The organism is Rhizobium sp. WSM409, from assembly GCF_057653825.1.
This window is the reverse complement of sequence record NZ_CM172794.1, coordinates 3,307,834-3,364,687: the sequence shown is the minus strand read 5'-3', so window position 1 is coordinate 3,364,687 and position 56,854 is coordinate 3,307,834. Positions and strand designations below refer to the sequence as shown.

Sequence of the window (56,854 nt, the reverse complement as noted above, 5' to 3'; positions counted from 1 at the left end):
CAGATGGACGCGGATGCGGGCGCGCAGTTCATCGATGTTGATCGGTTTGCTGAGATAATCGACGCCGCCCGATTCCAGCGCGTGCACAACATGCTCGGTCTCGGTCAGGCCGGTCATGAAGACGACAGGCACCTGCGCTACTGTGGCGTTCGCCTTCAACCGGCGGCAGGTCTCGAAGCCATCCATGCTGGGCATCACCGCGTCGAGCAGGATAAGATCGGGCGTGATGCGCTCGACGATACCAAGGGCTGCCGCACCCGACGTGGCGATCAGCACGGAGAAGCCGGATTGTTCGAGCGCGTCAGTCATGAAGCCGAGTGCTTCGGCCGAGTCGTCGACGAGCAGAACGATGTCGCGGGGGAGGGCCGGCTCAGCCAATGGATTCCACCTTTTCGTCGAAGTCGTGCAGGAAGGTCATGAAGCCGGCGAGATCGAAGGCGGCGACATAGGCGCGAAGTTCCTCCGTGAATGGCTGATTTGCCTCCACCTTGGCAAGGTCCGAAAGCTTGGCTTCGATGCCTCTGATATAGCCGATCTCGCCGAGCCGCAGCAATTCCTGCACATGGGCAGCACCTGGGCTCAGCATCGGCGCTTCGATCTTGACAGGGACGGTTGGCATGGCATCGGCATAGATCCATGTCAGGCCGAGATGCAGGGCGAGCTTGTCGCGCAGCTGGCGGATGTCGACCGGCTTGCCGATCGCATCATTGTGGCTGTCGTCACTGTCGCTGAGAACGGCCGCATCACCGATATTGGCCGACAGCATCAGCACTGGCGCTGTCTGTCCGGCCTCGCGCAGACGCGAGACGAGCTGCCAGCCGTTCATGCCGGGCATCAGGATATCGACGAGGAAAAGGTCCGGCATGATGCCCTCGATCAGCGTCAGGCATTCGCCGCCGCCTGCCGCCGTCAGCACGATGAAATCGAGCGGCGCCAGGATCTCGCGCATCATCTCGCGGTGGTCCTCGTTATCATCGACGACGACGATCGTGCGGCGCGGGCCGTCATAACCGACGATGCGCTTCTCCTGCGGCGCTGCGGCCACTGCGCGCATGACGGCGGACAGCATCAGCCGGACGCGGAAGGTCGAGCCTTCCTCCTTCACGCTTGAAACCGAGATCTCGCCGCCGAGCGTGTTGGTCAGAAGCCGGGTGATGGTGAGGCCGAGGCCGAGCCCCGGCATTGGCCGCACGCTTTCGGCCTCGCCGCGCTGGAAGGGTTCGTAGATGCGGGGCAGGTCTTTCTCGGTGATGCCTCGGCCGGTATCGGCGACGGTAAAGGTCGCGACCTGGCTGCGATAGCCGACATCGAAGGTGACGCTGCCCTCGTCAGTGAACTTGATGGCATTGGAGAGCAGGTTGACGAGAATCTGGCGCAGGCGCTTTTCGTCGGTGCGGACGAATTGCGGCAAGGCCGGCGCGCGCTCATGGATGAAGGCGAGCCCCTTTGCCTGCGCCTGTGGCCGGAACATATCGACGATCTGGTCGAGGAAATCCTGGATGTTGATCTCGTTGGAATAGACCTGCAGGCGGCCGGCTTCGATCTTGGAAATATCGAGCAGGCCGTCGATCAGCCCGGAGAGGTGTTCGGCGCTGCGGCGGATGACCTTGATCGAGGACTGGCGCGGCGCCGGAATGGTCTCGTCGCGTTCGAGGATCTGGGCGTAGCCGAGCACGGCGTTCAGCGGCGTGCGTAATTCATGGCTGAGCCCGACGACATAGCGGCTCTTGGCGCGGTTGGCGGCCTCGGCCGTTTCCTTGGCGTTCTGCAGGGCAGCGTCGGTCTTCTTATGGGCGGCGATTTCCTTGAGCAGCAGCGTGTTCTGGCGTGAGGATTCCTCCTCGGCAACGACGCGGCTGTCATGGGCGAGCACATAGAACCAGCAGACGACGCCTGCGATCACCGAGAAGACGAAGAAGACGATGAAGATGGTGCGGTTGACGACCTCGGCCGTCTCAGGGGAGGCGGAGGCGACCTGATGGGCGATCATCGCCAGGATCGCGCCGATGGCGGTCAATGCCAGCACGACGGCGATGCCGTAGCGGCCGAGACGCGTCGTCAGCTTCTCGATGATGGTTTCAGACAGCAGCACCTTGGCGACGGTGCCGACTTGCGCATTGAAACGGGCGGCCGGCTTGCACATGTCGTGGCAGCGGCTGTCGAGCGAGCAGCAGAGCGAGCAGATCGGCGCGGCATAGGCCGGGCACCAGGCCATATCCTCCGGCTCGAAGGGATGCTCGCAGACCGAGCAGGTGATGTTCGTCAGGTTCTTCCAGCTCTGGCGCGGCTTGCGGGCGAGATAGAACTTGCCTTTCGTTGCCCAGGCGATGACAGGCGAGGCGACCAGCGCGACGACGAGGGTAATATAGGGAGCGAGCGAGGCGGCGATCTCGCCGAAGGCACCGAAATGGGCAATCAGCGACACCGTCGCCGATAGCGTCATGGCGCCGAGGCCGACCGGGTTGATGTCGTAGAGATGTGCGCGCTTGAACTCGATGCCGGGGGGAGCCAGCCCCAGCGGCTTGTTGATGAAGAGATCGGCGGAGATCGTGCAGAGCCAGGCCATGGCGATGATCGAGAAGATGCCGAGCGTCTCCTCCAGCAGCCGGTAGATGCCGAGTTCCATCAAAAGCAGGGCAATCGCGACGTTGAACACCAGCCAGATGACGCGGCCGGGATGGCTGTGGGTCAGCCGCGAGAAGAAGTTCGACCAGGCGAGCGAACCTGCATAGGCGTTCATCACATTGATCTTTAGCTGTGAGACGACGACGAAGGCCGCCATCAACAGCAACGCGGCATTGTGCCAGGGGACCATGTAGCCGAAGGCGGTCAGATACATCTGTGCCGGGTCGGCGGCGCGATCGAGGGGGACGCCCGAGGTGAAGGTCAGCACGACCAGAAATGAACCGGCAAGCAACTTGGGCGCGCCGATGATGACCCAGCCGGGGCCGGCGAGAAAGATCGCCAGGCGGTGGCGCCACTTGCGCTGCGGGTCCGGCGGCAGGAAGCGCAGGAAGTCGGCCTGTTCGCCGATCTGCGACATCAGCGCCAGGATGACGGCGGAGGCGGCGCCGAACTCCACGAGATCGAACTCGGCGACGGTGCCGGGCGGGCCGGAGGCATGACGGATGCCGGCAAAGGCGCGCCAGAGATCGAATTTTTCCCAATCCAGCAAGGCGATGAAGATGAAAGGCAGGATATTCAGCACGATCCAGAAGGGCTGGGTCATCAGCTGGAACTTGCTGATCAGCCGCACGCCGTGCGTCACCAGGGGGATCACCATGACGGCACTGATGATGTAGCCGATCCAGAGCGGGATGCCGAGGGTGAGCTCCAGCGCCCCGGACATGATCGAAGCCTCGATCGCAAACAGCATGAAGGTGAAGCTTGCATAGATCAGTGAGGTGATGGTCGAGCCGATATAGCCGAAGCCCGCGCCGCGCGTCAGAAGATCGATGTCGACGCCGTGGCGGATGGCGTAGCGGCTTATCGGCAGGCCGATCGCCAGCATGGCGATCGAGGCGACGATGATGGCGTAAAAGGCGTTGGTGGTGCCGTAGGAAAGCGTGATCGCGCCGCCGATCGCCTCCAGCGCCAGGAAGGAGATTGCGCCGATCGCCGTCTGTGAGATGCGCTGTGAGGAAAAATGGCGGGCGCTCTTGGCAGTGAAGCGCAGCGCATAATCTTCCAGCGTCTGGTTGGCGACCCAGCGATTATATTCGCGTCTTACCGGAATGATGCGTTGGCGCGCTGCCATGTCTTCCTTTCCGGCATTCCGGTTGGGCTCATCGTCTCTTCGGCAGTTTTGGCGGGATGGATGGGAAAGGCAAGAGGCGGGCACCAGCTGGTTCACAGAATGGCAATATTTTTGCAATTGATCTTTCACATAACAGCTCTAACTCTCCGGCGTTCGTTCAACTATTTCGGATATCACCATGTCTGTTTTAAGCTTTTTCCGCCTGAGCACCGCCCTCGTCTGCCTCCTTTCCATCGTGCCCTCGCTTGCCGGCGCCGAGCAGGCCACGGCGGCGAAAGCGCCTTATGCGCAGGCCGGAAACACCAACAAACGCGGTGACGCCTGCTTCTCGACGGTGGACACCAACGCTGCCGTTCGCCTCCTCTCCGGCTTCCTCGAAATCTGGACCCCGCGCACGCCTTTCGTCGATGCGGGTGTCGAAGCCCCGGCCAAGGATAATTGCCCGGCGGTTGCCAAGACGGATTGGGACGGCATTCCTTCCAGCAAGACCGACGGCCATATCCTCAACCAGGCCGTCCATGACGCCAACATCGCCTATGTCGTCAAAGCAACGCGGGCGCGGACGGCCGATCAGGCCGTCGCCGCCTATCTCGACGATCGGCGCGGCAAGAATGCCAGCATCGTCGATGGCCTCGGTCCGCTGACGGATGCCTGGAAGGCCGGCTCGAAGCAGACCACCACGATCACCGAGGTGGCGGCCGACGCGACGACGGCCAAATATGACGACAAGGGCAACAATCGCGGCGCCGGCAGCAAGCCGGACACGGAAAACAAGACCGATGCCAATCCCGACATGGGCCTTGCAATCGACTTCATCAACGCCGCAAGCGGTGACGGCTCGACGGAGCCCGCAAAACGCTATTTCAAATATGGCCGTCCCTACCGCTGGAGCCAGGACGTGTCGGTCGTTCCGACGCTGGAGCCCGCCAAGAGCGGCAAGCCGGTCGAGGATGGTGGTTTCCCGAGCGGGCATACGGCGGAAGCCTGGCGGGATGCGCTCGCCATGGCCTATCTCGTGCCGCAGCGCTTTCAGGAAATGATCACGCGCGCCAGCGAGCTGGGTGAAGACCGTATTCTCGCCGGCATGCATTCTCCGCTCGACGTGATGGGCGGCCGCATGCTCGGCACCGCCACGGTCGTCTACAATCTGAACAAGGCCGACAATGCGGCGCTGAAGAGCGATGCCTACGCCCAAGCGCAGTCATGGCTCGTCGCCAAATCAGGCGTTGCGGATGCGGGTGCGCTCGAGGTTGCCGCCCACGCGGCACCGCTCGCTGCAGACCGTTTCGCCGATCATGACGCCAATCGTGCCTACGTGCTGCAGCGCCTGAGCTACGGCCTGCCGACGATCCATGCGACCGATCAACCGGCGCGCGTGCCGCAGGGCGCCGAAGCGCTTCTCGAAACGCGTCTGCCCTATCTGGACGGCGAGCAGCGCCGCGATGTGCTGAAGACGACGGAGATCGCCTCCGGCTATCCGCTGCTCGACGATGCGGAAGGTTACGGCCGTCTCAACCTGTTTGCCGCCGCCGACGGTTACGGTGCGTTCGAACAGGACGTGACCGTGACGATGGACGCGGCAAAGGGCGGGTTCAATTCGATCGACACCTGGCGGAACGACATCACCGGCAGGGGCAGGCTGGTGAAGCGTGGCAACGGCATCCTCGGGCTGTCGGGCGCCAACAGCTATTCCGGCGGCACCATGCTGGAAGAGGGCGCGCTGGTGGCCCTGTCGTCGTCGGCCTTCGGTCGTGGCGGGCTGACGGTCAACGGTGGCTCGCTCGTTTTGGCGGCCGACAAGCCGTTGACCGTGAGCGGCGATTATCAGCAGCTCGCCAATGCCACGACGAAGCCGGCGCTCGGCGCAAACTGCGCGGGGACACTGGTCGTCGAGGGCAAGGCGGCGCTGGCCGGCGACCTCGCCGTGACGCTTGTCGACGGTTATGCCCCGACGCCCGGAACGAAGATCGAAATCCTCAAGGCGGGTGCCGTGACCGGCACCTTCGGCAAGGTCACCGTCTCCGGCCACAAGGCGAGCCTCTCCTATGGCCCGACATCCGTCACCTTGACGATCGACGGATAATTTCCGGTATCGAGATAGGGCATCCCTGCTGCGAGGATGCCCTTCCTTCTCTGGCCTGCCTGTTTGACCCCCGCGCCTACGTCATTTTGCGTATGTGTTTTTGCGCTGCAGCACCCGATAGTCCCTTAAGCAACAGTTAATCTCCGTTTCCGGCCTGTTGCGGAACAAGAAGAGGGGCTCAACCAGATGAATCTCAGAACTACTATTGCGGGCGCTGCACTCGGCGCCGTCATGGCGGCCTCGGCTGCCTTCAGCGGTGCGGTTGCCGCCGACGATACGATCAAGGTCGGCATTCTGCACTCGCTTTCCGGCACCATGGCCATCTCCGAGACCACGCTCAAGGACGCCATGCTGATGCTCATCGACGAGCAGAACAAGAAGGGCGGCCTTCTCGGCAAGAAGCTCGAGGCCGTCGTCGTCGACCCGGCTTCCGACTGGCCGCTATTTGCCGAAAAGGCACGTGAGCTGATCCAGAAGGACAAGGTTGCCGCCGTCTTCGGTTGCTGGACGTCCTCGTCGCGCAAGTCCGTTCTGCCGGTTTTCGAAGAGACCAACTCGATCCTCTTCTACCCGGTCCAGTATGAAGGCGAAGAGTCCTCGCGCAACATCTTCTACACCGGTGCTGCTCCGAACCAGCAGGCCATTCCTGCTGTCGACTACCTGATGGAAAAAGAAGGCGTCAAGCGCTTCGTTCTCGAAGGTACGGACTACGTTTATCCGCGCACGACCAACAAGATTCTCGAGGCATACCTGATTTCGAAGGGTATTCCGAAAGAAGACATCATGACCAACTACACGCCGTTCGGCTTCTCCGACTGGCAGACCGAAGTTTCCAAGATCAAGGAATTCGGTTCGACCGGCAAGAAGACCGCCGTCGTTTCCACGATCAACGGCGATGCCAACGTTCCGTTCTACAAGGAACTGGGCAACAAGGGCATCAAGGCAACCGACATCCCCGTCGTCGCCTTCTCGGTTGGCGAAGAAGAGCTTGCCGGCCTCGACACCAAGCCGCTCGTCGGCCATCTCGCTGCCTGGAACTACTTCGAGTCGGTCGAAAGCCCGGCGAACAAGAAGTTCATCAAGGACTGGCACGCTTTCACCAAGAACGACAAGCGCGTGACGAACGACCCGATGGAAGCTGCGTATATCGGCTTCAATGCATGGGTTAAGGCCGTCCAGGCTGCCGGCACGACCGATACCGACAAGGTTCTCGACACCATTATCGGCGTCAGCGTTCCGAACCTCTCCGGCGGTTATGCGACCGTCATGCCGAACCACCACATCACCAAGCCGGTGCTGATCGGTGAAATCCAGGCCGACGGCCAATTCGAAATCGTCCAGCAGACACCTGCCGTCGTCGGCGACGAATGGTCAGATTTCCTGCCTGACTCCAAGGATCTGATCTCCGATTGGCGCAAGCCGATGTCCTGCGGCAACTTCAACGTCGCTACGGGCAAGTGCGGTGGCAAGGGCTCCTGAGTACGACTCCGATCCGATGATTGCCTGAAGGATTCCGTCCGGGTTTGATCCCGGGCGGAAGCTCCGTCCCAGCGATTGCGCCGCGAGGCCAACACTATCAAGGGCGAGAAAGCCGATGTATCGCGCCATAAAGATTTTCCTCATCACGGTTTGCCTGACATTTTCGGGCCTGACATTTTCGGGCGTGATAATCTCGAGCGAAGTCCATGCCCAGGATGATATCCACGTGCTTATCGACGCGCTCGGCGTCGGCGACTTCCCGGAACGCGAAGAGGCCATCAAGGCGCTGGTCGCTTCCAAGGATCCGCATGTCAGCCAGATCCTGCAGCAGTTGAGCGACGGCCTTCTCTACGTCAATTCCGATGGCGGCCCGGTTCTTCTCCAGGGCGGTACCGATGACGAACCGACCTATTCCGATCCGATCACCGGCGAAGCCGCTGCCGATGTCGATCCGGATCTGATGACGAAGGTGAAGATCAACAACGCGCTTCGCGGCGTCATCGGCGCCGCCACCAGCCAGCTGACGCTGATGAGCCCGGACCGCTCCGCGCGGCTTGCCGCGGCGCAGGGCCTCCTGAAAGATGCCGATCCCGCCAATCTCGACCTGCTGAACTCGGCGCTTGCGGCCGAAAAGGACGCTGAGATCAAGAATACGATGGAAGCGGCGCGCGCAGTGCTGCTGCTCAAGACGGATGCGAGCGTCGAAGACAAGAAGGCTGCGATCGATACGATCGCGGCGCGCGGCAATCGCGATGCGCTGACCATCCTCACGACCACACTCGAAACCGCGCCTGACGACCTGAAGCCGGCGATCCAGGCGGATATCAGCTCCATCAATCGCAGCCTGGCGCTGTGGGATATCGTCCAGAACATCTGGTACGGATTGTCTCTCGGCTCGGTCCTGCTGCTTGCCGCGATCGGCCTTGCCATCACCTTCGGCGTCATGGGCGTCATCAACATGGCGCATGGCGAAATGGTGATGATCGGCGCCTACACCACCTATGTGGTGCAGGAATACATTACTTCCGCCTTTCCTGAACTTGCCGATTATTCGCTGGCCTTTGCCGTGCCTGCGGCCTTCGTCTTTACCGGCTTCGTCGGTCTGGTGATCGAGCGCGCCGTCATCCGCTATCTCTACGGCCGGCCGCTCGAAACGCTGCTCGCCACCTGGGGCGTGTCGCTGATCCTGCAGCAGGCGGTGCGCAGCAGCTTCGGCCCGACCAACCGCGAGGTCCGCAATCCGACCTGGATGTCCGGCGTCTTCGATCTCGGCGGGCTCTCCATCACGTGGAACCGACTGTGGATCATCGTCTTTTCGATGGTGGTCTTTGTGGCGCTGCTCCTGCTGCTCAAACGGTCCGCCTTCGGCCTGCAGATGCGTGCCGTTACGCAGAACCGGCGCATGGCGTCGTCGATGGGCATCCGCACCGGCTGGGTCGATGCCTTCACCTTCGCGCTCGGCTCGGGCATTGCCGGCATCGCCGGCGTGGCGCTCAGCCAGATCGACAATGTCTCGCCGAACCTCGGTCAATCCTACATCATCGACAGCTTCATGGTCGTCGTCTTCGGCGGTGTCGGCAATCTCTGGGGCACGCTGGTCGGTGCACTCTCGCTCGGCGTCGTCAACAAGTTCCTCGAGCCCTTCGCCGGCGCGGTGCTCGGCAAGATCCTGGTGCTCGTCCTCATCATTCTCTTCATCCAGAAGCGTCCCCGCGGGCTCTTCGCACTCAAAGGAAGGGCGGTGGAAGCATGATAACGGCCTTCCTTCTCCGATCACTCGATCGAAAGATCGTCATTGCCATCGCCCTCCTGCTTCTGGTCGCGGTTCTTGTGCCGGTCCTGAACCTGATGACGGGGCCGAGCAATCCGCTGCACGTGCCGACTTATATCATGTCGCTGTTCGGCAAGTATCTGACCTATGCGCTGCTGGCGCTGGCGCTTGATCTCGTCTGGGGCTTCTGCGGTATCCTCTCCCTCGGCCACGGTGCCTTCTTTGCGCTCGGCGGCTATGCGATGGGCATGTATCTGATGCGCCAGATCGGCACGCGCGGCAGCTACGGAGATCCTGTTCTGCCCGACTTCATGGTGTTCCTGAACTGGAAGGATCTGCCCTGGTTCTGGTTCGGCTTCAACCATTTCTGGTTTGCGGCGCTGATGGTGCTCGTCGTGCCCGGCCTGCTCGCCTTCGTCTTCGGCTGGTTTGCCTTCCGCTCACGCGTCAACGGCGTCTATCTCTCGATCATCACCCAGGCGATGACCTATGCGCTGCTGCTGGCCTTCTTCCGCAACGACATGGGCTTCGGCGGCAACAACGGCCTTACCGATTTCAAGGACATTATCGGTTTTAGCGTCCAGGCTGACGGCACGCGTGCAGTCCTCTTTGCGGCAACTGCGATCTTCCTGGCTCTATCGCTGCTGATCGCCTCGGCGATCGTGCGCTCGAAGTTCGGCAAGGTGCTGGTCGGCGTACGCGATGCCGAAAGCCGCACGCGCTTCCTCGGCTACCGCGTCGAGCATTTCAAGCTCTTCACTTTCGTCGTCTCGGCGATGATGGCCGGTATTGCCGGCGCGCTCTACGTGCCGCAGGTCGGCATCATCAATCCCGGCGAATTCGCGCCTGCCAATTCGATCGAAGTCGTCATCTGGACGGCGGTCGGTGGGCGGGCGACGCTGATAGGTCCGATCATCGGCGCGATCCTCGTCAACGGCGGCAAGACGATCTTCACCGGCCTCTTCCCGGAGTTCTGGCTGTTTGCGCTCGGCGGCCTCTTCGTTGCCGTCACGCTGTTCTTGCCCAAGGGGGTCGTTGGCACGATCGCCCAATATCTCGGCAAGCGGAAGGTCGTCTCCAAGGTGGCACCATCGGCGGCTGAGGAAGATGGCATCGAGCCGAAAATCCAGGCAGCGGAGTGAGCGCCATGATCCCCGACGACAAACCCACCAGCGTGCTTTACCTCAACGGCGTCTCGGTTTCCTTCGATGGCTTCAAGGCGCTGAATTCGCTGTCGATCGTCATCGAACCCGGCGAGCTTCGCGCCATCATCGGCCCGAACGGCGCCGGCAAGACGACGATGATGGATATCATAACCGGCAAGACCAGGCCCGACGAGGGCGAGGTGTTCTTCAACGGCACGATCGATCTTACCAAGAAGGACGAGGCCGATATCGCCCAGCTCGGCATCGGCCGCAAGTTCCAGAAGCCGACGGTCTTCGAGAGCCATACGGTGTGGGACAATCTGGAGCTGGCGCTGAACCGCCGTCGCGGCGTGTTCTCAACACTGTTCTACCGGCTTTCGGGCGAGGACAAGACGCGCATCGAGGAGATCCTCGAAACGGTGCGGCTGACGCATCGCCGTGACGAATTCGCCGCCAATCTCTCGCACGGGCAGAAGCAATGGCTGGAGATCGGCATGCTCTTGGCGCAGGAGCCGAAGCTGTTGCTGGTCGACGAGCCGGTGGCCGGCATGACCGATGCGGAGACGGCGGAAACCGCGATCCTGCTCAAGGATATCGCCAAAACCCGGTCGGTCGTCGTCGTCGAACATGACATGGGCTTCATCCGAGACCTCGGCGTCAAGGTGACCTGCCTTGCTGAGGGATCGGTGCTGGCAGAGGGATCGATCGATTTTGTGAGTTCGGATCCGAAGGTCATCGAGAACTATTTGGGGCGGTGAGGGATGATGGATACATCGGATGTTGATGGGTGTGTCACCCCTCCCCAACCCCTCCCCACAAGGGGGAGGGGCTTAACCCCGGCGCTCGCTCATCGCTACGATTGCCAGCTTTCCTATGATCTCCTGAGAAGTGGGACGGCGGCTCCGAGTTTGCCCCTCCCCCTTGTGGGGAGGGGTTGGGGAGGGGTCTTTTTTGGACCAGCAAAGATTCAGGAGACGGCATCATGCTGACAGTCGAAAACGCAAACCTCCACTACGGCGCCGCTCAGGCGCTGCGCGGCATCTCGATCAAAGCGGAGATGGGCAAGATTACCTGCGTGCTGGGGCGTAACGGCGTGGGGAAGAGTTCTCTTCTGCGCGCCGTTACCGGCCAGCATCCGCTGTCGGCCGGTACCGTCACCTTCAATGATACCAAGCTCAACGGCCTGCCACCCTTTGCCCGCGCCAAGCAGGGCATCGGCTATGTGCCGCAGGGACGCGAAATCTTTCCGCTGCTGACAGTCAAGGAAAATCTCGAAACCGGCTTTGCTCCGCTTGGCCGCCGCGACCGCAACATCCCCGATGACATCTTCAGTCTCTTCCCGGTGCTGAAGTCGATGTTGTCACGTCGCGGCGGCGATCTTTCCGGCGGGCAGCAGCAGCAGCTGGCGATCGGGCGGGCCATGGTGACGCGGCCGAGGATTCTCGTGCTCGACGAGCCGACCGAGGGCATTCAGCCATCGATCATCAAGGATATCGGCAGGGCGATCCGCTATTTGCGCGACTCCACAGGCATGGCGATCCTGCTCGTCGAGCAGTATCTCGATTTCTGCCGCGAGCTTGCCGACTATGTCTACATCATGGACCGCGGCGAAATCGTGCATGAAGGGCTTGCCGAGACGCTGGATACGCCGGAGGCCCGCCGCCACCTGACTGTCTGACCGGCAGATGCCGCATTTTGCAGCAAAGCGCGCGGCGCCTGGAAAACCTTCCGCCGCCGCCAAGGGTCTGCTCGGGGCGGCATAGGAATTGCTTGCTTTCCGTTATTCGCGCGCTTGAATGAAAACCAGGGGCGCGACCGAAAGGGACGATATGACGATCGCGGCGGCAGGCACGAGACCGCAAAGAGCGGAAGGGCGCGGGCATCTGGCGGCAAAGCTGTTCGATGGCCGCACGCGTATCCGTGAACTCTATCAGGAGGGGGCAGCGAAGATCCGCCTGCCCGATACCTTCGACGCCTCCATGGAAGCCGTCATCATCAATACTGCTGGCGGTTTGACGGGCGGCGATCGGATGGATTGGAGCGTTGATGCCGGCCCCGGCACGCGCATCGACGTCACCACTCAGGCTTGCGAGAAGATCTACAAGGCATCGGCCGGCATCGCCGAGGTGGCGACCAGCATCAAGGTCGGAGCCCAAGCCCGTGTCGACTGGCTGCCGCAGGAAACGATCCTCTTCGACCGGGCCGCACTTTTCCGCCGGCTGGATGTCGATCTTGACGAGAGCGCCGAATTTCTGGCTGTCGAAGCCGTGCTGCTCGGCCGCAAGGCGATGGGTGAGGCGGTGGTATCGGGGCTGTTCCGCGATCGCTGGCGGATCCGCCGCTCGGGTCAACTGATCCATGCCGAGGAACTCAGGCTTTCCGAAGGTGTGGCGGCACTGGCGGCGCGGCGGGCCGTGCTCGGCGGACAGGTGGCCTTTGCGACGCTGCTTTATGCCGGGCCGCTTTCAGAAGCCTATCTTAGCAAGGTCCGGCCGCTGGTCGAAGGATCGATGGGCGGTGCGAGCGCCTGGAATGGCAAACTCGTCGTCCGCCTTGCCGCAGCCGACGGCTTCTCACTCAGAAAAATCCTGATCCCGGTCATTTCCGCCTTGCGCAATGGTGCGCCTGTGCCGAAAGTCTGGAATCTATGAACTTCAGCATTCGATCAAGCAGATGGACAAGCGATGAACCTCACTCCGAGAGAAAAAGACAAGCTGTTGATTTCGATGGCGGCGATGGTGGCGCGGAGGCGGCTGGAGCGCGGCGTCAAACTGAACTATCCCGAAGCGATCGCGCTGATCAGCGACTTCGTCGTCGAAGGCGCCCGCGACGGCCGTCCGGTTGCCGAGCTGATGGAAGCCGGTGCCCATGTGATCGGCCGCGACCAGGTGATGGAGGGGATTGCAGAGATGATCCATGACGTGCAGGTGGAGGCAACGTTTCCCGATGGCACCAAGCTTGTCACCGTGCACGAACCGATCCGGTGAGGAGATAGGAATGTTGGAGCTCAGGCCCAATTGCGAATGCTGCGACAAGGATCTGTCGCCTGACAGCGCTGAGGCACGGATTTGCACCTACGAATGCACCTTTTGCGCCGATTGCGTGGACGGCGTGCTGAAGGGTGTCTGCCCGAACTGCGGCGGCAATCTCGTCGCGAGGCCTATTCGGCCGGCGGCCATGCTCGCCAAAAATCCGGCATCGACGAAGCGCGTACTGAAGGCCGAGGGCTGCGCGCCCAAGGCGGCTTAAGGAGGACGAGATGATTCCAGGCGAGATCATTGCCGCAAGCGGCGACATCGAACTGAATGCCGGCGCGCCGACGGTGACGCTGGAGGTTTCCAATACCGGCGATCGGCCGGTGCAGGTCGGCAGCCACTATCATTTCGCCGAGACCAATGCCGGGCTTTCCTTCGATCGCGCGGTAGCACACGGCAAGCGGCTCGATATCCCGGCGGGGACGGCGGTGCGCTTCGAGCCGGGGCAGACGCGCTCGGTGACGCTGATCCCGCTTTCCGGCAAGCGCGAGGTCTACGGTTTCCGTCAGCTAGTGATGGGCAAGCTTTAAGAACAAAATATGGGAGAAGTGCATGCGCTTGAATATCTGCCTCGTCGGGGCGGCGATGCTGCTGACGGCAGGTGCTGCCTCTGCTGAGGATATGGATTGCAACAGTCCCAAGACGCAATCGGACATGACTGCCTGCGAGGCGGCGCGTCATGAGGCCGCCGACAAGGCTTTGAATGCGCAATACAAGAAGACCCGCGCCGTCCTGACAGCGATCGACAAGGACCTGGATGGCGACAGGAAGGGTGCAGAGCAGGCGCTGGTCAAGGCGCAGCGCGCCTGGATCGATTATCGCGACGCCGAATGCGACGCCTTCGGCTTTCAGGCCCGCGGCGGCACGATGGAGCCGATGCTGGTCGCCGGGTGTCTCGCCAACATCACGGACAAACGCACGAAAGAGCTGAAAGAGCTCGAAGATACGATGAGCAACTAGGGTGATCAGGAAAATCATGATCGTCGGCAATGGCGACATTGAGGAGGGCGGGGCTGGCATCATCGATGCCGCCGATTTCGTCATCCGCTTCAATGATTGCCGCTCCTATGGCGCCGGCGGCAGCCGCACGGATGCCGTCGCGGTCTGCAATACCGGCAGACCGGCAAAGGCGATGCTCGGCTCGCGTGAGTGGCGCACCCATCCGGGCGTGGTGTCGGCGGGCGAAATCTGGAGCGTGCGCGACCCGGAAAAATTCGCCGCGATGCGGGCACCGCTTGCCGTCTCGCATCCGGAACTCGACGATTTCTGCGACGACTATACGGATGAATTCAGTGTCTACTGCGCCGATACCGGCAAGAAGCACGTCGTCATCGGCAAGGCGGTTCACGAGTCCGTGGATGCCTCGCTTTCGGCGTTTTCTCCGTCGCCCTATGTCGTGCCGAGCAGCGGTATGATCGTCATTGCCGAGGTGCTGAACACATATGCCGAGGCCGAGGTGACGCTTGCCGGCTTCGGCCACGTCGGCTGGGAATGGCACCCATTTGCGGCCGAACGACAGCTTGTCGATAGTTATATTGCCGCTGGCCGCCTCAAGCGGCTCGGCGGAAAAACACTCGTCTCTTCCTCCCAAGGAGCCTGATAGATGCCCTACAAGATCTCGCGCGCCGCCTATGCCGGCATGTTCGGACCGACCACCGGCGACAAGGTGCGCCTTGCCGATACGGAGCTCTTCATCGAGATCGAGAAGGATTTCACCACCTATGGTGAGGAGGTGAAGTTCGGCGGCGGCAAGGTGATCCGCGACGGCATGGGCCAGAGCCAGGTGACGCGGGCGGATGGCGCGGTCGATACGGTCATCACCAATGCGGTGATCGTCGATCATTCGGGTATCTACAAGGCCGATATCGGGCTCAAGGATGGGCGCATCGTCGCGATCGGCAAGGCCGGTAATCCCGACATGCAGCCGGGTGTCAACATCATCGTCGGCCCCGGCACGGAGGCGATCGCCGCCGAAGGCAAGATCGTCACCGCTGGCGGCATGGACAGCCATATCCATTTCATCGCGCCGCAGCAGATCGAGGAAGCGCTGATGAGCGGCATGACCTGCATGCTCGGCGGCGGCACCGGACCGGCACACGGCACGCTTGCCACCACCTGCACGCCCGGTCCCTGGCATCTGGCGCGCATGATTGAAGCCGCGGACGCCTTTCCGATGAACCTTGCCTTTGCCGGCAAGGGCAATGCCTCGCTGCCGGGGGCGCTGACCGAAATGGTGCTGGCCGGCGCCACCTCGCTGAAGCTGCACGAGGATTGGGGTACGACGCCAGGCGCCATCGACTGCTGCCTGTCGGTTGCCGACGAATACGACGTGCAGGTGATGATCCATACCGACACGCTGAACGAAAGCGGCTTCGTCGAGGATACGATTGGCGCCATCAAGGGCCGCACCATCCATGCCTTCCATACGGAAGGGGCGGGCGGCGGGCACGCGCCTGACATCATCAAGATCTGCGGCCAGCCGAATGTCATTCCGTCGTCGACCAATCCGACGCGTCCCTATACGGTCAATACCATTGCCGAGCATCTCGACATGCTGATGGTCTGCCATCACCTGTCGTCGTCGATCCCCGAAGATATCGCCTTTGCCGAAAGCCGGATCCGCAAGGAGACGATCGCCGCCGAAGACATCCTGCACGATATCGGCGCCTTCTCGATCATCTCGTCCGACAGCCAGGCCATGGGCCGCGTCGGCGAGGTGGCGATCCGCACCTGGCAGACGGCTGACAAGATGAAGCGTCAGCGCGGCCGGCTGAAGGAGGAAAAGGGCGACAACGACAATTTCCGCGTCCGCCGCTATATCGCCAAATATACGATCAACCCGGCGATCGCCCATGGTCTCAGCCGTGAGATCGGCTCGGTTGAAGTCGGCAAACGTGCCGACCTCGTGCTTTGGAACCCGGCCTTCTTCGGGGTGAAGCCCGATATGGTGCTGCTCGGTGGCTCGATTGCGGCCGCCCCGATGGGCGATCCGAATGCCTCGATCCCGACGCCGCAGCCGGTACACTACCGGCCGATGTTTGCCTCTTATGGCAAGAGCCTCACCAATTCCTCCGTCACCTTCGTCAGCCAGGCCTCGCTCGATGCCGGCCTGAAGGGCCGGCTCGGCGTCGCCAAGGAGCTGGTCGCGGTGAAAAACACGCGCGGCGGCATCTCCAAGGCATCGATGATCCACAACGACCTGACACCCGAGATCGAGGTCGATCCGGAGACCTATGAGGTCAGGGCGAACGGCGAGCTGCTGACTTGCGAGCCGGCGACGGTGCTGCCGATGGCGCAGCGCTACTTCCTGTTCTAGGCCCAGGTCGGATGTGTGATGGACGGCTCCGATGAGGACAGGCATCCGCTGGTTGTTGCGGATCGTATTCCTGCTCGTGTTTTCGGCGGCCTGCGGAATCTTCATTCCCCGGCCGCTGATTGCGCCGGTCAAGGCGTCGTCTGCGGCGGTGACGCATCGGATTCTGCTGCTGTCGGGCCCGATCCATACCGATATTGCCATTCCGCTCGACGCGGAAACGCGGGCTGCCTTTTCCTTCCTTGACGATACCGGTTTTCCGCTCGGCCATCCGAATGCGGAGTGGCTCATTATCGGCTGGGGCGGTCGGGCCTTCTATCTGGAAACTCCCACATGGGCGGAACTGAAGCCGCTGCCGGTGTTGCGCGCGCTGACAATCGACCGTTCAGTGCTGCATGTGGATCTTGCCGGTCACATCACCGAGCCGCAGCCGACTGTTGCGGCATTCAATGTCAGTGACGATCAATTGGCGCAGCTGCGCAATTTTATCTCGGACAGCTTCGTGCGCGACGCGGGCGCGGTGGTGCCGATCCCGGATGCCGGTTACGGCGAGATCGACCGTTTCTTCGAGGCCAGGGGATACTTCAACGCTCTCTTCGGCTGCAACACCTGGAGCGCCGCCGCCCTGCGTTCGGCTGGGCTTCGAACCGGCTTATGGAGCCCGATTCCACAAGCATTGCGATTGTCTGTTTCTGTCTACAATTGAAGCAGCCGTAGAGCCAGTCCGCTCTTAAAGTGAATTGTGAACAGCGCTCTCCATATGGTTGTAAAAATCAGTGGAAGAACCGATGTTTTCCCCAGCTAAACCATTCTGGAACATCTGCCCCGCAGTGATCAATAAATCTCTTTTATATCAGTAATTTAAGTGTCTCTCTGCGCTGTTCGATTCAGAGATTGGAAAACTGCACCCCCTGCTAGAAAAGTTCTATCCACCGATTCGTCCGAAACCGTTCGAATCTTAACGAGTCGATTAAGACACCCGCAGCAATTGGGCTCTTATCAATGCCTGGAAACGCCGAGCAGGAAGGTTGATTCTCATGAGAAACTGGATTTCGCTGCAGGTCGATTTCGGCGATCTTCAATACCGCAAGAACGTCTACGTCTTCGCCCTGAAGATGGCTTTTCTCGCCGTTATTCTCTCGGGAGTCATTATCGCATTGACGATGCCGTCGCTCGATCTTCTCGGGTTGCTGCCGGTGACACTCGCTCATGCAATTGGCTTCAGCGCGATCTTTTCCTGGCTGATCGGCGGTACGGTTTCCGGCATGCTGTCACTGTTCGCCGGCTTTGCCATGCGCGATCTCGCGCTCTCGCGGGCGGAATTCGAAAAGCTCAGCCGCACCGATACACTTTCCGGACTGCTCAACCGGCGGGCTTTTACCGAGGCGCTTGAGAATACTGATGGCGACGCGTCCCTGGTCATTTTTGACGTCGACCGTTTCAAGACGATCAATGACCGCTTCGGCCATGGCTGCGGCGATGCCGTTATCATTGCCGTTTCGGCCATGCTCACCTCCGCCTTCGATGAGATGTCCGTCGTCGCACGGCTGGGTGGGGAGGAGTTTGGCGTCATCGTCTCCGGGGAACCGCTGGAGGCGCGGATGGAGCGCGTCGAAGGTGTCCGAGCCCGGATCGCCGGCGGCGCCATCAAAGCCGAGGGGCACGATATCCGCATCACCGTTTCCGGCGGCGTTGCTGATCTCGTCGCCGGGCGCAACAAGCAGGCGGTCTATGCCTCCGCCGACCGGGCGCTCTATCTCGCCAAGGCGCTCGGGCGCAATCGCGTCGTACACGAGCGGGAAGGTCTGCATCACGCCTGGCACGGGCTCGTCGATAAGGGCGTCGATGGCGAGGGCGGACCGGAGAGCGACAATGTGATGCAGGCTTACGGAATATAAAAACCGGACCCGAACGAAAGACCATTGGTGCTTGCATCGGGAAGAGCTATTTTGCATGGTCGTCCTCTCAGCAAAACGGACATATCATGCAGCGCGTCACCTCCTATCTTCCTGCCGGAACCCCTTCCTCCCATCCGATCGCCCAGGTCAAGCTGCCGCATGATCTACGCCATCTGCGCCGCAAGCTGCTGCATCTGGAAAATGGCGAGATGGTCATGCTCGATCTCAAGGATCCGGTGCTTTTTGCCAATGGCGATCTGCTGGTGCGCGACGACGGCGAACTGATCGAGATCCTCGCTGCCGACGAGAAGCTCTTCGAGGTTCGCGGCCGCGACCGCACGCATCTGGTCGAGCTCGCCTGGCATCTCGGCAACCGGCATCTTGCCGCGCAGATCGAGGAAGACCGCATCGTCATCCTCCGCGATCATGTCATCCGCACCATGCTGCAGGGCCTCGGCGCCGTCGTCCTCGAGATCGACGAACCATTCCAGCCGGCGCGCGGGGCCTATCATTCCCAAGGCGGGCATTCGCATGATCACGATCACAATCATGACCACAATCATGACCACGGGCATGACCACGGCCATGACCATGATCACGAACATGGCTACGAGCACGAGCATGAACACCGCCACGATCGCGGTCATGATCATGACCACAAGCACGACTGAGCCTTGATGACCGGGGATCGCGAGCTGCAGGCATTGCTGCGCCTGACCGCATGGCTGTCACCGGCCTTTCCGATCGGCAGCTTTGCCTATTCGGGCGGGCTGGAGCGGGCGGTTGCCGACGGGCTCGTCACGGATGCTGCCTCGCTTGCGGCCTGGACCGCCACGCTGATCGGCAATGGTTCGGTCTGGAACGATGCGGTGCTTCTGGCTGAAAGCCACAGGCACCAAGTGGAAGCCGTACGCCTTGCCGAGATCGCCGTGCTTGCCGAGGCGCTTGCGGGATCACGCGAGCGCCATCAGGAAACGATGTTGCTCGGCGAGGCTTTTCTCGCAGCGGCGCGGGCCTGGCCGGACGGGGTGTTCGATCGGCTACCCGGCAAGGTCGCTTATCCCATTGCGGTCGGGGCGGTAACGGGCGCCCATGGCATAGAGCCCGAGAAGGCGCTTGCCGCCTTCCTGCATGCCTATGCCTCACAAGCGGTTTCATCAGGCATCCGCCTCGGTGTCGCGGGGCAAAGGGATGGTGTCGCCGTGCTTGCCGGTCTCGAAGACCATATCACGGAGGTCGCCCGGCGGGCGGCAGCCTCGACGCTTGACGATCTGGGTTCGGCGACGGTGCAGGCCGATATTGCCAGCCTGCGCCACGAGACGCAGGCGACGCGGCTGTTCCGTTCGTGATTGTCCGAAATTATCGCTGCGGTGAGAGCAATTCCAGCAAAAGTGCGCAGCGGTCTTGCGTCCGGAATTGCGTGAAAACCAAGAGATAGAGCGCTTCCGTGATTCGAAGAAAAACAGGCGCTCTAAGTCATTTGACGGTGGCGCGGGCGGGCGGCTTCGTTATCATCGGGGTTCGATTGGAGTAAGGCATATGAAATCAAGAAACGGACCTTTGCGTGTCGGCATCGGCGGGCCGGTCGGCTCGGGCAAGACGGCGCTGACCGAAAAGCTCTGCAAGGCGATGCGCGACGACTATTCCGTCGCCGTTGTCACCAACGATATCTACACGACAGAGGATGCCGAGGCGCTGGTGCGGATGCAAGCATTGACGTCGGACCGCATCGTCGGCGTCGAGACGGGCGGCTGCCCGCATACCGCCATCCGCGAGGATGCGACGATCAATTTGCAGGCGATCGCCGGCCTCAACCAGCGAATCCCCGATCTCGACGTTGTCTTCATCGAATCCGGTGGCGACAATCTGGCGGCGACCTTTTCGCCCGATCTTGCCGATATCACCATCTATGTCATCTCGGTTTGCCAGGGCGAGGAAATCCCGCGCAAGGGAGGCCCCGGCATCACCCGATCGGACCTGCTTGTCATCAACAAGAAGGATCTGGCGCCCTATGTCGGCGCCGATCTCGAGGTCATGGACCGGGATGCGACGCGCATGCGTGCGAGCCGCCCCTTCGTCTTCTCCGACATGAAGCGCGGCGACGGCGTCAGTTCGATCGTCAGCTTCCTCAGGGAGCAGGGCGGGCTCTAGAGCATTCCGTTTTTCTCCGAATCACGGAAATGCTCTATCTCTTTGTTTTCACGCAATTCCGGACGCAAAACCGCTACGCACTTTTGCTGGAATTGCTCTAAAGCGGGATGATTTTGGCGGTCAGACCTGCCGCAGCAGGTTGACGTCGCTGATGGCGATCGCCCGGCCGCGCACCGTGACACCTTTCGTTTTCAGCGTCGAGAAGGCGCGTGAGAGCGCCTCCGGTGCGAGGCCAAGCTTGCGGGCAAGCAGGTTTTTCGGAAAGGGCAACCGCAGCGAACCGGCCGCACCGTTCCCGGCACAGTGGGTCAGCAGATAATGCGCAACGCGCTGCGGCGCGGTCTGCATCCGGTCGCTTGCCAGGCATTCCATCGTCGAGATCAGATGCAGTGACAGGCTGCGCATGATCGCCTTGCCGATCCGCGGCCGCTCCTCCAGCAACAGCCGGACCTTGGGAATGCGGAAGCATGCCAGCACGGCATGATCCATCGCCTGCGCGCCGGTGCGATAGGTTTCGTCGGCGTGGATCAGGCATTCCGCGAAGCCGTCGCCGGGCTCGCAGATGCGGATATCGGCCTGCCTGCCGTCGCCGTTGTGGCGATAGAGCCTGACATAACCGCTGAGTACGCAATAGAAATAGGCCGCCTTGTCGCCCTCCTCGAAGAGAACGTCGTGCGGGTCGCAGAGGCGAACGGTGGCGCAGGCGCGCAGGGCTTCAGCCTCGTTGTGGTCGAGCCCGGCCATGAAGGCGGCCTTGGCGAGCACAGCGGCCTCATGGCCGTTGAATGTCAGCGTCCTGTTCATCTCCCGGTCTCCTCATATGGCCGGTCTTTCCAATTCCACGTGCATGCCAGGCAAAATACGGGAGGGAGATGGCGGTGGATTTGATTTCGGTCAATCGTCAGACATGACCAAAAAACGAAACGGGCCGGGAGATCGCTCCCCGCCCGTTCCTTTCCTGGGTCTTGCTTATTCCGCCGCGAAGGGCGGCAGGCGCAGCACGTTGGTGTCGTTGCCCTTGGCGCTCTTGCGTTTGCCTTCCGGCTTTTCGATTGCGGTCAGGCGCTCCTCCAGCGAGTCGATCTCGCTTCGGTTCTCCCGAGTGACACGGGTGAGATCCTCGCGCGACAGCGGCAGCTCCTCCTCGTCCTTCCTGCCGACCAGGCGGCCGAAAGCCCAGCCGAGCAGGCGGGACAGGTCGTCCATGATCAAGAAGAAGGAGGGCACGACGACGAGCGAGAGCACGGTCGAGACGATGATGCCGCCGATCACCGCGATCGCCATCGGCGCGCGGAACGAGCCGCCTTCGCCGACACCAAGCGCGGAAGGCAGCATGCCCGCCGACATGGCGATCGAGGTCATGATGATCGGCCGGGCGCGCTTGCGGCCGGCTTCGACCATGGCCTCGACGCGCGGCATGCCCTGATGGCGCATCTCGATTGCGAAATCGACGAGCAGGATCGCGTTCTTGGTGACGACACCCATCAGCATCAGGATGCCGATCATGACAGGCATCGACAGCGGATTGCTGGTGAGGATCAGGCCGGCTGCGACGCCGCCAATGGCGAGCGGCAGTGAGAACAGGATGGTGAAGGGCTGGATCACGTCCTTGAAGAGCAGGATCAGCACCGTCAGCACCAACAGCAGGCCCATCAACATGGCGTTGACGAAACTCTGCTGCATCTCGCTTTGCACCTTGGTGTCGCCGCTTTCGGCAAGGTGCACCGTGGCCGGGATATTGGCGTCGTTGACGATCTGACGGAAGCGGGCCGAAGCCGTGTCGAGTGCTACGCCCTGCGGCAGGTCGGAACCGATCGAGACGACGCGGTAGCGGTTGTTGCGCTTGATCGAGCTTACGCCTTCCGAATAGTCGATATTGGCGACGCTCGCGAGCGGAACGGTGCCGCCGCTGGCGGTCTGGATCTTCAATGTCCGGATGGCCGCGAGATCGCGACGCATGTCGAGTGCGGCCTGGACGCGGATCGGGATCTGGCGATCGTCGAGCGAGATCTTGGCAAGGGCGGCATCGACATCGCCGATGGTGGCGACGCGGATCGTCTCGGAGATCTGCTGCGGCGTAATGCCGAGGCGGGCCGCCTCATCCATGCGCGGGTGAACCTGCAGTTCCGGACGGGGAAGGGAGCCGTCGGCGCTGACATTGGCAAGCAGCGGATCGGCGCGCAGCTTGGATTCCAGAATACCGACGGCGTCGTTCAGGTCCTTGTCGTTCTTGGAAAGGAAGTTGAAGGAGAGGTCGCGTTCGCCGCGGTCATTGAGCTTCAGGATCCGGACGTCGGGAATATCACGCAGCTTGGCGAAGACTTCCTTTTCGATATCCCACTGCGGGCGTTCACGCCCGTGGACCTCCACCTTCGGCAGTTTCGGGCCAATGACGGGGATACGGCCGATCACGTCGTTGACCATCTTCTTGACCAGCGATTGGTCGAGCTTGTCGAGTGCCAGCGTGATGGTCGCACGGCGCAGTTCGAGATCGCCCTTCGGCGATGCGCCACCGAGGACGAAGACGCTATCGACGCCGTAGATGTCCTTGACCCTGTCATAGATCGCATCCGTCGTCTTCTCGGTGTCGTCAAGGCGTGCATTGGGCGGCAGCTCGACGGAGAGAACGATGCGTGAGGCATCTTCCGGCGGCAGGAAGCTGCCGGGAACCTGCATCAGCAACAAAACGGAGCCGACCAGGAAAGCGAACGCGACAATCAGCGTCGCATAACGCGTGTACCAGCGTCCGGTGGTGCCACGTATGAGACGGGTGTATCCCCGCATCAGCAGGCCATCATTGTCGTGATGGTCTTCCATGGCGTCTTCGGCGCGCATCAGATAAGCGGCCATCATCGGGGTGATCAGTCGCGCGACCATCAGCGAGAAGAAGACGGAGAAGGCGACGGTCAGACCGAACTGGATGAAGTACTGGCCCGGGATGCCCGGCATGAAGGAAACGGGCACGAAAACGGCGATGATGGTGAAAGTGGTGGCGATGACGGCAAGGCCGATTTCATCAGCCGCCTCGATCGCCGCTCGATAGGGCGTCTTGCCCATCTTGATGTGGCGGGCGATGTTTTCGATTTCGACGATCGCATCGTCGACAAGGATACCGGTGGCGAGCGTCAGAGCGAGGAAGCTGACGAGGTTCAGGGAGAAGCCCATCATGTCCATGATCCAGAAGGTCGGGATCGCGGACAAGGGTAGGGCGATTGCCGAAATCAGCGTCGCGCGCCAGTTCCTCAGGAACAGGAAGACGACGATGACGGCGAGCAGCGCGCCTTCGAGGAGCGTATGGATGGCGGCCTCGTAGTTGCCGTAGGTGAAATAGACCGAATCGTCGATCAGTTCGATCTTCACATTCGGATTTTCGGTCCGCACCTTGTCGAGGTTCTGCGCCACGGTTTCGGCGACGCTGACCTCGCTGGCGCCCTTGGAGCGGAAAACGCCGAAGGTAACGACTGGCGTATCGTTGAAGCGCGAGAAGGATTTCGGCTCCTCATAGGTGTCCTTGATGACGCCGAGATCGGATAGTTTGACGAAGCGGCCGTTCGGCAGGCCGATCGTCGTGTTGGCGAGGTCGGCGACGTTGCGGGCGTCGCCGAGAACACGGATGGCCTGTTCGCTTCCCGCCACCTGGCCGCGGCCTGAGCCGAGGTCGATGTTGGTGCCGCGCAGCTGCTGGTTCACGCTCGCGGCGGTGATGCCGTAGGCATTGAGCTTGTCAGGGGTAAGTTCGATGCGCACTTCGCGCTCGGCGCCGCCGTAACGGTCGACACGGCCGATGCCGGCCTGGCCCTGCAGCGAACGCTTGATCGTATCGTCGACGAACCACGAAAGTTCTTCCAGCGACATGGCAGGCGAGGAAACGGCGAAAGTCTGGATCGCCTGTCCCTCGACATCGACCTTGGAGACGATTGGTGCTTCGGCCGTAGCCGGCAGATCGCTGCGGATGCGGTCGATCGCATCCTTGGTGTCCTGCACGGCTTGTTCGGTCGGCACTTCCATCCGGAACATGACGACGGTCTGCGAGCTGCCGTCGGTCACCGTCGACTGGATTTCGTCGATGCCGGTGATGGAGGCCACCGCGTCTTCGATCTCCTTCGTCACCTGCATTTCGAGCTCGGCCGGCGAAGCGCCGCTCTGCGTCACGTTGATCGAAACGAGCGGCACGTCGATGTTCGGAAAACGCGTGATCGGCAGCGCGTTGAAGGACTGCATGCCGATGAACACCAACAGGCAGAAGGCCAGCAGTGGTGCAATGGGATTTCGGATGGACCAGGCTGAAAAATTCATCGGATGGTCTCTTTAGTTGGAAGCCGGGGGCTGTTCACGCACCGGCGTGATGTGGTCGCCGTCGCGGACGTAAGCGCCCGCCTTGGCCACGACCTCGTCGCCGGTCTTCAATCCATCGATGACCTCGACATAGGCGCCGTCCTGAATGCCGGTCTCGATCTTGGCGAATTTCACCACGCCGTCCTCGACCTTGCGGGCGGAGGAGCCTTCGTTCCCGGTGAGTACAGCGGTCAGGGGAAGCGCTACGCCTTCAGTCTCGCGCACGATGATCTCGGCGCTGCCATACATGCCTGAACGCGCCTTGCTGTCATCATCGATGGAGATATGGACGAGGCCAAGGCGGGTGACCGGATCGACGGTCGGCGAAACCAGGCGTACGGCGCCGGAAAGCTTCTCACGGCTGCCGGAAAGCGAAATCGTCGCCTTTTGGCCGGCCATGATCCTGACGACATCGCTTTCAGCGACCTCAGCGACAAGCTCGATATCACCGTCGCGGATGATGGTGAACAGCGGATCGCCGTTGCCGGCGGCAATGGCGCCGACCTTGGCGTTCTTCGCCGAGACCGTGCCGGCGACCGGCGTCTTCACGTCGGTGCGCGCCAGCTTCAAATCCGCATCGGCGATCTGGCTGTCGAAGACCTTGAGATCCGCTTCGGAGACCTCGATCGCCTGTTCGGCGGAGACGACGCGGGCATTGGCTGCGGCGGCGGTCGCATCGGCCTGTTCGACCTGGGCGGTGGAAACCGTGCCCTTCTTGACCATTTCCTGGGCGCGGGCCTGCTGCTGCCTTGCCTGTTCGGCATTGGCCTGCGCCTCGATGAGCTGGGCGCGCAGCTGGGCGAGGCTTGCCTCGCCCTTGGCCTTCGTCGCCATCATCTGGCTCTTTTCCAGGACCACTGCGTCATCGTTGAGCGTCGCCAACGTGCTTTCGGCCTGAACCTTGTCGCCGATATCGGCTTTCAGCGTGCGGATCGAGAGGCCTTCGACCTGCGGCTGGATATAGACTTCTTCGACGGGCTTGACCGTTCCGGTGCCAATGACACGGTCGACGAGGGTGCGGTTCACCGCAGTGGTGACGACGATCGCCGGCAGGTTCTGCTGCGGTTTTGCGACCGGCGCTTCCTGCGAAAATGCGGTGGATGCAGCAAGTGCCGCTGCAAAAAGAGTAGAGGCGCCTAGAATTCCAGTCGGCTTACGTACCATGCGTCTTCGTCCAATCTTATGATAAGGTTGGCCGAACTCGAGCGTCTGCCACTCAGCGCGCGATCAGGCCACTGCCCTTCCTGCATTCTCAGAGGTATCCGCCGATCCTTTGCCGCCTTCATCCCTCGCCGGCAAATTCGGCTTGTAGGTGGTATCGATTTGCTCGATCTACAAGTCCGGCAGAAAACAATTCCCCATTAGGCAATAATAATTACCATTCCGACGTCAATCAATCACCGCAAGGTTATGTCAACATTACGAAGATTGATCGCGCCTCATCCCTAAGACGTTTGACGCCCGAAAAATGCGACAGTTGCAAGGCATTTTTTTCGGTTGCTGGATGCAGATGATGTAGGCCGACTGACCGGAAATCTGAATCAGCATCCAAATCAAATAGATAGAGAATGTCGTCCGAATACCGCGGACAGTTTTTGCCATCATGCTCCAGAAAATGACGAAACGCGCGGAAATCTCCCGCGCGTTTCGCTTCGCAATCCTGCCGAAACTACTTGGAAGCGGCGTCGGTGATATCGTGCGTCCAGGCGCCCGACGGCTCCTTGCTTATGATCTTCTGGTCGAGCAGCGCCTTTGCCGTGCGGGCATAGAGCGCCTCGTCCAGCTTGCCGGAGCTGTCGCCGACCAGCTTGGCGACTTCGCCCATCATGCGCTTCTGATGGTTGTCGTCCTGGCCGCCATTATCCATGACGATCTCGGCGGCTTCGTCGGGATTCTCGGTGGCATATTTCCAGCCCTTCATCGATGCGCGGACGAACTTGACCATCTTCTCCTTGAAGGCCGGATCTTTCAGCTTGTCTTCCATCGCATAGAGGCCGTCTTCAAGAAGGTCGTTGCCCATTTCCGTGTAGTTGAAGACCGTCAGTTCTTCCGGCTTGAAGCCGGCATCGATCGCCTGCCAATATTCGTTATAGGTCATGACAGAGATGCAGTCGGCCTGCTTCTGGACAAGCGGCTGCACATCGAAGCTCTGCTTCAACACGGTGACGCCGTTCGGACCGCCTTCTGTGGACAGGCCGAGCTTGTTCATCCAGGCGAAGAAGGGATACTCGTTGCCGAAGAACCAGACGCCGAGCGTGTGGCCCTTGAAGTCGGCTTCGGTCTTGATCGGGCCGTCCTTGCGGCAGACCATTTCCAGGCCCGCCTTCTGATAGGGCTGGGCGATGTTGACGAGCGGAACGCCCTTTTCGCGGGCAACCAGGGCACCGCCCATCCAGTCTACGATGACATCGGCGCCGCCGCCGGCGATCACCTGCTCGGGGGCGATATCAGGGCCGCCCGGCTTGATGTCGACGTCGAGGCCCTCCTCCTTATAGAAGCCCTTTTCCTTGGCGACGTAATAACCGCCGAACTGGCTCTGCGTCACCCATTTCAGCTGCAGCACCACCTTGTCGGCGGCCATCGCATGGGCCGATGCAAGCGACATCGCGCTCGCCATCATTGCAACCATCAACTTTCTCATTTTCTTATCCTTACCCTCTGAAGTTATGCCCGGACCCGTTTCTGGAGCCCGTGCGCGCCTAGCCACCACGGATAGACGGATGCCAGAACGTCACCGCCCGTTCGGTCAGGGCGATGATGCCATAGAAGATCGAGCCGGCCAGCGCCGCGACGGCGATTTCCGCCCAGACCATGTCGACATTCATGCGGCCGATCTCGGTGGAGATACGGAAGCCCATGCCGACGATCGGCGTCCCGAAGAATTCCGCAACGATGGCACCAATCAGCGCCAGCGTCGAGTTGATCTTCAGTGCGTTGAATATGAAGGGCATTGCCGCCGGAAGCCTGAGCTTCAGCAGCGTCTGCCAATAGCCGGAGGCATAGGTGCGCATCAGGTCACGCTCCATGCTGCCGGAGGCGGCAAGGCCGGCTACGGTATTCACCAGCATCGGGAAGAAGGTCATGATGATGACGACGGCGGCCTTCGACGGCCAGTCGAAGCCGAACCACATGACCATGACAGGGGCGACGCCGATGATCGGCAGGGCCGAAACCATGTTGCCGATCGGCAGAAGGCCGCGGCGCAGGAAGGCGATGCGGTCGGCCAGCACCGCTACGACGAAGCCACTGAGGCAGCCGGCGATATAACCGATCAGCACTGCCTTGAAGATCGTCTGCCTGACGTCCGCGCCGAGGATCGGCAGCGATGCCATGAACCGCGCGCCGATGGCGCTCGGCGGCGGCAGCAGGATGAAGGGAACGCCGGCGCCACGCGTGACCGCCTCCCAGAGAATGAGGATCCAGGCGCCGAAAATCGCCGGAATCAGAAGCTGGAGCGCCGACTTGCCGGAAGTAGTGACGGGCTGCAGTTTCGACAGCTCGGTGACGCATCGCCAGGCAAGCAGCCAGCAGGCGAAGAGCAGCAAGAAGAAAGCCCGCGTCGCCGTGCCCTCGTTGCCGGAAAGAGCGGAAAGCAGCATCCAGGCGGCGCCATGCGCGCCGATAAACAGCACGGTGGCACGATAGGCCGGCGGCTGCGGCGCTAGAGACAGCAGGGCAGCCGCGATGACGATGATGAAAATGAGGCTTGCCGTGCCGTCAGTGAGGGGGCGCGCCGCGCCCTCGCCCAGAAGCGGCAAGGCCGTCAGTGCCCCGATGCAGAGGAGGAGGGCGACCATGGCTTGCCAGGAGAAGGTCAGATGTCTCATGCCGGCCTCCCGCCCATGGCGCGGTCGACGATCTTCGCCGCGACGCCGACAATCGCAACCAGGATGCCCGCCAGCAGCGATCCGGCGACGAGGGCGGCCCAGATATCGATGGTCTGGCTGTAATAGGAGCCGGCGAGCAGCTTCGAGCCGATACCGGCGACGGCACCCGTCGGCAGCTCGCCGACGATGGCGCCGACGAGGCTGGCGGCGATCGCGACCTTCATCGAGGTGAAGAGGAAAGGGATCGAGGCTGGAACACGCAGCTTCCAGAAAGTCTGCATCGGGCTGGCATAATAGGTGCGCATCAGGTCGAGATGCATGATCTCAGGTGAACGCAACCCTTTCACCATGCCGACGGCGACCGGAAAGAAGGAGAGGTAGGTGGAGATCAGCGCCTTCGACACGAGCCGGGAGGCGTCGGAATCGAGATTGAGGAGATGTGCAACGGCATTGTCGCCGGTCAGCACGTTATAGGAGATGATCACGATCATCGGCGCGATGGCGAGGATCGGTATGGTCTGGCTCGCCACCAGCCACGGCATCAGCGAGCGGTCCATGGCGCGGTTATGGACGATCAGCACGGCGAGAAGGATGCCGAGCAGCATGCCGAAGCCGAAGCCGAGCAGGGTGGAGGAGAGCGTTACCCAGCTGTGATAGACGAGGCTGCGATTGCTCGAAAGGCTGCGCAGGAAGGTGTTCTCGTAGACGTTCTGCGCCACCTGATGCGGCGCCGGCAGGATCGGCTTCGGCTGCGCCAGAGTCTTGCCGATGAATTCGAGGGTCGTAGGTGTAACGCCGGCGCGGCCGTCCATGTCGCGCTGGAACGGCGCGTTCATGAGGATGGCGGCGATATACCAGATGACGACGAGCGCCAGCAGGATTGTGGTGACGGGGACGATCTTGTCCTTGAAGGTGTCGGGTTTCACAGCGACTGCCCCCATTGGTTGGCGTCGAACGCGCAGCCACCCCCCTCTGCCCTGCCGGGCATCTCCCCCACAAGGGGGGAGATCGGCAGGAGGGTAGCGCCTCGCTCCGTGTTAGCTCTGCAGCGAACGGAACGGCGATCCTTGTTTGGGGAAGCCGGTGCAGCATATCGATCTCCCCCCTTGTGGGGGAGATGCCCGGTAGGGCAGAGGGGGGTGGCCCCAGGGCGCACGCTCCCGCTCCTCATGCGTGCCCCGTCCTCAACCCTTCGCGGACGCGGTGGGCAATCTCCAGGAACTCGGGGGTTTCGCGGATGTCGAGCGGGCGTTCGGCCGGCAGGGTCGAGTCGATCACATCGGTCACGCGGCCCGGGCGTGGAGACATGACCACGATCTTGGTCGAGAGGTAGACCGCCTCGGGGATGGAATGAGTGACGAAGCAGATCGTCTTGTTGGTGCGGGTCCAGAGTTTCAGCAGTTCTTCGTTCAGATGGTCGCGGACGATCTCGTCCAGGGCGCCGAAGGGCTCGTCCATCAGCAGCAGGTCGGCGTCGAAGGCGAGCGCTCGGGCGATCGAGGCGCGCTGCTGCATGCCGCCGGATAGCTGCCAGGGGAATTTCTTCTCGAAGCCCGAAAGACTGACGAGATCGAGCGCTTCGGCGATGCGCCGCGTCCGGTCAGCGCCGGAATACCCCATGATCTCCAAGGGCAGGGCGATGTTGTTTTCGATGGTGCGCCAGGGATAGAGCGCCGGCGCCTGGAAGACATAGCCGTAGGCGCGGGCCTTGCGCGCCTCCTCCGGTGTCATGCCGTTAATCGAGATCTCGCCCGAGGTGCTCTTCTCGAGATCGGCGATGACACGCAGGAAGGTGGTCTTGCCGCAGCCCGACGGGCCGATGAAAGAGACGAAATCGCCCTTGCGGACATCGAGATTGACATTGCTCAGTGCGCTCACCGGGCCATCGTTGGCCTGGTAGGTGAGACAGAGATCCTTGGCGGATACGACGGAGGGTGCTTGCATCAATGCGACCAGTCTTGTTTTCGCCGCGGGAACGCGGTTTGCGTGCTATTATTACCGCCGGTTTTATCGACGACACACTCCATGGAGGATGAGGATGGACGTGACATCAAAGCCCACCTGCCATATCGTTCGCCCCAATCATGCCTATGACGGCAAGCAGGGGCTGAGCTATTTCGCAGGCATCGCCGCCGAAACGGTCGGCGCCAAGGGCATCTGCATGCATCTGTTGACGATCCCGCCCGGCGTGCGCGCCAAGGCGCATCTGCACGAGGCGCACGAGACGGCGATCTACATGCTCTCCGGCGAGGCGCATACCTGGTACGGAGACGAACTGGAACATCACGTCATCGTCCATGCCGGCGAGTTGTTCTATATCCCAGCGGGTGTGCCACACCTGCCGGCGAACCTCAGCAGCACGCCGTGCACGGCGATCATCGCGCGCACCGATCCGAACGAGCAGGAAAGCGTCGTGCTTCTGCCGGAGTTGGACGCTTTGGTGCCGGCGTGAGGTCATTGGCATAGAGGCAGCGGTCCTCGGTTGATGGCCGTATCGTCATACGCCATCGTCATACGCCGCTTGCCGGAATGCCGCTACGCGTCACCTTGCGCGGTGCAGTGATATCCTTCCACTGGGAAAGCGCCTTGCTGACAGCCGTGACCGGCTCGCGCCTGACGAATTCGCCGTGACCCTCGCGGGTCTTGATCGCACCTTCCTCGATCGCGACGACGCCGCGCGTCAGCGTATAGCGCGGCAGGCCGGTCACTTCCTTGCCTTCGAAGACGTTGTAGTCGATCGCCGACTGCTGGGCCTTGGACGAAATGGTCTTGGAACGTTTGGGGTCCCAGACGACGATGTCGGCATCGGCGCCGACAAGGATCGCGCCCTTCTTCGGATAGATGTTGAGGATCTTGGCGATGTTGGTCGAGGTGACGGCGACGAATTCGTTCATCGTCAGCCGGCCGGTGTTGACGCCATGCGTCCACAGCATCGGCATGCGGTCTTCGAGGCCGCCGGTGCCGTTCGGGATCTTGGTGAAATCACCGACGCCGAAACGCTTCTGCGCCGTGGTGAAGGCGCAATGGTCGGTGGCGACCACCTGCAGCGAGCCGGAGGCAAGGCCTGCCCAGAGTGAATCCTGATGCTGCTTGTTGCGGAAGGGCGGCGACATCACCCGGCGGGCGGCATGATCCCAGTCGGGATTTGAATATTCGCTCTCGTCGAGCGTCAGGTGCTGGATCAGTGGTTCGCCATAGACACGCATGCCTTTGGCGCGGGCGCGGCGGATCGCCTCGTGCGCCTGTTCGCAGGAGGTATGGACGATATAGACCGGGCAGCCGGCCATGTCGGCGATCATGATGGCGCGGTTGGTGGCCTCACCTTCCACTTCGGCGGGCCGGGAATAGGCATGCGCCTCGGGGCCGTTATTGCCCTCGGCCAGCAGCTTTGACGACATCGAGGCGACGACGTCGCCGTTTTCAGCGTGCACCAGCGGCAGGGCGCCGAGTTCGGCGCAGCGTTGGAACGACGCGAACATCTCGTCATCGTCCACCATCAGCGCGCCCTTGTAGGCCATGAAGTGTTTGAAGGTGTTGATGCCCTTGTCGCGGACGATGGTCTCCATCTCCTTGAAGACCTGCTCGCTCCACCAGGTGACCGCCATGTGGAAGGAATAGTCGCAATTGGCGCGGGTCGATTTGTTGTCCCACATGGTCAGCGCCTCAAGCAGCGACTGGCCGGGGGCGGGCAGGGCGAAATCGACCACCATGGTCGTGCCGCCGGAAAGGGCGGCGCGCGTGCCGCTCTCGAAATCGTCGGAGGAGTAAGTGCCCATGAAGGGCATTTCGAGATGGGTGTGGGGATCGATGCCGCCGGGCATGATATAACAGCCGGTCGCATCCAGCGTTTCGTCGCCTGAGAGGTTCGGACCAATCTCGATGATCTTGCCGCCGTCGATTTTCACGTCAGCCTTATAGGTCAGGTCGGCGGTGACGATGGTGCCGTTCTTGATGACTGTGGTCATGATCATATCCTCAATCGTAAAACGCTAAAGCCAGGACTGCGCCGCGGCCCTTTTCAGTGCGGCGCCAATTCACGAACGCTGCGCATTCCATCAGGTCGACCCACTGTTGCGGCGCCGCATCCTTGAAATGCAGATAATTGTTGATCCGAACGGTCAGAGCTTTTCCTGGCTCGATGGTCAGTTTCGACATCCCAGCATCGGAGTCGTCGAGACAGCTCATACAGTCGATCCAGGCGTCCATGTTGCGACCGTAGAAGTCAGGAAAGCCGAACGTCTCGGCGAAGCCGTCATGAAATTTATCATGCCCGACCAGTCGAGTGCCATCCATGACGACCACCGCTTCGGTTGCGCTCACACCACGATCTCCGCCGTTTCCACCACGGCATGAAACAGCACATCGGCTCCCGCCATCGCCCATTCCTTGGAGATCTCTTCCGCCTCATTGTGCGAGAGGCCGCCGACGCAGGGGCACATGACCATCGTTGCAGGCGCGACCTGGGCGGCCCAGCAGGCGTCGTGGCCGGCGCCGGAGATGATGTTCATGTGGCTGTAGCCGAGCCGCTCGGCGGCGTCGCGCACCGACGTGACCAGTTTCGGATCGAAGGTGATCGGCTCGAAGTGGCCGATCGCCTCGATGGAACAGCCGACGCCGAGTGCATCGGTGATCTCAGGCGTTTTCGCCTCGATCTTTGCCCGCATGCGGTCGAGCTTCTCCTTGTCGGGCGAGCGGATGTCGACGGTGAAGACCACCTTGCCGGGCAGCACATTGCGGGAGTTTGGCGAGAAGAATACCTGGCCGACGCCGCCGACGGCGCCTGGCTGTTCGCCCATCGCCACGCCCTGGACCATCTCCAGGATGCGGGCCATGGCGAGGCCGGCATTGACACGCAGGTTCATCGGCGTCGATCCGGTGTGGGCTTCCTTGCCGGTCAGCGTGAATTCCAGCCACCAGAGGCCCTGGCAATGGGTGACGACGCCGATCTGCTTTTCCTCGGCTTCGAGGATCGGTCCCTGCTCGATGTGATATTCGAAATAGGCGTGCATCTTGCGCGCGCCGACCTCTTCGTCGCCGACCCAGCCGATGCGCTTCAGTTCGTCGCCGAACAGATTGCCCTCGGGGTCCCTGCGATTATAGGCAAAGTCCAGGCTGTGCACCCCGGCGAAGACGCCTGACGCCAGCATGGCGGGGGCAAAACGCGCGCCTTCCTCATTCGTCCAATTGGTCACGACGATCGGATGTTTGGTCTTGATGCCGAGATCGTTCATGGTGCGCACGACTTCGAGAGCCGCAAGCACGCCGAGCACACCGTCATATTTGCCGCCGGTCGGCTGGGTGTCGAGATGTGAGCCGACATAGACGGGCAAGGCATCGGGATCGGTGCCGGGGCGGGTGGCGAACATCGTGCCCATGCGGTCGACACCCATGGTCAAACCGGCATCGTCGCACCATTTTTTGAAAAGGCTGCGGCCCTGCGCATCGGCGTCCGTCAGCGTCTGGCGGTTGTTGCCGCCGGCTATGCCGGGGCCGATCTTCGCCATGTCCATGAGACTGTCCCAGAGGCGGTCGCCATTGACGCGCATGTTCTCGCCTGGTGCTGCCACCATTTCGTATGCCCTCACCTGTTTGCGGCAGTCATGCAAAGGGCATGCCCGCCTGTTCCCGTGGTCCTTTCCTGCGCCCCCTTATTGGTTTTGTCGAGCGCCGGAAAATCGCCAGTTGCCTTTGTTTTACATCTGGCGGATAATTTGACCGATTGGTAAACATTACAACTTCCACAGCCGGGCTCAAGACGAAAATCACGAAAATTGCCGATAAAAATACGGGCAGTTGCTCAAGAAGGCGGCGGGGCATCGCTTCCAGAAAAACTTGAGCGAAGAAGTTGAATTTCAAGGGGAAATAACAGCCTGTGACCATACCGAGAGCAGCGAAAACCCTGAGGCGGACGCGAATCCAGGAGGAGAAGGAAGAGCAGATCCTGGAAGCGGCCCTCGACGTGTTTTCGGCAAGCGGTTTCCGTGGCTCGACCATCGACCAGATCGCGGAAGTGGCCGGCATGTCGAAACCCAACCTGCTCTATTATTTCCGCACCAAGGAAGCCATGCACCGGGCGCTGATCGACCGGGTGCTCTACACTTGGCTGGAGCCGCTGCGGGCCTTTAACGCCGAAGGCAATCCGGAGGCGGAAATCCGCAGCTACATCCGCCGCAAGCTGGAGATGGCACGCGATTTTCCCCGCGAGAGCCGGCTTTTCGCGAATGAGGTGCTGCAGGGTGCGCCGCATATCGAGGACGAGTTGAAGGGGCCGCTGAAGGAACTGGTCGACGAGAAGGCGGAGGTCATCCGGGCCTGGGCGAAATCAGGCAAGATCGTCAAATGCGATCCCTACCACCTGATCTTCTCCATCTGGTCGACGACGCAGCATTACGCCGATTTCGACGTTCAGGTGCGTGCCGTGCTGGGGCAGGAACATTCGGGCGAAGGGCGCTTCGAGGATGCGGCGCGGTTTCTGGAACAGCTCTTCATCGGCGGGCTGCGACCGGATCCTCTCGGGGGGTGAGGTTTTTACCCGCTCCTGCGAAGCTGCACCCGGGCAAGAATATCCGTCACGCCTTCCATCGTATAAGGCTTCTGCAGCACGGGTGCGTCCGAGTGGCTGTTTGCCTGGGCGATGCCTTCCCCATACCCCGTGGCAAAAACGAAGGGCACGCCATCGGCTGCCAGCCGGTCGGCAATCCCGAAACTCGTCTCATCGCCAAGATTGACATCGAGAAGCGCCAGATCGAAGGACTGGCCTGCCAGAATTTCCATCGCCTCAGTGACACTTGGCGCCGTAGCGACGTCGGCGCCCAGGCGGCGCAGGATGTCCTCGCCATCCATGGCGATGATCAGATTGTTTTCCACCAGCAGCACGCTCAGGCCGGAGAGCGGCTGATCGTCGGGAATCGTCTTGCGTCCGGTTGCTCCGACCGGAGGCGGATTTGACCGTTCGCTCGTCGGGCCGACGACATGTCGCGCCGGAATGCAGAAATCGGCCTCGAGCCCATCCCTGACGTAGCGGACCTCCGCCTTGCCGCCGAGGTCATAGGGGATCGAGCGGCGGATGATGGTCGAACCGAAGCCGTGGCGGTTGGGTTCGACGACGGGCGGACCATCCTTTTCGCGCCAGCCGATGCGCAGATTGCCCTCGTCGTCGCGGTGCCAGCCAAGTTGGACCGTGCCGCTGCCGGTGCCGGAAAGGCTGCCATATTTGGCGCTGTTGGTCATCAGCTCATGGAAAACAAGGGCGGCGGTGGAAAAGGCGTGCGGTTCCAGCAGCACGTCCTCGCCGCCCATCTGGATGCGTTGCGCATTTTTCCCGAGATAGGCGGCGGTCTCTGCCAGCAGCAATTGCCGGAGCGAAGCAGGCGCCCAGTGATCGCGGGTGATCTGGTCATGGGCGCGGGCGAGCGACTGGATGCGGCCCTCGAGCTGGCGGATGTAGTCGCCAAGGCCGACCGACGTTGCCTGCGACTGGCGGATGATACCGGTGATAAGGCTCAATATGTTGCGGACGCGGTGGTTCAGCTCGGCAATCAGCAGTTCCTGGCGCTCGTTTGCCGTCTGGCGCGCCATACTGACCTCGTCGGTGAGGCGCAACACCACCTCGATCAATGTGACGCGGATCGTTTCGGCGACACGGCGCTCGGCCTCGGTGAAGGGGAGGGAGCGGCCGCGCACCAGTTCCGACCAGGCTTCGAAACTCTTGCGCGGCGTCAGCCGCGGGCCATTCGGACCGTATTCCACCGGCTTGTGCGGATCGCCGCCCCAGCGAACTGTGCGCACCAATTCCTGACGGAAAAGCACGACATAATCGCGCGGCGAACGCGAGATCGGGATGGCGAGCATGCCTGCTACAGCATCGTCGACCTCAAGATCCGGATAGGTTTCCGCGAGCCTGTCCACGGCATAGATGCGGCCGGCGGCGTTGCGGTTGAGGTGGCGGACGAGGGCTGCAAAGCCTCTCTCATTTGGCCCGTTGCCGGCAAGTGCCAGCCGGCCGTTGATCCAGACGCCGATCCCGTCGGCAGGAATGGCGTCGGCGAGCGCCTCGATCAGCCAGGCCGGATCGTCGAGCAGGCTCGCATTGTCTGCAACGGAGGTGAGAAGCCGGTCGGCGATGCGGCGCGCCTTGGTCTCGTAGTCGAGAGCCAGTCGCCGTTCGCGGCTTTCAAGGCGCGACGCAAACATCTGGCCGAAGAGTTCGGCAGTGGAGCGGCTTTGGGCCGAAGGCAGACGCGGGCCGTAGTGATGGCAGGCAAACAGGCCCCAGAGCCTACCGTCGACAACGATCGATATGGAGAGCGAAGCGCCAACGCCCATGTTTTTCAAATATTCGATGTGGATCGGCGAGACCGAACGCAAGACCGACATGGAGAGGTCAAGCGGCCGGCCGCGCTCATCGAGCGGCGGCAGGATCGGGACCGGGACGGCGTCGACATCAGCAATGATACGGAACAGGTTGCGCTGATAAAGCGCGCGCGCCTGTACCGGAATGTCGGAAGCCGGATAGTGCAGCCCGAGGAACGATCCGATGCCGGCCCGGGCGGCTTCCGCCACGACTTCGCCGGAACCGCTTTCGTCGAAACGATAGACCATGACCCGATCGAAACCGGTAAGCGCCCGCGCTTGTCTTGCACCCTCACGGAAGAAAGCTTCCAGTGTTTCCGTGTGGTCGAGGCGGGACATCATGCTGCGCATCGAGAGCGACGCGGCGTCGTGCCTGTCTTCCTGGCAGCGCTCGCCTTCGATGATGACCTCACCGCCGTTCAGGTGCACGGCAAGGTCGAACCTGTTTTGATCGTGCATCAGGGCAATGCCGAAAATGCGCTCGACGACGTCGGAACCACGCAGCGTGGTAAGCTTGTTGCGGATTGTGTGGAGTGCTTCGGGTGTAATCACAGAGAGAACGGGACGGCCGATCGCGTTGGCCTCTGTCACTCCGAGAAACTCCGCTAGGTTTGCGGAGGCGCGCATGACAATCCAGTCTGAGGACACCGCCAACAGAAAGCCGAAGGGCTGGACCGAGCCGAGCTGGTGGATCGGCTCACGGTCGCAATTGGTAAGATCGACGGGTTCGTGCTTGCCGCTCATGGGACGGCTTCCAGTTCGGCTTGCCCGGCATTGAGGAAGAGATCGAAAATATCGCGGGCGGCGGCGACCGCCGCATCGGGATCCTCCACCTTGCTCGCGTCAAGACGATCCATGAAAAGCCGCATGGCGCCCTTCAGGCCTTGCGGCTTCAGATAGCTGTTGGGCAAGTGGTCGGGCACAGCCTTGGCGAGCAGCGCGCCGCCGAGCTTGGAGCCTTCAAGAACATAGGCGGCACCCCAGACCGCTGCTTCGCAGCGCAATACCGGTTGCGGAAGCAGCACCGGCAATCGATCATCGAGTTCCCTTATGTCGGCAGCCAATAGATGCGCGCGCCTTCGGTCCGGCCAGTCCGGCAGCAGACGGCCGATTCCTCCATTCTCAAGCGCATGTTCGACTGATGGTACGACCCGGGCATGCGCGCGCAAGAAAGCCTTGTAATCCTGGATGCGTGAGAGGTCGAAACTGCCGAAGAGAGTGTCCACCGCGGTGTGGCAATCTGCAGTTTGTGCGCGGAGGGCGCTGCGAAGTGACATGCTGGCGTTTTTCCGAGTGATATGGCGGCCGCCCACAACGGACGGTGAATGAGCGGATATACTGCGGTATCGCGTTATTTCCAGAGAAAGCCGAAGAATAACATGGGTTTCTCGTCGCTCGCAGGCGCGGCGAGCGCTTCAGCCCATCATTGCCGGCAGTCTGGCGGCGAGCGTATCGATCGCGAGCCGCACCTTCGGCAGCATGACCGGGGAGCGCAGCCACACGGCATGGGCATCGAAGACATTGGCCGGTTCCTGCTTCAATACCTGAATGAGCCGGCCTGCCAGCACCTCCTCGCGGACCAGCCAGCATGGCAGCCAGGCAAGACCGCGCCCAGCGACGGCCGCATCGGAAATCGAAGCGAGGTCGTCGAGCCGTAGTCGCGCCTTTGGCACCAGCCGCCGTCCGGGATCGGCTGCGGTCGGAAAGATCCAACCCTTGTCATCATCGCCCCGCCTGTAGACGATGCCTTCATGCTGGGGAATATCGAAGACTGTCTGCGGCGCGCCATGTTTTTCCAGATAGGCGGGCGATGCGCAGACGGTCATTCGCTGGCGGGCGATCGCGCGGGCCATCAGATCCGGATTGTCCTTCAACGGCCCGTTGCGAATGACAAGATCGAAGCCGTCTTCGAGCAGGTCGACGATACGGTCGTTGAAGGAAAGGTCGAGTTCGAGGTTCGGATGTTCATCGAGCAGGCGTGCGAGGGTCGGCGCGATGCAGTGGCGGCCGAAAAGCACGGGCATCGAGATGCGCAGCCGGCCGCGCACGTCACGCCGGCCGGATTCCAGCATGGCTTCCCCAAGGCGGATTTCCTCGACCGCCCGCAGGCAGCGCTCGTAGAAGAAGCGGCCTTCCTCGGTAAGGCTCTGCATGCGTGTCGTGCGGTTGAAGAGGCGCACGCCGAGACGCTGCTCCAGACGTGCGATCGTCTTGCCGACCGCCGAACGCGTGAGATGGAGCCGCTCGGCGGCAGCCGAAAAGCCACCTGCCTCGACGGCTTCGACAAAGATCGAGATACCCTTCAGCCGTTCCATTTGTTTCCTCTTTGGAACCATTCTGGAGAATTAATATCGCAACTGGTGCGAAATATTCAACGATATCCTTGTCCTCCCTGCAATGAACAAGGAGCAAGACAATGCAGACGACACGGCAATGGCAGATCGACGCGGTTGGACCGGAGCGCCAGCTGACGATCGGCGAGCGGAGGCTCGAACCGGTTTCGGGAAACAGGGTTCTGGTCCGGACGGAAGCCGTCTCGCTCAATTTCCGCGACCGGCTGGTGCTGGAGAGCGGCATGGGGTTGCCGCTGCAATTTCCCTTCGTGCCCGCTTCCGATATGGCAGGAGTCGTCGAGGCAGTCGGACCCGAGGTCAGCCGTTTCAAGCCGGGCGATCGTGTCATCTCGACGTTTTCGCCCGACTGGATCGACGGACGCGGCTTGGGCGATGCGCGCACGCCACCTTACAAGACGCGCGGCGGCTTCTATCCCGGCGTCCTCTCGCAATACACCGTGCTTTCCGAAGAATGGTATTCGCGTGCACCTGACACGCTCGACGCGGCGCAGGCGAGCACCTTACCCTGCGCCGGGCTGACTGCCTGGTTCGCGCTGATCGAACGCGGCGGTCTGAAGGCCGGCGACAAGGTTCTGGCGCAAGGCACCGGCGGTGTGGCGCTCTTCGGTCTGCAGATCGCCAAGGCGCATGGCGCGGAGGTCTTCATCACATCAGGTAGCGCCGAGAAGCTCGGCCGCGCCGTTGCCCTCGGCGCCGATCACGCGATCAACCGCCATGAGGGCGACTGGGTTGAGCAACTCTATCAGTTGACCGGCGGCTATGGCGCCGATCACGTGCTTGAGATCGTCGGCGGCCCGCATCTCGGCCAGGCGCTGAAGGCGGTGGCGATCAATGGCCGCATTTCCGTGATCGGCGTGCTCGAGGGTTTCGAGGTTTCCGGCCCGGCCGGCCCGCTGCTGCTCAAGGCGCCGGTTGTGCAGGGCATATCCGTCGGCCATCGCCGTGCGCTGGAAGACCTCGTGCGGGCAATCGACCAGACCGGGCTGAAGCCTGTGATCGACAAGCGTTATGCCTTCAACGAATTCCCTGAGGCGCTCGATCATCTCTATCGCGGGCCCTTCGGCAAGGTGGTCGTCGAGTTCTGACGGCGGCGAATTCCCGTCTCCCCGCCGTATAATTGTAAGGGGGAGACGGGAGGCCGATCAGGCGGCAGCGGGGACGCCCTGTTCGAAGGCGAAGCCTTCATCGGCCCAGCCGGTCATGCCGCCGATCAACAGCTTGGCCTGGAGGCCAAGACTGGCGAGGCGGAAGGCAGCCTTGTCGGCGCCGTTGCAATGCGGGCCGGCGCAATAGACGACGAACAGCGTATCGCTTGCCCATGTCGACATGCGGTGTGCCGTCATCTTGCCGTGCGGCAGGTTGATCGCTCCTGGAATATGGGATTCTGCGAAGAGCTGCGGCGAGCGCACATCGAGGAGAACGAAATCGACTTTGCCGGCCGCAAAGGCGGCATGCACGTCGGAGCAATCGGTTTCGAAGGCAAGCTTGGCGGCAAAGTGAGCGACAGCGGCATCCGGAGCTGCAGCAGGTATTTGGGAAACGGGGCTTAGCATCGGTCTTCCTTTTTCTGAAGTTGCCGCCTGGTATCGCCGATGCTAGAGCTTTACGAAATTGGCCATCATGACCGACAGCGTAAAGATCATGCCAAACTCATCGCCGCAGCAGACAAAAGGACCGCTGGTCGCCGCGCTTGCCTATGACGGGCTCTGCACCTTCGAATTCGGCATCGCCTACGAGGTCTTCGGCCTGCCACGCCCTGAGATGGGCGAAGGTTGGTATCGCTTCTCGGTCTGCGGTATCGAACCGGGTCCGCTTCGCGCAGCGGGAGGGCTGACGGTCGCAGTCGACAACGGACTGGAAGTGCTTGATGAGGCGGACCTGATTGTCGTGCCCGGCTGGCGGGCAATCGATGCGCCGGTGCCGGAACCTCTCGCCGCAGCGCTCAGGGCAGCGCATCAGCGCGGCGCGCGCGTCATGTCGCTCTGCTCGGGTGTTGCGGTTCTTGCCGGATCGGGGCTGCTTGCCAACCGCAGGGCGACGACACATTGGCGTTATGTCGCCTCGATCGCCGCGCGCTATCCCGATATCGCAGTCGATGCCGACGTTCTCTACATGGACGAGGGCAGCCTGCTGACGGCGGCGGGCAGTGCTGCCGGCATCGATCTCTGCCTGCATGTGGTGCGCGGCGACTTCGGTTCGGAGGCCGCAAACAGCGTCGCCCGCCGCCTCGTCGTGCCGCCGCACCGCGAAGGCGGACAGGCGCAGTTCATTCACGCGCCGGTTCCCGAGGAACGCGAGGGCATCCGCCTCGGGCCGCTGATCGAATGGATGCGCGAAAGCTTTTCCGAGGACCAGCCGATCAGCCTGCTTGCGAAAAGAGCCGGCATGAGCATGCGCACCTTCCAGCGGCGCTTCGAAGCGACGACGGGCCTCAGCGTCGGCGAATGGCTGCTGAAGGAGAGGCTGCGCCATGCTCGCGATCTGCTGGAGAAGGAACTTGCTGTTTCGCTCGATGACATCGCCGCCGCCAGCGGCTTTGGAACACTGGCGACCATGCGGCATCACTTTCGCAGGCGACTGGGGACGAGCCCGCATGCCTATCGGAAGTCATTCGGCGGTTAGAGCATCCCATGCTTGCATTTCCTTGCCATTTCACCTAAGTGGGCGCTCTCGATGTTTCTGGAAAGGGAGCGCCACGATGACGAATATCTCAGCACGCCCCGAGAGGGTTTCGGCTTAACTCGGCCGACGGGCCGATGAATGCCGGTTGAACATCGCCGTTTTGGCGATGAAAGACCACTCATATCCAGGTTCATTATCATGGGCAATTTCATTGGGAGCGAAAGCTCCCCGATGACGTCGTCGGCACATCCGGCGGTCATCAATCGTTTCTTTTCCGGTAGCGCCTGGATCGAAGGCGCCGCTTTAGACCAACTTGACGAAATGTCCCGCCTGCCGGGTGTTATGGAAAACGCCGCCTTTCCAGATCTGCACCCCGGAAAATATGGTGCGACTGGCGTGGCATTGTTGTCGTCCCGGCTGCACCCGCTGTTGATCGGCAATGATATCGGTTGCGGCATGTCGCTCTTCGGCCTGGATCTTCCGTTGCGCAAACTGAAGATCGACAGGGCGGCGGAACGGCTTCGCCGGTTTGAAACGCAGGCGATCGGAGATGCCGCGGAACTTCTCGCGGAGGCAGGTCTGTCCACCGATCTGACACCCGGTGCGCTTGGCACGATCGGCGGCGGCAATCATTTCTGCGAGTTGCAGGCTGTGGAGGATCTCGCCGAAGGCGGATCTGCCGAGGGACTCGATGATCAGGGGCTCTATCTGCTGGTTCATTCCGGTTCGCGCTCTCTTGGTGCCACCATATTCTCGGAGATGGTGGCCGCTCATTCGGGGCTCGCAGCCGGTCTTGCTTCCGGTTCTGAGGTCGGCACCGCCTGGCTTATGCGCCATGACCAGTGCGTTGCCTGGGCATCGTTGAACCGACGACTGATCGCAGAACGGGCGGCCGCAGCGCTTCATGTCGATCTGCGTCTCATCGCCGACGTGCCGCACAATCTCATTCGCCCGTCCGATCGTGGGTTTGTGCACTACAAGGGTGCGGCAGCGGTCGTATCGGGCAAACTTGCGCCGATTGCGGGATCTCGAGCGAGCCTCAGTTATGTGGTTCGTCCGAGCGCTGGCGTTGCCCGTTCGCTGGATGGCATCTCTCACGGGGCCGGTCGCAAATATGACCGCGCCACCATGCACGGGCGTGTCGGCCGCAATCGCTCCGAACGAGAACAGCTGTTGCGCAATTCCTGGGGCGGTATCGCCATCTGCGACGATCGCTCCCTTGTCGTCGAGGAGGCGGCATCCGCATACAAGGATGCCGGGCAGGTGGTGACCGATCTGGAAAATGAGAGCCTGGTCGTGAGGCTTGCCAGCTTTCGGCCGCTTGTCACCTTCAAGAAGGCGGTTGATGAAGCGGAAGTTGAGCAGCGCCGGCGAAAACCTGAATATCGCAGGGAAGGAGGACGTGGCCATGAGCGCTATTGATCTTCTCATTACCGCAGGCAACGGCCCGGTGGAATGCCGCATGGCGCTGGCGGCGCTTCTCGGCATTCTCGAGCGGGAGGCTGTACGGCTCGGGTGCTCTTTCGAAACCAATCTTGGCCCGATGCCGGATCAGCACGGTGCAAAGTCGGCAATCGTCAGCCTCAATGGTTTCGAGGCGGAGCAGATTGCCAATGACTATTGCGGGACGATCCGTTTTACCTTCAAGAGCCAGGTGCGTCCGGGTCACAAACGGCAGAACTGGTATGTCTCGGTTCAGCGTATCGATACAAAACCGGAAGGCGGCGAGGTGACGATTGATCCAGCCGACCTGCGTTTCGAGACGCTGAGAGCCGGCGGACCGGGCGGGCAGCACCAGAATACGACCGACAGTGCGGTTCGCGTCCTGCATCGGCCTACGGGTCTTGTCGCGACCGCGCGCGATGAGCGTTCCCAGCATCGCAACAAGGCCCTGGCGCTCCGGCGTCTGGAGGCAATGCTGCGCCATCTCGAAGTGGAGAAGCAGGAGGCGGCCAAATCCGGGCGCTTCATCGCCAACCGAACCATCGAGAGAGGCAACGAAGTCAAGAGTTTCAAGCTGTGATCCGCAATCGCATGGACTGACCACAAACAGCAAACGGCGTCCTTCCGCGAAGGGCGCCGTTTTCACAGGTCACGACATGCCGCGTATTTCCGCGGCGTTGCAGATCCTTACTCCGCCGCCTGCCGGGCCATCGGGTTGTTCGGGTGCGTGGTCCAGTTGGCATAGTTCGGATCGACCACGCGGCCGGTGCGCTTGTCGAGGGCGCCGGCGGGAAGCTGCTCCATGGTGATGCAGTTCTCGACCGGGCAGACGCTGACGCAGAGATTGCAGCCGACGCACTCCTCGTCCACCACCTCGAAATGGCGAGCGCCATCGACGAAGTTGGTGATCGCCTGGTGCGAGGTATCCTCGCAGGCGATGTAGCAGCGGCCGCATTTGATGCAGGCGTCCTGGTCGATCTTCGCCTTGGCGATGTAGTTGAGGTTGAGATATTGCCAGTCGGTGACGTTGGGCACGGCGCGGCCGGTAATGTCGTCGAGGCTGCGGTGGCCCTTTTCGTCCATCCAGTCGGAGAGGCCAGTGATCATCTCCTGGACGATCTTGAAGCCGTAGGTCATCGCCGCCGTGCAGACCTGGACGTTGCCGGAGCCGAGCACGAGGAATTCGGCCGCGTCGCGCCAGGTGGTGATGCCGCCGATGCCCGAGATCGGCAGGCCGTAGGTTTCCGGATCGCGGGCGATCTCGGCCACCATGTTGAGCGCGATCGGCTTTACCGCCGGGCCGCAATAACCGCCATGGCTGCCCTTGCCGCCGACCGTCGGGTTGGGGGCGAAGTTGTCGAGATCGACGGAGACGATCGAATTGATCGTGTTGATCAGCGAGACGGCATCGGTGCCGCCGGCCTTGGCGGCGCGGGCGGGGCGGCGGATATCGCTAATGTTGGGCGTCAGCTTGGTGATGACGGGCATGCGGGTGTACTGCTTGCACCAGCGCACGACCATCTCGATATACTCAGGTACCTGGCCGACCGCCGAGCCCATGCCGCGCTCCGACATGCCGTGCGGACAGCCGAAATTGAGCTCGATACCGTCGGCGCCGGTCTCTTCGACCAAGGGCAGGATCGCCTTCCAGGCCTCTTCCTCGCAGGGTACCATGATCGAGGCGATCAGCGCCCGGTCCGGCCAGTTCATCTTCACCTGCTTCATCTCTCGCAGGTTGGTGTAGAGGTCGCGGTCGGTGATGAGCTCGATGTTGTTCAGACCGAGCAGGCGGCGGTCGGCGCCCCAGATCGCACCGTAGCGCGGGCCGTTGACGTTGACGACGGGTGGGCCTTCCTCGCCGAGTGTCTTCCAGACCACGCCGCCCCAGCCGGCCTTGAAGGCGCGCTCGACATTGTAGGCCTTGTCGGTCGGCGGCGCAGACGCCAGCCAGAACGGGTTGGGGGACTTGATGCCGACGAAATTATTGCGGAGATCAGCCATTGTTCATTCTCCCCTTCAAGCGACCGCGACAGCCGGAGCGGCTGCTGCGGTGAGGGCACGATGGATGGATTCAGCCGCATCGCGGCCATGGGCGACGGCGGAAACCGTGAGATCGTCGCCGCCGAAGACGCAGTCGCCGCCGGCCCAGACGCCGTCGAGCGAGGTATGGCCTTCGCCATCGACAGCGATGCGGCCGGATTCCATGCGCAGCGAACCGAGACCAGAAGCGTCAAAGCTCTGACCGATCGCCTTGAAAATCTGGTCGGCGGCAATCACACCGGTTTCGCCGGTGCCGACCAGGCGGCCTTCGACAATCCTTGTATATTCCACCTCGATAGCGGCGACTTTGCCGTCCTGCCACAGGATCGATTTCGGCGCCAGCCAGTGGCGGATGATGACGCCCTTGGAGCTTGCCAGATCCTGCTCGAATTCCGACGCGTTCATGTGTTCCTTGCCACGGCGGTAACAGATCGTCACCTCCTCGGCGCCGAGCAGCTTTGCCTGCACGGCAGCGTCGATCGCCGTCATGCCGCCGCCAAGGACGACGACGCGGCGGCCGATGGCGATGTCGCTCTTGTCTTCGGCCTGGCGGAGGGCGGCGATGAAATCGACGGCGTCGTCGACGCCTGCAAGGTTCTCGCCCTCGATGCGTAGCGCGTTGACGCCGGCAAGGCCGATACCGAGGAAGACGCCGTCATATTGCGCCTGCAGATCGGAAAGCGAGAAGTCGCGGCCGAGACGCTCACCGTGCCGGACCTCGATGCCGCCGATCGCGAGGACGTAGTCGACTTCCTTCTGGGCGAAATCGTCGACCGTCTTGTAGGTGGCGATGCCGTATTCGTTGAGGCCACCGGACTTTTCCCTGGCATCATAGATGACGACGGAATAACCGTTTACGGCCAGTCGATGGGCAGCGGCAAGGCCGGCCGGGCCGGCGCCGACAACGGCGATCGTCTTTCCGGTCGGTTCGGCTCTGGCATAGAACTGCCGGCCGGCCTGCATGGCGGCATCGGTCGCATAACGCTGCAGGCGGCCGATCTCGACCGGCCGCTCTTCAGCCGTGTTGCGCACACAGGCCTGTTCGCAGAGTTCTTCGGTGGGACAGACGCGGGCGCACATGCCGCCAAGGATGTTCTGGTCGAAGATCGTCTTTGCCGAGCCGATCGGATTGCCGGTCGAAATCTGGCGGATGAACAGCGGAATGTCGATCGAGGTGGGACAGGCCGTCATGCATGGCGCGTCGTAACAGAAATAACAGCGGTCAGCGGCGACCAGCGCCTCATGATTGTCGAGGCGCGGATGAAGATCGGAAAAATTAGCCTCATACTCGGTGGGCGAAAGCCGGCCGGCATGAATCCCCGTTTCCAGTCGTTCCATTGAAGTTCCCTCATTATTGGTAAACGGCCTGTGAGGGAAAGCGTAACTCAGGTTTAAAAATTTATCAAACGGTAAAATTTTGACGATTTTGTCTTGCTGTCTCGCAAGTAATCCACTGTTTTTGCTGGAAGAAATTAATCGCTCTATATCAGTGAAACGGCTGAGCGCGCGATGAAGGAAGGGCATCCGAAAAAAGATTCAAAAAAGTCGAATTTTTTTCGGATGGCAGGGAACCAAAGTTTGATGTCGTCGTTATTGCGATATCCGGATGGTGATCGCATCGACCCAACATGCGCGCCCCCAACCCACTATCCGGACGTACTCACGGTCCCCTCCCGGTGAGTGAAGACAGCCGGTGCGCCGCCCTCGCACCGGCTGTTTTTCCGTTTTTGGCTGTCTCCAAGGCTTTCACACTCGCTTGAAGATCTCGAATTCAGTTTCCGGAATGGTCAGACGATATTCGATGCGGCCGGGAACGAGGTTCAACTCCGCCTTGCCGTTGACCGAAGAAGGCACGACACGCTCCAGCACGGTGCGGCCGAAGCTGTTGTCGCTGAATTCGTGGACTTCCGACTGATCATGCAGCACTTCCGCCCAGGCGACTTCGATCGCTTTCCTGTCGTTGATCATGGCTTCGCGGCAATTCAGCGTGATGGACGCGGCGCCGCCTGATATCGCGCCAAAGGAGGCGGAGTTGACGATGAGTTCGTGGAGGGCGAGCCCGAGATGCACGGCGGCATTCGGCGTCAGATGAGCGTTGATCCCGTAGATCGGCATGGAGCCGGCCGTCTCCGGCCAATAGGGGGCAAACTGCTTTTCGGCGAGTTCGAAGAGATAGGCGCCACGCCAGCTCGAATCCGTGATCAGGTCCTGCGAGTTGGAAAGCGATTGCAGCCGTCCGCGGAACTTGAGGAGGAAGCTGTCGAGAGAGAGCGTGTTGCGCGCCGTCTGCGTGGCAATGCCCTGGATGATGGCGAGGAGGTTCTTCGAGCGGTGTGAGAGTTCGCGCAGCAGCGACTTCAGAACTTTTTCGCGATGCCGGCTTTCGGTGACTTCAGCCATGACGGACAAAAGTCCATATGCGCCGCGTTCGCCGGTGCGCTGGATCTTCAGTTCATAAGTGCGCCTTTCGCCGTCAACGTCGATCTCGACTTCGGCATTGTTGGGGATGCCGGTTTCCAGCACCTTGTGTTTCAGCGCTGTCAGATATCGCCCATGGGCGTCGCCGAAAAGGGCGGCGTCGCTGCTGCCGGGCGTAAAGAGTGCTGCAAAATGCGGCGGCAGATTTTCGGCGTAGAAAATCGACAGTCGGGCGTCCTGGCAGAGGATCGAAATCCCGGCGCTGCCGAGCGCGCGTTCCATCATTGCGGCTTTGCCTTCGAAGGTAAAAGGCATGCCGGACAATGGTTCAGTCGTATTCACTCGGCCGCCTTTCCTTGTGACATCTTGAACGTCGCTGAAGGGAGCGCCCTTACAGACACCGCCTGCCAACTCTAGAACAAAGCGCTGCAAAAAACCGTTAAAGCCACCGGAGCGTCCCGGTAGCACCGGAACGCCTGCTTTGGCGATTTGGTTCCGAAGGCCGGAAAATTGCGTCTCAGGCGGCTACTCTGGTCGATTCATTGAAGAAAAGAGCCTGGCTGATCAGTGCCTTGACCATGTCGGGATTGAACGGCTTGGTGACCAGGAAAGTCGGTTCCGGGCGCTCGCCGGTCAGAAGCCGTTCCGGGAAAGCGGTGATGAAGATCACCGGCACGCTCGACGTCTTGAGGATGTCGTTGACTGCGTCGATACCGGAGCTGCCATCGGCAAGCTGGATGTCGGCCAGCACCATGCTCGGCTTGGTCTTGTTGTAAAGCGCCACGGCCTCGGCATGCGTACGGGCAATGCCGGTGACGCGATGGCCGAGGCTCTCGACCATCTGCTCGATATCCATGGCGATCAGCGGTTCGTCTTCGATGATCATGATATCGGTTGCGACCTGACGGGAAATCTCCTGCGACGCGACGTCGAGCAGATGCATGACATCCTGTTCCTCGGTCTCCAGAATTTCGGCGATTTCGGCGACGCGGAAATTTTCCACGGAGGCGAGCAGGAAGGCCTGACGGGCGCGCGGCGAAACCTTGGAAAGGTTCAGCGTGGCGCGTTGCTCCCAGGCATAGGGCGAGGTCGGCTCTGGAATCTGGACTGCGGTGGAACCAAACAGTTGCGTGAACAGTTTGTAGAGTGCGACCCGGTCATTCGCCGTATCCGGAAAAATCGACAGATCGGCGATGATGGCTTCGAGAACGGCGGCGACATAAGCGTCGCCCGAAGTCTGAGTGCCGGTAAGGGCGCGGGAATAGCGGCGCAGATAAGGAAGGTGCGGCGCAATCCGAGTAGAAAGTGTCATTAATGGGCTCCTGCATACAGCCGGCATTGGCTTCAATGAGCGGTTAACGCCGCCTTGATAAAAAAGTTCCGGAAGGGGAGGAACTTTTTTCGTCGCGCCGCATTATTCCAGCCGACGAAGAAAGGGCGTAGCGTTTTGACCCATGCAACGGCAAATGCCAGCGACATCGACAATGGAACGTTCGATGTCGATGGTTGAAATCGTGTTTGATCCCATCCACGCCCCTAGAACAGACAACCGGCGAGAAGACGAATTGATGACTACACGCAAGAAAGAAGCAGCCGATCAGCGAAAGCTGGAGCTGCGGGCAAGCGACATCCTGGACCCGAACAACCAGATCGGCGTCAGGCTGCGGTCGCTCTATTCGGCCGCACAGGATGAGGCGATTCCCGATCGTTTTCTCGACCTTCTCGAAAAGCTCGACCATGCTGAAATGATGGCTTCTGCCAAGATGGCCGAATAGGATCGCCGCATGGAAGACAAATCGCAACCCAGCTTCAAGCGGGAACTGCTGGCGGCACTCCCAAGCCTTCGCGCCTTCGCGATCTCGCTCATCGGGCGGCACGACCGTGCCGACGATCTCGTCCAGGACACCATCATGAAAGCCTGGGCCAAGCAGGATCATTTCGAGATGGGCACCAATATGAAGGCCTGGCTCTTTACGATCCTGCGCAACGAACTCTACAGCCAGATGCGCAAGAGCGGCCGCGAAGTGCAGGACAGCGACGGGCTGTTTACCGAATCGATGGCGATGCACCCCTCGCAATATGGTGCGCTCGATCTGCAGGACTTCAAGAAGGCGCTCGACCAGCTGCCGCCGGATCAACGCGAGGCAATCATCCTCGTCGGCGCCTCGGGTTTTTCCTACGAGGAGGCGGCCGAAATCTGCGGCTGCGCCGTGGGCACCATCAAGAGCCGCGTCAACCGGGCCCGCCAGCGGCTGCAGGAGTTGCTGCAGATCTCAGGCGAGGCTGATTTTGGCCCCGACGCCACCTCGGCGCCGCTGACGTCGAAGGCTTTCGCGTTCTGACAAGAGTCATATTTGGGAGGAAAGCCGGTTGCCCTTCGGGGCGCCGGCTTTTTTGCGTTTTTCGGTTATGCCATTGATATAATTGTGTGTATTCGCCCCTCATCCGGCTGCCGCCACCTTCTCCCCGCGAGCGGGCGAAGGAACATGTCGCACCCTCACCGTTCCCACCTCGCTCTCGCAGGGCACGTCCCCTCTCCCCGTTTTTACGGGGAGAGAGTTAGGGTGAGGGGCAGCCGCTTGCTGCGCGTCTCCTCAATCAATCCTCGCGCTTTGACCCTACCAGATTGGCCGCGACGATTGCCGCCAGAACACCGGCGGTCAGGAGCGGCTGGGCGCGGATAAGACCGAGCCCCACCGTTGCCAGCGATTCGAGCGACGCACGGCGTTCACGGGCGCGGCGTGCTTCCCGGGCGTTGATGATCGACATCGCCACCAAGGCGATGATGGCGATCAGCAGCGCGCAGGCGGCCAGGAAGAGAGCAGCGCCGACCGGGCCGTAGATGCCGGCGAGCCAGATAGCGCCGGCGGTGACGGCCAGCGCGTAGGCTGTGAGGAGGAAGAGCACGGCAAGCGCAATGAAGATGCCATTGCGCTTGGCGCGCGCAACGGTCCGGTGCACGCTTGCGCCCGTCAGCAGGCTGAGGATCGGTAAGAGCATCGCGCTTCCTCAGCGCCGGGCGAGGAAGGCGATGGCAAGGCCGAAAGCGGCCGCAGCGCCGATGGTTGCCAGCGGATGCTTGCGCACGGTCTCGCGCATTTCCGTCGTTCCACGCTCATAGCCGTGCTGCAATTCGCGCAGCAGATCCTCGCTGCGGCCGAGCAGTTCCTCATAGCCGGCACCAGCCTGGCTGCGGATTTTTTCGCCCTGATGGCGTGAACTCTTGCCGACGAGGCGCGTCAGTTCGGCGAGTTCGCCGCGCAGCGCCTCGATCTGCTCCTCGATGCCGGATTCCAAATTGTGGAAGGTGCCGTTGCGGCGGCTGCGGCCGGACTGGAAGATAGAATAGCTCATGGCTGTCTCCATTGGCTGGGGCGCGCACAAGCCCGCCTGTTTCGCACGAGGGTCACCACCGTCCGTTGCATGAATGATATCGCCCGGCATTGACCCAGATCATGCCGGAAACGTGCCGGGCGATCAAAAGTTCCGCTCGCGCGGTGCTCAGGGGCGGGAAACGGCGCTATGGGCGAGTACGAAGGGCGTGCCATCTGATGGTACCTGGTTGATCCGCAGCGCGCAGCCGAACACCGAGAGCATCGTTTCGTTCGTCAGCACTTCGCCTATGCTGCCGGCAGCGGCGAGACGGCCGGATTTCATCAGCACGATGCGGTCGGCAAAGAGCGCCGTCAGGTTGAGATCGTGCATGACAGCGATGACACCGCCGCCGCGTTCGCAGAAATTGCGGGCGAGCGTCATGATGGTCAGCTGGTGGCTGATGTCGAGGCTCGAGACCGGCTCGTCGAGCAGCAGCCAGCAGGGCTTGCCGTCGACGATGGGCTCGGCGATCTGGCAGAGCACGCGGGCAAGCTGCACGCGCTGCTGCTCGCCGCCGGAGAGTTCCTGATAGAAACGGCCTTCGAAGCCGGTCAAGTCAACGGAGGCAAGCGCTGCCGTCGCCGTCTGCTCGGCCTTGTCGGGATGCAGGTTGAGGCCTGACGTCAGGCCCATGCGGACGATCTCGCGCACGGTGAAGGGAAAGGAGATGGTGCTTGCCTGCGGCAGTACCCCACGAATGGCGGCAAGCTGCCAGGGTTTCAGCGCCTGTACTTCGTCGTCGCCGATGCGCACCGAGCCGCCATAGGCAAGTTCGCCGGAGATGGCTTTCATCGTCGTCGTCTTGCCGGAGCCGTTCGGCCCGGCAATCGCCGTCAGTTCGCCGGCCTTTGCCGCAAAAGTCACGTCGCTGATGATGGTTTTGCCGGAAAGGCGCACGGAGACGCCGGAAACTTCGATCATCTCAATGTCACTCACGGGGGTCACTCACGACATCACTCACAGGGCAAGGCGCGAACGCTGCCTCAGCAGGATCCACAGGAAGAACGGCCCGCCGACCGCCGCCGTGATGATGCCGATCGGCAGCTCGGCCGGGGCGACCAGGGTGCGCGCCAAGACATCTGCGAAGATCAGCAGGGAGCCGCCGAGAAGAGCTGCGGCCGGCAGCAGGAAACGATGGTCGGGGCCGATCGCCATGCGCAGGATATGCGGCACGACGATCCCGACGAAACCGATGCCGCCGCTGACGGCGACGGACGCGCCGGTCGCCGCAGCGACACCGACGATCGCGACATTCTTCAGCCGCTGCACCGGCACGCCCATATGAAAGGCGGCCGCCTCACCGAGCGTGATGGCATTGAGGCCGCGGGCCATGAAGGGCAGGGCGGTAAAGGACAACAGGATGATCGGGCTGGCGGCGGCGATCTTCGTCCACGTGGCGCCGGCAAGCGAGCCCATGCTCCAGAAGGTCAGGTCGCGCAGCTGCTGGTCGTTGGCCATGTAGATCAGCAGTCCCGTGATGGCGAGGGCGAGCGCGCCGAGCGCGATGCCGGCAAGCAGCATCGTCGCCACCGAGGTCTGTCCGTGACGGGTGGCGATCCTGTAGAGCAGCAGCGTCGTGACGAGGCCGCCGCCGAAAGCGGCTGTCGGCAGAGCGTAGATGCCGAGAAGCGCCTCGACCGGCGCTGCGAGACCGCCACCGAGGACGATCATGGCAACCGCGCCAAAACTTGCGCCGGAGGAGACGCCGACGAGGCCGGGATCGGCCAGCGGATTGCGGAACAGGCCTTGCATCACCGTGCCGGAAACGGCCAGCGAAGCGCCGATCAGGAAACCGAGGATCGCCCTTGGCAGGCGGATATCGAAGATGATGATCCGGTCACGCGTGCTGAGCGCCGTCTCGGAACCGGCCATGTTGCTGATGACGTCGAGGATCGAGGCATCCGAGGCGCCTGTCGTCACCGAAAACAGCATCGAGAAGACCGAGCCGACGACGAGCAACGCGATCGCCAGCAAGGCGAGCCGCGTCCTGTCGCCCGCCTGCCTGATGTCGCGGATGTCCGCCATCGGGAATCGTCGCCTTTGTTCCATCATGGCTTGCGGCAGGGCCATGATCAGCCCCCGTAGATCGCCGTGTTGAGCTCACGCGCGGCGGCCGCGGTGCGCGGGCCGAAGCCGAGCAGGTAGACGCCATCCATTCGGATGATCGCTTTTTTCTCACCTGCCGGCGTCAGTGCGATCGCCGGCTGAGCCAGCAGGTCCTCGTTCTTGGTGCCGGCGCCATCGCCGCGATTCATCATCAGGATGATGTCGGGCTTGGCTTCGATGATCGCCTCGTCCGTCAGCGGCTTGTAGCCCGGGAATGCGCCGACGGCATTGATGGCGCCGGCGAGCTTGACGATGCCATCGGCGGCCGTGCCGGTGCCCGATGCCATAATCCGGCCGTTCTGGGCGCTGAGGATGAAGAGAACGCGCTTGCGCTCGGCCTCCGGGCGCTTTTCGGCATCGGCGATCGCCGCGTCGAGATCGGCCGCGACCTTTTCTTCAAGCGCCTTCGCCTTGTCGGGCACGCCCAGCAGCGTGCCGACACGGTCGATCTTGGCGATGATGCCGTCGCGGGTAAAGGCGCTCGGCACGGACTCGAAGGGCACGCTGGCATTTTTCAGCACGGAGAGCGCCTCCTGCGGGCCCGAACCTTCGACGGCGATGATCGCCGTCGGGTTCATGGCGAGGATGCCTTCCGGCGAGAGCGCGCGCATGTAACCGACATTGGGCAGCTTCAGCGCCGCCTCCGGATAGATGCTCGTCGTGTCGCGGGCGATCAGCCGGTTTTCTTCGCCGAGCGCATAGACGATCTCGGTGATGTCGCCACCGACAGAAACCAGGCGCGACGTGTCGAGCTTCTTTTCTTCGGCGTGGGCGGCGCGAACGAAGGCAAAGCCGTCGACCGCCCGCGCCGTCGGGATCAGCGGCAGCGCCATGACGGCCGCCGTCAGGGCCAGTTCCCAAGGGCGGATCCGGCGCAGATTGTTACGCGTCGTCATCGTTGCGATCCTTATGCGGCCACGCTTGCTGCCCGCGGCAGGTTTTCGATGATCTCGCGCCACTCCGCGCGTTCGTCGGAACCTTCCTGCCGCTTGCCGAAGAACTGGATGATCATCTCGCCTTCGGCATTGTAAGCTTCCAGCGAGGTGACGTGGCCGTCGGTGGTCGGCTTGCGCACGGCCCAGGTCTCGGCGATGTGATCCTGGCGCAGATGCAGGTGGAAGGTCGGATCCATGATATTGATCCACGGTCCCATCGGCTGCACGTTGAAGATCGGGCCGGAATGGATCTGGACGATGCCGTCATTGGCGACGAAGCACATGATCGGCAGGCCGGATTTCACCGAGGCATGCATCATCTCTGCCGTCGCGCTGTTGTCGAGCTTCCAGGCATAGTCGTCGCCGACGGTGCGCACGGCCGCCTGGCGGCCGATCTTCAGGCGCTTCAGCATGCCGAAGAACTGATGCGTATCGGTGAGCTTGCTCCAGTTGTCGCGCAACTCGTCACGGCTGACGTCGGTGGTCTCATCGGCGGCGTTCGAGGTTTCAGCTTCCACAAATTCCTGCGACTGGTCTTCCAGCTTCAGCTCGGCGACGATCGCGTGATAGGCCTCGATATTCGAGCTCGGGCGCAGGTGCACCTTGTGCACGGCGTTGCCGGCCTTGTCGAAATATTGCAGGCTGAGGCGCTCCTGATCGCCATCCTTCTTGGATACAGCGAAACCATGCTCCCAGCGGCTCGGGAAGATGCGCAGGTCGATATTCTCGCCGAGAACGATCGCGGCCTGCGCGCCGCTCTTGATGTTTTCGTAGACGCCGATCTTCTCGTGCACGGCACTTTCGTTGCGCGACAGCGCCATCACTTCGCCGAGGCCGGCCACGCGTTCGAGAAGCCTCAGCGCACTGCCATCGATGCGGGTCACGCTGATGCCGGTTTCGGCGGCGACGAGGGCTGCCTCGGAAATCTTCAGCTGGGCGGCGATATCGCGCTCGCGCATCTTCGGATTGTCGGCGCGAAACGCGCGGATTTCGGCTGGCGCCGGTCTTGTCTGTTCGGTCATATCCTACCCTACTTATTGAGAATGAGCTTGCCCTGACGGGTGATCTTCAGGCGATAGACCAAGCCGTCGTGTCTAATCATGATCTCGTTCGTGCCGCGGAAAAGATCCGCGCTTTCGACGATCCGGTGCTGCGCCGCAGGCTCGCTCTGCAGCGGCACGTGCTTAAAGTTATCTGGCTTTTCAACCATCATTTCGGTTGGCAATTCCATGAGGCCGGTGATCAGGGTCCCCGGTTGTGATGACAATTATCTTGACTTTCTTACTCATAGTTTTTTAAAGACGCAATAGGAGACTATTGTAGTCAAGTTTTTGAGATTGCTGATATGAGGCCGCCTGGCGGCGGTTCGCGACAATGGCGGAGAAGATGATGACGGTTAGGTTTGCGGCTGTTGCAGCCGGCATGGTGATGGCGGTTTCAAGCGTATGCCAGGCGCAGGATGCGGCAACCGCCAAGCTGGATGTCGAACTCAACGCTCTGGCGCCATCGCAAAAGGGCTGCATGATGACTTTCGTCGCCGAGAACAATCTCCAGACCCCGATCAACAAGATCTCCTTCGAGCTCGCCTTTTTCAACGACAAGAATGCCGTCGACCGCATCACCGTGCTCGACTTCCGCGATCTGCCGCAGGGCAAGAAGCGCGTGCGCCAATTCGATATGCCGAATGTGAAGTGCGAGACGGTCACCCGCATCATCATCAACGACACGCCGGTCTGTGACGGCCCGGCGGCGGGCGAATGCATGAAGGGTCTCGTCACCCGCTCGCAGATTTCCGTTCCCTTCGAGGGCTAGAGCGGTTCAGCTTTTCACGAAAGCGCAGAACCGCTCTAACCTTTTGTTTTTACGCAGTTCCGGACGGAAAACCGCTTCGCACTTTTCCTGGAATTGCTTTGAGAATACGCCGGGAATGAATCCCGGCGGGCATGGTCAGACTGTCCGAGGCATACAAATGGCAATTTCAGCGAAGACCAGATCGAGACAGGTGCTCATCGGGGAGCCGGACGCTGACGGCGGTCTGAACGACAACAACATGCATCCCGGCCACGAGCTTTCCGACCTGCGCAATGTGCAGCGGCAGCCGGCTGGCGAGGCGGTGGTCCATTATGCGCGTTTCGCGCAGATACCCTCCTTTCCCGATCATCCGGAGGCCGAACCGACAGCCTCTGTTCCTGCGCCGCCGATGGATGCAGCGGTAGAAAAGCAGGGAGACGAGAAGGCACCGGTGCGGAGACGGGTGGCGCTGACGTACATCTGCTCGCTGATCTTTCACGCGACACTGGCGGCTGTGCTGCTGATTGCTTTCCCCAAAGCGCCGGAGGAGGCAATCGAAGAAGCCGGTCAGGCGATGAGCGTCGTCATGTATGGCGATTCCGATATCGACCAGGCTGCTGCTGG

The 56,854-nt window shown here is 61.7% G+C and carries 56 protein-coding genes (2 of these 56 running past the window's edge); 28 read left to right on the top strand and 28 right to left on the bottom strand.

The window, feature by feature from the left end; all coding sequences use genetic code 11:
* Both AC25BC_RS16810 and AC25BC_RS16805 read right to left on the bottom strand, forming a co-directional pair.
* Positions 1-378, bottom strand: the 5' portion of a protein-coding gene (locus AC25BC_RS16810; RefSeq protein WP_012758694.1) for a response regulator transcription factor. It extends 540 nt beyond the left edge of the window; 378 of the gene's 918 nt are visible here — the first part of the coding sequence; it begins with the start codon at positions 376-378; the stop codon falls past the left edge of the window.
* Positions 371-3,757, bottom strand: a complete 3,387-nt coding sequence (locus tag AC25BC_RS16805; protein ID WP_012758693.1) for a hybrid sensor histidine kinase/response regulator — start codon at positions 3,755-3,757, stop codon at positions 371-373. Before AC25BC_RS16805 ends, AC25BC_RS16810 begins: the two co-directional genes overlap by 8 nt.
* A gap of 178 nt (positions 3,758-3,935) precedes the next feature.
* Here AC25BC_RS16805 and AC25BC_RS16800 point away from each other — a divergent pair, with 178 nt between their 5' ends.
* The 18 genes from AC25BC_RS16800 (at position 3,936) to ureG (ending at position 20,632) form a co-directional block, all read left to right on the top strand.
* Positions 3,936-5,840, top strand: a complete 1,905-nt coding sequence (locus AC25BC_RS16800; RefSeq protein ID WP_128438263.1) for an acid phosphatase — start codon at positions 3,936-3,938, stop codon at positions 5,838-5,840.
* A gap of 186 nt (positions 5,841-6,026) precedes the next feature.
* Positions 6,027-7,319, top strand: a complete 1,293-nt coding sequence (urtA, locus tag AC25BC_RS16795) for an urea ABC transporter substrate-binding protein (RefSeq protein WP_012758691.1) — start codon at positions 6,027-6,029, stop codon at positions 7,317-7,319.
* 115 nt (positions 7,320-7,434) lie between these two features.
* Positions 7,435-9,072, top strand: a complete 1,638-nt coding sequence (gene urtB, locus AC25BC_RS16790) for an urea ABC transporter permease subunit UrtB (protein ID WP_012758690.1) — start codon at positions 7,435-7,437, stop codon at positions 9,070-9,072.
* Positions 9,069-10,232, top strand: a complete 1,164-nt coding sequence (gene urtC, locus AC25BC_RS16785) for an urea ABC transporter permease subunit UrtC (protein ID WP_012758689.1) — start codon at positions 9,069-9,071, stop codon at positions 10,230-10,232. Before urtB ends, urtC begins: the two co-directional genes overlap by 4 nt.
* A gap of 5 nt (positions 10,233-10,237) precedes the next feature.
* A complete protein-coding gene (urtD, locus tag AC25BC_RS16780) occupies positions 10,238-10,993 on the top strand; it encodes an urea ABC transporter ATP-binding protein UrtD (RefSeq protein ID WP_003542325.1) in 756 nt (251 codons plus the stop codon).
* 224 nt (positions 10,994-11,217) lie between these two features.
* Positions 11,218-11,913: an urea ABC transporter ATP-binding subunit UrtE gene (urtE, locus tag AC25BC_RS16775; protein WP_003542323.1), complete on the top strand. Its 696-nt coding sequence runs from the start codon at positions 11,218-11,220 to the stop codon at positions 11,911-11,913.
* 151 nt (positions 11,914-12,064) lie between these two features.
* Positions 12,065-12,886 carry an urease accessory protein UreD gene (locus tag AC25BC_RS16770; protein ID WP_012758688.1) on the top strand — a complete coding sequence of 274 codons (822 nt, stop codon included), beginning with the start codon at positions 12,065-12,067 and terminating at the stop codon, positions 12,884-12,886.
* A gap of 33 nt (positions 12,887-12,919) precedes the next feature.
* Positions 12,920-13,222 carry an urease subunit gamma gene (locus tag AC25BC_RS16765; RefSeq protein ID WP_003561955.1) on the top strand — a complete coding sequence of 101 codons (303 nt, stop codon included), beginning with the start codon at positions 12,920-12,922 and terminating at the stop codon, positions 13,220-13,222.
* Between the two features lie 10 nt (positions 13,223-13,232).
* Complete coding sequence (locus tag AC25BC_RS16760) at positions 13,233-13,484, top strand: DUF1272 domain-containing protein (protein WP_033179987.1); 252 nt, start codon at positions 13,233-13,235, stop codon at positions 13,482-13,484.
* A gap of 10 nt (positions 13,485-13,494) precedes the next feature.
* On the top strand, positions 13,495-13,800 hold the full coding sequence (locus AC25BC_RS16755) for an urease subunit beta (RefSeq protein ID WP_003561953.1): 306 nt from the start codon (positions 13,495-13,497) through the stop codon (positions 13,798-13,800).
* A gap of 22 nt (positions 13,801-13,822) precedes the next feature.
* A complete protein-coding gene (locus AC25BC_RS16750) occupies positions 13,823-14,230 on the top strand; it encodes a lysozyme inhibitor LprI family protein (protein ID WP_128438262.1) in 408 nt (135 codons plus the stop codon).
* A 16-nt stretch (positions 14,231-14,246) separates the two neighbouring features.
* Positions 14,247-14,870: a hypothetical protein gene (locus AC25BC_RS16745; protein WP_012758684.1), complete on the top strand. Its 624-nt coding sequence runs from the start codon at positions 14,247-14,249 to the stop codon at positions 14,868-14,870.
* 3 nt (positions 14,871-14,873) lie between these two features.
* Complete coding sequence (gene ureC / locus AC25BC_RS16740; protein ID WP_012758683.1) at positions 14,874-16,586, top strand: urease subunit alpha; 1,713 nt, start codon at positions 14,874-14,876, stop codon at positions 16,584-16,586.
* 31 nt (positions 16,587-16,617) lie between these two features.
* Positions 16,618-17,289, top strand: coding sequence for a TIGR02117 family protein (locus tag AC25BC_RS16735; RefSeq protein WP_012758682.1), 672 nt, complete (start codon positions 16,618-16,620; stop codon positions 17,287-17,289).
* Positions 17,290-17,620: 331 nt separating this feature from the next.
* Positions 17,621-18,481 (top strand): GGDEF domain-containing protein, encoded by an 861-nt coding sequence (locus tag AC25BC_RS16730; protein ID WP_128438261.1) that lies wholly within the window; start codon positions 17,621-17,623, stop codon positions 18,479-18,481.
* A gap of 86 nt (positions 18,482-18,567) precedes the next feature.
* A complete protein-coding gene (gene ureE / locus AC25BC_RS16725; RefSeq protein WP_128438260.1) occupies positions 18,568-19,152 on the top strand; it encodes an urease accessory protein UreE in 585 nt (194 codons plus the stop codon).
* Between the two features lie 6 nt (positions 19,153-19,158).
* On the top strand, positions 19,159-19,830 hold the full coding sequence (locus AC25BC_RS16720) for an urease accessory protein UreF (RefSeq protein WP_128438259.1): 672 nt from the start codon (positions 19,159-19,161) through the stop codon (positions 19,828-19,830).
* Between the two features lie 190 nt (positions 19,831-20,020).
* Complete coding sequence (ureG, locus tag AC25BC_RS16715; protein ID WP_003542294.1) at positions 20,021-20,632, top strand: urease accessory protein UreG; 612 nt, start codon at positions 20,021-20,023, stop codon at positions 20,630-20,632.
* A gap of 120 nt (positions 20,633-20,752) precedes the next feature.
* Here the strand turns inward: ureG and AC25BC_RS16710 are convergent, their stop codons facing one another.
* The 7 genes from AC25BC_RS16710 to AC25BC_RS16680 form a co-directional block, all read right to left on the bottom strand.
* Positions 20,753-21,436 (bottom strand): Crp/Fnr family transcriptional regulator, encoded by a 684-nt coding sequence (locus tag AC25BC_RS16710; RefSeq protein ID WP_012758678.1) that lies wholly within the window; start codon positions 21,434-21,436, stop codon positions 20,753-20,755.
* A gap of 165 nt (positions 21,437-21,601) precedes the next feature.
* Positions 21,602-24,928 (bottom strand): efflux RND transporter permease subunit, encoded by a 3,327-nt coding sequence (locus AC25BC_RS16705; protein WP_128438258.1) that lies wholly within the window; start codon positions 24,926-24,928, stop codon positions 21,602-21,604.
* A gap of 12 nt (positions 24,929-24,940) precedes the next feature.
* Positions 24,941-26,131 (bottom strand): efflux RND transporter periplasmic adaptor subunit, encoded by a 1,191-nt coding sequence (locus tag AC25BC_RS16700; RefSeq protein ID WP_113546107.1) that lies wholly within the window; start codon positions 26,129-26,131, stop codon positions 24,941-24,943.
* Positions 26,132-26,636: 505 nt separating this feature from the next.
* Complete coding sequence (locus AC25BC_RS16695) at positions 26,637-27,608, bottom strand: ABC transporter substrate-binding protein (protein WP_003561937.1); 972 nt, start codon at positions 27,606-27,608, stop codon at positions 26,637-26,639.
* 58 nt (positions 27,609-27,666) lie between these two features.
* Positions 27,667-28,794 (bottom strand): ABC transporter permease, encoded by a 1,128-nt coding sequence (locus AC25BC_RS16690; protein WP_012758675.1) that lies wholly within the window; start codon positions 28,792-28,794, stop codon positions 27,667-27,669.
* Positions 28,791-29,720, bottom strand: coding sequence for an ABC transporter permease (locus AC25BC_RS16685; protein ID WP_012758674.1), 930 nt, complete (start codon positions 29,718-29,720; stop codon positions 28,791-28,793). The genes AC25BC_RS16690 and AC25BC_RS16685 overlap by 4 nt, the downstream gene beginning before the upstream one ends.
* Before the next feature lie 241 nt (positions 29,721-29,961).
* Positions 29,962-30,738 carry an ABC transporter ATP-binding protein gene (locus AC25BC_RS16680; RefSeq protein WP_020397631.1) on the bottom strand — a complete coding sequence of 259 codons (777 nt, stop codon included), beginning with the start codon at positions 30,736-30,738 and terminating at the stop codon, positions 29,962-29,964.
* A gap of 94 nt (positions 30,739-30,832) precedes the next feature.
* Here AC25BC_RS16680 and AC25BC_RS16675 point away from each other — a divergent pair, with 94 nt between their 5' ends.
* Positions 30,833-31,246, top strand: a complete 414-nt coding sequence (locus AC25BC_RS16675) for a cupin domain-containing protein (RefSeq protein ID WP_012758672.1) — start codon at positions 30,833-30,835, stop codon at positions 31,244-31,246.
* A 58-nt stretch (positions 31,247-31,304) separates the two neighbouring features.
* On the opposite strand, the gene hydA is transcribed toward AC25BC_RS16675, so the two are convergent.
* The 4 genes from hydA to AC25BC_RS16655 are packed head-to-tail and all read right to left on the bottom strand — an operon-like array spanning position 31,305 to position 34,650.
* Positions 31,305-32,759 (bottom strand): dihydropyrimidinase, encoded by a 1,455-nt coding sequence (hydA, locus tag AC25BC_RS16670; RefSeq protein ID WP_128438257.1) that lies wholly within the window; start codon positions 32,757-32,759, stop codon positions 31,305-31,307.
* Between the two features lie 10 nt (positions 32,760-32,769).
* Entirely contained in the window at positions 32,770-33,114 is a 345-nt protein-coding gene (locus AC25BC_RS16665) for a barstar family protein (protein ID WP_128438256.1), read from the bottom strand.
* A complete protein-coding gene (locus AC25BC_RS16660; protein WP_128438255.1) occupies positions 33,111-34,364 on the bottom strand; it encodes a Zn-dependent hydrolase in 1,254 nt (417 codons plus the stop codon). Before AC25BC_RS16660 ends, AC25BC_RS16665 begins: the two co-directional genes overlap by 4 nt.
* 28 nt (positions 34,365-34,392) lie before the next feature.
* Entirely contained in the window at positions 34,393-34,650 is a 258-nt protein-coding gene (locus AC25BC_RS16655; protein WP_128438254.1) for a hypothetical protein, read from the bottom strand.
* Between the two features lie 16 nt (positions 34,651-34,666).
* Between AC25BC_RS16655 and AC25BC_RS16650 the strand changes: the two genes are divergently transcribed.
* Positions 34,667-35,317 (top strand): TetR family transcriptional regulator C-terminal domain-containing protein, encoded by a 651-nt coding sequence (locus tag AC25BC_RS16650; RefSeq protein WP_128438253.1) that lies wholly within the window; start codon positions 34,667-34,669, stop codon positions 35,315-35,317.
* 5 nt (positions 35,318-35,322) lie between these two features.
* Here the strand turns inward: AC25BC_RS16650 and AC25BC_RS16645 are convergent, their stop codons facing one another.
* The 3 genes from AC25BC_RS16645 to AC25BC_RS16635 form a co-directional block, all read right to left on the bottom strand.
* Entirely contained in the window at positions 35,323-37,890 is a 2,568-nt protein-coding gene (locus AC25BC_RS16645) for an HWE histidine kinase domain-containing protein (RefSeq protein ID WP_128438252.1), read from the bottom strand.
* Positions 37,887-38,423, bottom strand: coding sequence for a biliverdin-producing heme oxygenase (locus AC25BC_RS16640; protein ID WP_128438251.1), 537 nt, complete (start codon positions 38,421-38,423; stop codon positions 37,887-37,889). The genes AC25BC_RS16645 and AC25BC_RS16640 overlap by 4 nt, the downstream gene beginning before the upstream one ends.
* 138 nt (positions 38,424-38,561) lie before the next feature.
* Complete coding sequence (locus AC25BC_RS16635) at positions 38,562-39,461, bottom strand: LysR family transcriptional regulator (protein ID WP_017994954.1); 900 nt, start codon at positions 39,459-39,461, stop codon at positions 38,562-38,564.
* Between the two features lie 101 nt (positions 39,462-39,562).
* Between AC25BC_RS16635 and AC25BC_RS16630 the strand changes: the two genes are divergently transcribed.
* Complete coding sequence (locus AC25BC_RS16630) at positions 39,563-40,585, top strand: zinc-dependent alcohol dehydrogenase family protein (protein WP_128438250.1); 1,023 nt, start codon at positions 39,563-39,565, stop codon at positions 40,583-40,585.
* Positions 40,586-40,642: 57 nt separating this feature from the next.
* Here AC25BC_RS16630 and AC25BC_RS16625 read toward each other — a convergent pair whose 3' ends face one another.
* Positions 40,643-41,053, bottom strand: coding sequence for a rhodanese-like domain-containing protein (locus AC25BC_RS16625; protein WP_012758663.1), 411 nt, complete (start codon positions 41,051-41,053; stop codon positions 40,643-40,645).
* Positions 41,054-41,120: 67 nt separating this feature from the next.
* On the opposite strand from AC25BC_RS16625, the gene ftrA reads away from it, so the two are divergent.
* The 3 genes from ftrA to prfH all read left to right on the top strand — a co-directional run bounded on the left by ftrA (position 41,121) and on the right by prfH (position 44,145).
* Entirely contained in the window at positions 41,121-42,122 is a 1,002-nt protein-coding gene (gene ftrA / locus AC25BC_RS16620) for a transcriptional regulator FtrA (protein ID WP_012758662.1), read from the top strand.
* Positions 42,123-42,353: 231 nt separating this feature from the next.
* A complete protein-coding gene (locus AC25BC_RS16615; protein ID WP_245459795.1) occupies positions 42,354-43,544 on the top strand; it encodes an RNA ligase RtcB family protein in 1,191 nt (396 codons plus the stop codon).
* Entirely contained in the window at positions 43,531-44,145 is a 615-nt protein-coding gene (gene prfH, locus AC25BC_RS16610) for a peptide chain release factor H (RefSeq protein ID WP_012758660.1), read from the top strand. Before AC25BC_RS16615 ends, prfH begins: the two co-directional genes overlap by 14 nt.
* A 107-nt stretch (positions 44,146-44,252) precedes the next feature.
* Here prfH and preA read toward each other — a convergent pair whose 3' ends face one another.
* The 4 genes from preA to AC25BC_RS16590 form a co-directional block, all read right to left on the bottom strand.
* Positions 44,253-45,566, bottom strand: a complete 1,314-nt coding sequence (preA, locus tag AC25BC_RS16605) for an NAD-dependent dihydropyrimidine dehydrogenase subunit PreA (protein ID WP_012758659.1) — start codon at positions 45,564-45,566, stop codon at positions 44,253-44,255.
* A 15-nt stretch (positions 45,567-45,581) separates the two neighbouring features.
* Complete coding sequence (locus AC25BC_RS16600) at positions 45,582-46,943, bottom strand: NAD(P)-dependent oxidoreductase (protein ID WP_128438248.1); 1,362 nt, start codon at positions 46,941-46,943, stop codon at positions 45,582-45,584.
* A 408-nt stretch (positions 46,944-47,351) separates the two neighbouring features.
* Positions 47,352-48,347 (bottom strand): sensor histidine kinase, encoded by a 996-nt coding sequence (locus AC25BC_RS16595; RefSeq protein WP_017994949.1) that lies wholly within the window; start codon positions 48,345-48,347, stop codon positions 47,352-47,354.
* A 193-nt stretch (positions 48,348-48,540) separates the two neighbouring features.
* Positions 48,541-49,335: a response regulator gene (locus AC25BC_RS16590; protein WP_003542253.1), complete on the bottom strand. Its 795-nt coding sequence runs from the start codon at positions 49,333-49,335 to the stop codon at positions 48,541-48,543.
* A gap of 256 nt (positions 49,336-49,591) precedes the next feature.
* Between AC25BC_RS16590 and AC25BC_RS16585 the strand changes: the two genes are divergently transcribed.
* Entirely contained in the window at positions 49,592-49,798 is a 207-nt protein-coding gene (locus AC25BC_RS16585; protein ID WP_003542250.1) for a NepR family anti-sigma factor, read from the top strand.
* A 9-nt stretch (positions 49,799-49,807) separates the two neighbouring features.
* Positions 49,808-50,365, top strand: coding sequence for an RNA polymerase sigma factor (locus AC25BC_RS16580; RefSeq protein ID WP_003542247.1), 558 nt, complete (start codon positions 49,808-49,810; stop codon positions 50,363-50,365).
* 256 nt (positions 50,366-50,621) lie between these two features.
* On the opposite strand, the gene AC25BC_RS16575 is transcribed toward AC25BC_RS16580, so the two are convergent.
* The 7 genes from AC25BC_RS16575 to hemP form a co-directional block, all read right to left on the bottom strand.
* Positions 50,622-51,023: a hypothetical protein gene (locus tag AC25BC_RS16575; RefSeq protein ID WP_012758655.1), complete on the bottom strand. Its 402-nt coding sequence runs from the start codon at positions 51,021-51,023 to the stop codon at positions 50,622-50,624.
* Between the two features lie 9 nt (positions 51,024-51,032).
* Complete coding sequence (locus AC25BC_RS16570; protein WP_012758654.1) at positions 51,033-51,377, bottom strand: DUF883 family protein; 345 nt, start codon at positions 51,375-51,377, stop codon at positions 51,033-51,035.
* Positions 51,378-51,524: 147 nt separating this feature from the next.
* The gene (locus tag AC25BC_RS16565) at positions 51,525-52,319 is read right to left on the bottom strand and encodes a heme ABC transporter ATP-binding protein (RefSeq protein ID WP_012758653.1); all 795 of its coding nucleotides are present in this window, start codon (positions 52,317-52,319) and stop codon (positions 51,525-51,527) included.
* A gap of 36 nt (positions 52,320-52,355) precedes the next feature.
* On the bottom strand, positions 52,356-53,468 hold the full coding sequence (locus tag AC25BC_RS16560) for a FecCD family ABC transporter permease (RefSeq protein ID WP_012758652.1): 1,113 nt from the start codon (positions 53,466-53,468) through the stop codon (positions 52,356-52,358).
* A gap of 2 nt (positions 53,469-53,470) precedes the next feature.
* A complete protein-coding gene (locus AC25BC_RS16555) occupies positions 53,471-54,400 on the bottom strand; it encodes a heme/hemin ABC transporter substrate-binding protein (RefSeq protein WP_012758651.1) in 930 nt (309 codons plus the stop codon).
* Between the two features lie 11 nt (positions 54,401-54,411).
* Complete coding sequence (locus AC25BC_RS16550) at positions 54,412-55,461, bottom strand: hemin-degrading factor (protein WP_012758650.1); 1,050 nt, start codon at positions 55,459-55,461, stop codon at positions 54,412-54,414.
* Between the two features lie 8 nt (positions 55,462-55,469).
* Positions 55,470-55,652, bottom strand: coding sequence for a hemin uptake protein HemP (gene hemP / locus AC25BC_RS16545; RefSeq protein WP_012758649.1), 183 nt, complete (start codon positions 55,650-55,652; stop codon positions 55,470-55,472).
* Positions 55,653-55,828: 176 nt separating this feature from the next.
* On the opposite strand from hemP, the gene AC25BC_RS16540 reads away from it, so the two are divergent.
* Positions 55,829-56,251, top strand: a complete 423-nt coding sequence (locus AC25BC_RS16540) for a hypothetical protein (RefSeq protein WP_012758648.1) — start codon at positions 55,829-55,831, stop codon at positions 56,249-56,251.
* 157 nt (positions 56,252-56,408) lie between these two features.
* Positions 56,409-56,854 carry the 5' end (the start) of an energy transducer TonB family protein gene (locus AC25BC_RS16535; RefSeq protein ID WP_012758647.1) on the top strand. 910 nt of this gene lie beyond the right edge of the window, so the window shows 446 of its 1,356 coding nt (coding positions 1-446); the start codon lies at positions 56,409-56,411; its stop codon lies beyond the right edge, outside the window.

Coding starts and splice junctions, on each gene's coding strand:
- AC25BC_RS16805 (WP_012758693.1), bottom strand. CDS start 3,757: ATGGCAGCGCGCCAACGCATCATTCCGGTAAGACGCGAATATAATCGC.
- AC25BC_RS16800 (WP_128438263.1), top strand. CDS start 3,936: ATGTCTGTTTTAAGCTTTTTCCGCCTGAGCACCGCCCTCGTCTGCCTC.
- urtA (WP_012758691.1), top strand. CDS start 6,027: ATGAATCTCAGAACTACTATTGCGGGCGCTGCACTCGGCGCCGTCATG.
- urtB (WP_012758690.1), top strand. CDS start 7,435: ATGTATCGCGCCATAAAGATTTTCCTCATCACGGTTTGCCTGACATTT.
- urtC (WP_012758689.1), top strand. CDS start 9,069: ATGATAACGGCCTTCCTTCTCCGATCACTCGATCGAAAGATCGTCATT.
- urtD (WP_003542325.1), top strand. CDS start 10,238: ATGATCCCCGACGACAAACCCACCAGCGTGCTTTACCTCAACGGCGTC.
- urtE (WP_003542323.1), top strand. CDS start 11,218: ATGCTGACAGTCGAAAACGCAAACCTCCACTACGGCGCCGCTCAGGCG.
- AC25BC_RS16770 (WP_012758688.1), top strand. CDS start 12,065: ATGACGATCGCGGCGGCAGGCACGAGACCGCAAAGAGCGGAAGGGCGC.
- AC25BC_RS16765 (WP_003561955.1), top strand. CDS start 12,920: ATGAACCTCACTCCGAGAGAAAAAGACAAGCTGTTGATTTCGATGGCG.
- AC25BC_RS16760 (WP_033179987.1), top strand. CDS start 13,233: ATGTTGGAGCTCAGGCCCAATTGCGAATGCTGCGACAAGGATCTGTCG.
- AC25BC_RS16755 (WP_003561953.1), top strand. CDS start 13,495: ATGATTCCAGGCGAGATCATTGCCGCAAGCGGCGACATCGAACTGAAT.
- AC25BC_RS16750 (WP_128438262.1), top strand. CDS start 13,823: ATGCGCTTGAATATCTGCCTCGTCGGGGCGGCGATGCTGCTGACGGCA.
- AC25BC_RS16745 (WP_012758684.1), top strand. CDS start 14,247: ATGATCGTCGGCAATGGCGACATTGAGGAGGGCGGGGCTGGCATCATC.
- ureC (WP_012758683.1), top strand. CDS start 14,874: ATGCCCTACAAGATCTCGCGCGCCGCCTATGCCGGCATGTTCGGACCG.
- AC25BC_RS16735 (WP_012758682.1), top strand. CDS start 16,618: ATGAGGACAGGCATCCGCTGGTTGTTGCGGATCGTATTCCTGCTCGTG.
- AC25BC_RS16730 (WP_128438261.1), top strand. CDS start 17,621: ATGAGAAACTGGATTTCGCTGCAGGTCGATTTCGGCGATCTTCAATAC.
- ureE (WP_128438260.1), top strand. CDS start 18,568: ATGCAGCGCGTCACCTCCTATCTTCCTGCCGGAACCCCTTCCTCCCAT.
- AC25BC_RS16720 (WP_128438259.1), top strand. CDS start 19,159: ATGACCGGGGATCGCGAGCTGCAGGCATTGCTGCGCCTGACCGCATGG.
- ureG (WP_003542294.1), top strand. CDS start 20,021: ATGAAATCAAGAAACGGACCTTTGCGTGTCGGCATCGGCGGGCCGGTC.
- AC25BC_RS16710 (WP_012758678.1), bottom strand. CDS start 21,436: ATGAACAGGACGCTGACATTCAACGGCCATGAGGCCGCTGTGCTCGCC.
- AC25BC_RS16705 (WP_128438258.1), bottom strand. CDS start 24,928: ATGAATTTTTCAGCCTGGTCCATCCGAAATCCCATTGCACCACTGCTG.
- AC25BC_RS16700 (WP_113546107.1), bottom strand. CDS start 26,131: ATGGTACGTAAGCCGACTGGAATTCTAGGCGCCTCTACTCTTTTTGCA.
- AC25BC_RS16695 (WP_003561937.1), bottom strand. CDS start 27,608: ATGAGAAAGTTGATGGTTGCAATGATGGCGAGCGCGATGTCGCTTGCA.
- AC25BC_RS16690 (WP_012758675.1), bottom strand. CDS start 28,794: ATGAGACATCTGACCTTCTCCTGGCAAGCCATGGTCGCCCTCCTCCTC.
- AC25BC_RS16680 (WP_020397631.1), bottom strand. CDS start 30,738: ATGCAAGCACCCTCCGTCGTATCCGCCAAGGATCTCTGTCTCACCTAC.
- AC25BC_RS16675 (WP_012758672.1), top strand. CDS start 30,833: ATGGACGTGACATCAAAGCCCACCTGCCATATCGTTCGCCCCAATCAT.
- hydA (WP_128438257.1), bottom strand. CDS start 32,759: ATGACCACAGTCATCAAGAACGGCACCATCGTCACCGCCGACCTGACC.
- AC25BC_RS16660 (WP_128438255.1), bottom strand. CDS start 34,364: ATGGTGGCAGCACCAGGCGAGAACATGCGCGTCAATGGCGACCGCCTC.
- AC25BC_RS16645 (WP_128438252.1), bottom strand. CDS start 37,890: ATGAGCGGCAAGCACGAACCCGTCGATCTTACCAATTGCGACCGTGAG.
- AC25BC_RS16640 (WP_128438251.1), bottom strand. CDS start 38,423: ATGTCACTTCGCAGCGCCCTCCGCGCACAAACTGCAGATTGCCACACC.
- AC25BC_RS16635 (WP_017994954.1), bottom strand. CDS start 39,461: ATGGAACGGCTGAAGGGTATCTCGATCTTTGTCGAAGCCGTCGAGGCA.
- AC25BC_RS16630 (WP_128438250.1), top strand. CDS start 39,563: ATGCAGACGACACGGCAATGGCAGATCGACGCGGTTGGACCGGAGCGC.
- AC25BC_RS16625 (WP_012758663.1), bottom strand. CDS start 41,053: ATGCTAAGCCCCGTTTCCCAAATACCTGCTGCAGCTCCGGATGCCGCT.
- ftrA (WP_012758662.1), top strand. CDS start 41,121: ATGACCGACAGCGTAAAGATCATGCCAAACTCATCGCCGCAGCAGACA.
- AC25BC_RS16615 (WP_245459795.1), top strand. CDS start 42,354: ATGACGTCGTCGGCACATCCGGCGGTCATCAATCGTTTCTTTTCCGGT.
- prfH (WP_012758660.1), top strand. CDS start 43,531: ATGAGCGCTATTGATCTTCTCATTACCGCAGGCAACGGCCCGGTGGAA.
- preA (WP_012758659.1), bottom strand. CDS start 45,566: ATGGCTGATCTCCGCAATAATTTCGTCGGCATCAAGTCCCCCAACCCG.
- AC25BC_RS16600 (WP_128438248.1), bottom strand. CDS start 46,943: ATGGAACGACTGGAAACGGGGATTCATGCCGGCCGGCTTTCGCCCACC.
- AC25BC_RS16590 (WP_003542253.1), bottom strand. CDS start 49,335: ATGACACTTTCTACTCGGATTGCGCCGCACCTTCCTTATCTGCGCCGC.
- AC25BC_RS16585 (WP_003542250.1), top strand. CDS start 49,592: ATGACTACACGCAAGAAAGAAGCAGCCGATCAGCGAAAGCTGGAGCTG.
- AC25BC_RS16580 (WP_003542247.1), top strand. CDS start 49,808: ATGGAAGACAAATCGCAACCCAGCTTCAAGCGGGAACTGCTGGCGGCA.
- AC25BC_RS16575 (WP_012758655.1), bottom strand. CDS start 51,023: ATGCTCTTACCGATCCTCAGCCTGCTGACGGGCGCAAGCGTGCACCGG.
- AC25BC_RS16570 (WP_012758654.1), bottom strand. CDS start 51,377: ATGAGCTATTCTATCTTCCAGTCCGGCCGCAGCCGCCGCAACGGCACC.
- AC25BC_RS16565 (WP_012758653.1), bottom strand. CDS start 52,319: ATGATCGAAGTTTCCGGCGTCTCCGTGCGCCTTTCCGGCAAAACCATC.
- AC25BC_RS16560 (WP_012758652.1), bottom strand. CDS start 53,468: ATGGCCCTGCCGCAAGCCATGATGGAACAAAGGCGACGATTCCCGATG.
- AC25BC_RS16555 (WP_012758651.1), bottom strand. CDS start 54,400: ATGACGACGCGTAACAATCTGCGCCGGATCCGCCCTTGGGAACTGGCC.
- AC25BC_RS16550 (WP_012758650.1), bottom strand. CDS start 55,461: ATGACCGAACAGACAAGACCGGCGCCAGCCGAAATCCGCGCGTTTCGC.
- hemP (WP_012758649.1), bottom strand. CDS start 55,652: ATGATGGTTGAAAAGCCAGATAACTTTAAGCACGTGCCGCTGCAGAGC.
- AC25BC_RS16540 (WP_012758648.1), top strand. CDS start 55,829: ATGACGGTTAGGTTTGCGGCTGTTGCAGCCGGCATGGTGATGGCGGTT.